Genomic DNA, 56,270 nt, shown 5'->3' with positions numbered 1-56,270 from the left:
CCTATCATTTAGTCACGGATAAACACCACGGAGAACTTACTTGTTTTTCAGTATTAGGAACCGGAACTAACTTTTTAATTGAAATTCCTTTAGGGAATTAGACTTTAGTAATTGTTAATTTGTATATCACCAACCAGGGATGAGGCTGGCAATACTTTGATATTTTACTCATCCATAGAACTATGGGAGGGAATAATTTTAACATCATTTTGTTGTCGCTTGTTGTTGCGCTTCAGCGCATCCTATCAAAATTTCCAACATCTCACAAACTCATCCAACCCCTGTTCCATCGAAATTCGAGGTTCATAGCCTAACTTAATTTTAGCCGATGTCATATCCAAGGTTTGACTAAAGGCTAATAAACCCAGAGTATAACGAGTTAAAGGCGGTTCTTGATCGGGTAATAAGTATTTATATATCCATTCCATATTTGTAATATCAACGGGTAAAAATTTCAGTCCTAATTGTTGTAAGCGATCGCCAAGGCAGTTAGGACACCAGACGGATATTGGAACCCAGACGGTGAAGTATTTTCCCCCCAGATCCCTCCCCCCCTAGCCCCCCGTGCACGGGGGGTTTGGGGGGCTGTTCCCTGCTATAAGCGATCGCCGATAATTAAGTTACGACCTAAAACAGTAACATCCTGACCTAAAGAATGTAATTTCAACGCCAATTTCTGCCCTAAAAATCCAGTTCCCCCCGTAACTAAAACCCTTTTCATATTCAGACTTGAATCAAAAAATTATAACGGTTCAATTTCAATGGAAACCCCAGTTTTTTTAGCATCGGGATCGAATTCAACAGTTAATTGGGGTAAACAACTTAAACGGTCATCAATTAATACCCCCGCACCATTTAAGGTTAAGGCATCTAAACAAGCACCTGCTAAATTATCAATATCGGAATTTGTCCGATGATTTCCTAATAATTTAATCACAATTGCTGCTTTGCGTAAAGGAAATTTATGGGTAATATTTTGTTCTGAAATTTGCCGATATATTTCTACTTCGGCATGATTTCGCCAAGCGCGATAACGGGGCGGTAAATAGGTTCCATTTTTGGTTACCCGAGGACGAGCTTTCGGAACAACAACGCCAGGAATCATTAATTTAATAATTTCTACGGGTTTTTTATCGGGTTTGGGCGGGTCAATTGGTGGAGGTTCCGGGGGATTAATAGCAGTAAATTCAACATCAATACTGGACTCTTTAGGGTTAATTTGAATCCGAGTTACAGGAGATTCTAATATTTCTAATGGTTCCTGAATTGTAGTGGTTGATTCAGTTGAAATCCCCGGTAGAGACGTGCCATGGCGCGTCTCTACATGGTACGTCTCTACATGGCACTCTGGATTTAATAACGGAAAGTCGGGTTTTGGAGGTAGAATTTGAGAGGATTTATCAGAAATATTTTTAACTTCATCCGTTGAATTAAGAGCTTGAGAATATGGTATAATTGGAATAACTAGAGTTTTTGTGGGTTGAGAAATAGAATCAATTGTTGAGGAAAAAATACCTGGATTTACCCCCGGCATTTTCCTGGCAATTTGCATATACATGGTGGCAGTTTGTTGGGAAAAGGTGAAATGTTCCTGAAACCAAACTTGCCAATGTTCCGGGGAGAATTGAGTTTGAACGTGCAGCAACCATTCTCCCGCATTCCGCCCATGAATTAAGGAGGTTTGTGGAGAATCTAAACACTGTTTGTGTTCTTGATTAATCCGTTGGGCAAAATCATCTAAAGTCGGTAAAGGGGGCTGAGAATCGCTGAGGATTTGTAAATAGGTAGATAACATTAAATAAAAGTTTTGAAGTGCAACGGGGCTGCGATAGAAAATTTCCCCCATTGATAAAAATGGGGAAGTTACAGAATCAGAATGGGGGTAAAATTTTTGATTCACCGACGGTAATCAAGATAACGATTAATGCAGACCATTCAGTTAAGTTGTAGCATCTTTTATCCAAAATTATCAGTTTTGTTTTTTGATGTCTGATTTAACTAAAACTCCGGGTTCTTTTTGGATGGGTAACACATCTAAAATATCCTCTTGGGCGCAATACTGCAAGTCTTCATAACACCCTAAACGTAATAATCGTTGACCATGACTGGCATGATTTAACAGTTCAAACAGGTTATTTTGCCATTGGGAATAAAGGGAAATAGCGGCAAAAACTTCATCATTTCCCGCAAAATCATCTAAAGGATAACCCATTTCATGAACTAAATTTTGGGCCACTGCTCCGGCACAGGCGGTATCTTCGAGGGAAAAACTACCTTCCCAACCAGAACCTAATACCCAAACGGTTTCTGGACTTTTGGCGATCAAATATTCCACAATGGCCCGTCGATTAATAAAAGCGGCGGTCAAGACGACCGGGGTGGCTTGTATCCTTTCTAAACTGCGGGTTCCGTTGGTGGTGGTCATAAACAATCGTTTGTTTTTGACAAATTCTGGGGTACAACTCAGGGGAGAATTGCCTAAATCAAATCCTTCTACCTTGGCCCCACCCCTTTCACCGACCCGGATGCGTTTATCGGCCGGCCAGTTTTCGCTGGTTTGCAGCAACGAGTCAATGTCACTGAAAACCTGCACCGCCTCGGCTCCAGCGTTTAAAGCGGTGGCAATGGTGGTGGTGGCGCGTAGTACGTCCACGACGATGGCACAGTCGGGAAGAACATTCGCAGGGGCTAGTTCAGGAGTATGATAGACAAAAAATTTCACGGTTGGGGTTATGTTTGATAAAATTGTCAGTTTTCATTTTACATAAAAATTGATCAAAAATTGATCATTAGATGAATTAAATCTTAAATTGACGAATACTTTCAGATAATTATAGCATGGTTTTATGAATAATCAACGAATTTTATTTTTAAGTAATGGTCACGGTGAGGATACTTGTAATGGGGAGATTATTAAGCCGTTATTATCTTTAGATACAAATATTAAAATCGCCGCCGTTCCTATTGTGGGAGAGGGTAATATTTATAAAGAGTTGGGAGTTACAATTTTGACCCCGACTCGAACTTTGCCATCGGGAGGATTTTTATATATGAATCCTTTGGTTTTTTTACAGGATATTGCATCGGGTTTAATTGGTTTATTGGGGAAACAATTAAAAATTATTTGGAAACAGGCTAAGGATTATGATATTTTAATGGTGACGGGAGATATTGTGGTGGCTGCGATCGCTTATTTCACAAAAAAACCCTATATAATTTTTCTATCTGCCTATTCTAGTTATTATGAAGGTAAACTAAATTTAGGGTTAATTCTGCCGTTTTTTCTTAATTCTCCTCGCTGTTTAGCTATATTTACCCGTGATAATTTTACCGCAGAGGATTTACAAAAACAAGGAATTAGAAAAGCTCAATTTGTCGGGACTCCCATGATGGATAATCTGACTCCCAGGGGAGTTAATTTAAACCTTGATTCTGCATCCCTAATGATTGCGTTGCTTCCTGGTTCTCGTATTCCTGAAGCTAGAAATAATTTAATCTTGCTGTTAAAATTAGTGGAAATGATTGATCAAATTAGTTCCCAAAAAATTCAATTTCGGGTAGCTGCGGTGGGGAGTTTAATGGCGGAATTAGATCAAATTGCCATAAGTTTAAATTGGCAACATCAAAACGGCAGATTAACTAATAAAAATGGTTTAGAGGTTATTTGTTATTCTGATAGTTTTGCCGATATTCTAAACGCGGCTAATTTAGTTCTAGGAATGGCGGGAACTGCGAACGAACAAGCGGTCGGTTTGGGCAAACCTGTGATTACAATTCCTGGGAATGGCCCCGCATTTACCTATCGGTTTGCCGAGGCACAGTTAAGATTATTAGGATTATCAATTCAACTAATCGGAACTAAACCTGCGGATGATTCTATCTTAAATCAAACTGCCCAAAAAGTCAAGCAAACCTTAGAAAATACCGAGTATTTAAAATTATGTTTAAATAATGGAGAACAGCGCATGGGAAAACCTGGAGGAAGTTTGAAAATTGCTCAGTTTATTAGAAACTCGGTTTCTGGAAAATTATCATGAAAAATTTTTTATTCAGTAGTTTAATATCCCTATTAAGTTTATCCCAACCCGTTTGGGGTCAAACAAATTCCTTGGCTAAAAACCTTTGTCCTGCGGAACTAGAACCTGCAATTAGTGCGATCGCAAATCGTCCTCAATTTCAACACTCTAGGTGGGGAATTTTAATAGAAACCCTAACTACAAATATAACCCTTTATGAGCGAGATAGTCAATATTATTTTATTCCCGCTTCCACCGTTAAACTATTAACCACCGCCGCCGCCTTACAAAAATTAGGAGCAAATTTTAGGATTAGAACTTCTATTTATGGAGATAGTCAAGGTAATATTTATATTGTCGGGAGAGGCGACCCCAGCTTAACAGAAATTCAACTGCAAGATTTAGCCCAACAGTTAAAAAATCGAGGCATAAATCAGATTAATCAATTAATAGCTGTAGATAGTTATTTTACGGGTTCGCCCATACATTCAACTTGGCAATGGGAAGACATACAAGCGGGTTATGGCGCACCAATTAATAGTTTAATCTTAAATCAAAATTCCCTAGATTTAATCCTATCTCCCCAAACCGTAGGACAACCATTAAAAGTTACCTGGGTACGTCCCGAACAAGCAACGGGATGGACAATAGATAATCAAACACAAACTGTTAGAGAAAATCAACCGGAATTTGTTAATATTGGACGAGATTTAAGCCAACCTATTATTAGGGTTTCAGGACAATTAAGAGTTAATGGAGAACCAGAACCAGTTTATGCGGCTGTTATCGAACCAACCAATAACTTTATCCAACAATTCCAGAAAATTTTAATTAATTCTGGAATCAAAGTATTAGAAACCTCAATTTCTTCTAATTTTTCCTATCCAGAATCAGAATTAGCATTTGTAGAATCTCCACCTTTATCTGAATTAATTAAAACCCTGAATTTGGAAAGTAATAATGTTTTTGCTGAATCTCTATTAAGAACATTGGGGGCGCAAAATTCTCGTTCCGATAGCGTAGAATCAGGATTAAAAGAAATCAAATTAATTTTAAGTAAATTAGGAATTAATCCTAATAATTATCAATTATTTGATGGTTCAGGACTATCTCGAAATAATTTAGTTACGCCCTTAACATTAGTACAAACCTTGAGAATTATGGCGGCTTCTTCTAATGCAGAATTATATAGAAATTCTCTCCCGATAGGGGGAGTTAGTGGAACTTTAAAAGCACGGTTTAAAGACAATTCTGCTACAGGAATTATACAAGCTAAAACTGGAACTTTAACCGGAGTTACATCCTTAGCGGGGTATATTTCATCCCCAAATTATCAACCATTAGTTTTTAGTATTACCATTAATCAAAGCAACTTATCTCCTCAAGAACTCAGACAAGCAGTTGATGAAATAGTATTACTATTAACACAATTAAAATCATGTCCCTAAGTTGTTGCGCTTTAGCGCATCTTATTATTCTATTTCAATCAAGATGCGCTTAAGCGCAACAACGTTTGGTATAATATTGATTAAATATAATCAATAAGAGTTGATAATGAACCTACCTACAGCAACCTTATTAGTTTCTTGTCCCGACCAAAAAGGTATTGATTTAGTAGTTCTCCCTAAATATATGCAGATTTTAACTCCCAAAATTGTCGAAAACTTCTCCCAAATCATCAATATTCATCATTCATTTCTTCCCGCTTTTGCCGGGGCCAATCCCTATCAAAGAGCGCACGAACGCGGGGTTAAAATTATCGGTGCAACCGCCCATTATGTAACCGCAGATTTAGACGAAGGGCCAATTATTGAACAGGATGTCGTGCGGGTTAGTCATCGGGACACCGTAGCAGATTTAATCAGAAAAGGCAAGGATTTAGAACGATTAGTTTTAGCTAGGGCGGTTCGTTTACACATCCAAAATCGCGTGTTAGTCTATGGAAATCGAACCGTTGTTTTTGCTTAAATACTCAAAGGAAATGATCAAATGAGCCAAACTTTAGAAAATTTACAAACAGAATGGGACGCGATTAAAGATCAAATTAATGCGGTCAAAGCTGAATATAATAGGTTAAGAAGTAAGCGTTCTAACTTTCATGTTACTGTTTTATTTTCCTCGGATTCTTCCCCTGAATCCTTAGCCACCTTACAACAACAAACCCAAGACGAAGCCCAGCGTTGGTCATTGAATTTACAACAACTCGATCAAGAAATTCAAGCCACTCGGATTAAATTAAGACAAGTTAGGGCTAAACTCGCCGTTAAACAGGCTCAAATTAATCGCTTTCAGGCTCAAAAAAATTGGATTGAACTTAAAAAAAATTGTGATCGTATTAATCAATTGGCTAATAGTTTAGAAGAAGAAATTTTTTTATTATGTAAAAACGCAGAAAATTTTCAACCTATTTCTGAAAACTGGCTGCCTAAACATCCTCAATTATTGGAATTAGAAACCATAAATATTCCCTATGTTAAAATAGAGGAGAAGCAATTTAAGCTAACCAGTAAACCGATTAATTTCAATTTGGAATGAAGGTAAAACCGTGGATTAAGATTTTTTTGTGGATGGGAATTGCCATCGGAATTATTGTCGGATGTTATGCTGGATTGCCCGATGATAAAATAGAGTCAATTTCCTCCCATTCTCAAACTCAAATTACACCTTCTCCTGCCTTGATATCTCCTCAACTAGATACAATTGATCCGCCTCAACTATGGAGTCATATTAAAGTGTTAGTAGGAGAAAGATTTCAAGATTCTGATCGACAAAGGGTGCGAAATTATTTGATCAAACAATTGGAATTATTCAACTTTGCTCCCAGTTTACAATCCTTTGATCAAGGTGTTAATATTGTAGCGGAACACCCAGGAACCGATCCAAAAGCCGGAGTAATCTTACTCGCTGCCCATTATGATACTGTTCCCAATTCTCCGGGTGCTAATGATAACGCCAGTGGGGTAGCGGTAATTTTAGAAATCGCCCGTTTATTGGCTCAAAAAAACACACTTCGGGGCTTAAAGATTGTCTTTTTTGATCAAGAAGAAGTCGGGCTTTTAGGAAGTTTTGCCTTTACGGAAAAAACCCAAAATTTGACAAATTTACAAGCGGCAATTATATTAGATATGGTAGGTTATGCCTGTCATTTACCCGGCTGTCAAACCTATCCTTCAGGAATTGCTATAACTCCCCTTTTAGAAGCTGCTGGAGTTGAATTTCCAGACCGAGGAGAATTTTTAACCGTAGTGGGAGAAATTCAAAATTTATCCCTATTAAAAGTGTTTCAAAGGGTCGGTCAATCCATTAAAATATCAACCTCTAATTCCGTTCAATTTCCGCCCCTTGTAGCTGTACCTATTCCCTTAAAAGGTTTGCTCACACCGGATGTTTTACGCAGTGATCATGCTCCCTTTTGGTATCAAGGTATTCCGGCGGTTTTAATCACCGATACGGCGAATTTGCGATCGCCCCATTATCATCAACCTAGTGATACAATGGCTAATTTAGATCCCAACTTTTTTGAAGGATCAGCCACAATCATTTATAATGTAGTTGCTGAACTTCTAAATAGTCAGACCCCCTTTAATATTCCCCATTCCCTTAATTAAATCAATTATTTATGATCTAATATGAAGACTCAAGAAAACCTACGACAGCTATTATTTGATCTGGATAATCGAGGTTATAAAGCTTATAAAGATATTGTAGGGACTTATGAATTTCCCAATTTCACCCTAATTATTGATTATGTTCAAGGCGATCCCTTTGCTGCACCGAGTAAATTCCGTGTTCAAATTCCCCCAACAATTGCCGGATTTCCTGCTGAATTATACCGCACTCACAGCCGTGAAATTGCCCTGCGAGACTATCTAATTCGGGAATTTGATCAAAATGCAATCGAGATTAGTAGCCATCGGGGAACGGGCAAAAGTGGCATGATTGCGGTGACAAAAATGGGTCAAGAAATATTAGAACGGACGGCCGCTTCTACTTCAGAAAAAGGGGTAGAAATGCGTTTTTTTGTCGGACTTCCTGCCCGGGGACGCAATATTTTAGGTCGTCAAGCCACGATGATGATTTGTGATGATATTCCCAGCCTGGTAGACCGATCTTTAAGATATCAAAATTTAGATAAACAGGCTATTAAACGTCATATTGAAACGGCAGAAGATGCGGATTATTTACGGGAACAATTAGCCGAAAAAGCGTTAGTTGCCTTTGTCGCCAATGGTGCAATTTTACCCCGTAAAAGTGGGGTTGATAGTCGTCCTTTGACAGAAAATGTGATTAATTTTCAATCCCCAAAATCCTTAGAAGTGGAGTTTAATTGTCCCAACCAAGGATTAATTAAAGGCATGGGAATTTCTCAAGGAATCAGTTTAATTGTCGGTGGCGGTTATCATGGGAAATCAACCTTATTAAAAGCAATTGAATTAGGGGTTTATAATCATATTCCTGGGGATGGTCGGGAATTTGTAATTACCAATCCATCGGCGGTAAAAATTAGGGCAGAGGATGGTCGCAGTGTGGCAGGAGTGGATATTTCTGCATTTATTAATCAATTACCTCAAGGTCGTTCGACAACGCAATTCTCCACGGAAAATGCTAGTGGAAGTACCTCCCAAGCTGCTAATATTATGGAGGCATTAGAGGCATTAGTTTTAGCCGAAAATTCTCCCTCAATTCCGGCTGTATTATTAGTAGATGAAGATACCGCCGCCACTAATTTTATGATTCGCGATCGCCGAATGCAAGCATTAATTTCTAAAGATCAAGAACCAATTACTCCTTTTATTGATAAAGTTCGCCAACTTTATCATGATTATTCTGTGTCTACTATTTTAGTCATGGGAGGCAGTGGGGATTATTTTGATGTCGCAGATCAGGTAATCGGAATGGAGAATTTTCAAGCCTTAGAATTAACAGCAAAAGCCAAAGAAATCGCCTATCAATATAGTACGGGTCGCACCTTAGAAGGGGGTGAAAACTTTGGTGTTATTCGTCCGCGAATTCCTCTTTCTGAAAGTTTAGATCCCAGTCGGGGACGTTGGGATGTGCGGGTGAAGGTTAGGGATGTGGATGAGGTATTATTTGGAACCGAAGATATTGATGTTTCTGCGGTGGAACAATTGGTTTCTCAAGATCAATTACGCGCGATCGCGGCGGCAATGGTTTATGCTAAACAACAGTATATTAATGGAGAGAAAACCCTACCTCAAATTTTAGATCAAATTATGAATGATATTGCCAGCAAAGGATTAGATATTATTGCCCCATTTCCCCAAGGAGATTTAGCAATATTCAGACGATTTGAATTAGCTGCGGCTATCAACAGAATTAGAACCTTAGAAGTCAAACAATCTTAAAGTGATCCTCCCTTAATAAAGGGAAAATGGATAGTTAAACCTTGATAAATTCTCTAATTCATTTAACTTTTTATTGACAATTATTAATGATTATGTTCCCTATTCCTCTCCGAGTTACTGTGGTTTTTGGGACTCGCCCAGAAGCGATTAAATTAGCCCCTGTAATTCAACAGTTAAAACAAACGTCTGGATTTGATACCCAGGTGGTTTTAACTGGTCAACATCGAGAAATGGTGGCCCAGGTGATGACGTTATTCAATTTAACCGCAGACCAAGATTTAGACATCATGCAAGCGCGGCAAACCTTAACGGATATTACCTGTAAAAGTTTACGGGGATTAGAAGATTTATTCAAACAATTAAATCCCCATTTAGTATTAGTTCAAGGAGATACAACCACGGCTTTTGCTGCAAGTTTAGCCGCTTTTTATCAAAAAATTCCCGTTGGTCATGTTGAAGCCGGATTACGCACCAATGATGTGTTTAATCCCTATCCTGAAGAAGCTAATCGGCGGTTAATTTCTCAGTTAACCCAATTACATTTTGCCCCCACGACTCAAGGAGTTCAAAACCTGAAAAATTCTGGAGTTTTAGGAGAAATTCATCACACTGGAAATACAGTTATTGATGCTTTATTATCCGTTGCTAAACAACAACCTCAACTCCATATTCCTGAATTAGAAAATAGGGACTATCGGTTAATTTTAGCCACAGTTCATCGGCGGGAAAATTGGGGAAAACCCTTAGAAGGAATCGCGGAAGGATTCCTAAAAATTCTGAATGAATTTCCTGATACGGCCCTATTATTACCTTTGCATAAAAATCCAACGGTTAGGGAACCTTTAACCGAAAAATTAGGGAATCATCCCCGGATATTTCTCGCCGAACCTTTAGATTATACCGAATTAGTGGCGGCGATTGATCGCTGTTATTTTGTATTAACGGATTCCGGGGGATTACAAGAGGAAGCACCCAGTTTAGGAAAACCGGTATTAGTATTAAGAACAACTACAGAACGTCCTGAAGCTGTGGAAGCAGGAACCGCTAAATTAGTTGGGACAAGATCACAGGATATTTTTACAGAAGCGAGTCTATTATTAAAGAATGAAATTGCCTATCAAAACATGGCAAATGCCATTAATCCCTTTGGGGATGGTCACGCTTCGGAACGGATTATTAATATTATCAAAAATTATTTTAATCCTATCAACAATTAAACCAACACCGTTGTTGCGATTCATCGCATCCTAGTTGTTGCGATTCATCGCATCCTAGTTGTTGCGATTCATCGCATCCTAGTTGTTGCGATTCATCGCATCCTAGTTGTTGCGATTCATCGCATCCTAGTTGTTGCGATTCATCGCATCCTAAACCGTTGTTGCGATTTATTGCCGAGGTACTGTTAAAGTGGGAAGAAAGCCCTGAAGGGCTTACTACGATTGCCGAGGTACTGTTAAAGTGGGATGATGCCGTCATCCAAATGCGCCAGGATTTAATAGCTGAATCCACACTGTGTTTTAACTATATTGTCCTGGTGATTACAGCCTGTTTAATTGCTACCTTTGGATTATTAAGTAATAGTACCGCCGTGATTATTGGGGCGATGTTAGTGGCTCCGATTATGTTACCCCTGCGGGGATTAGCCTTTGGTCTTTTAAAAAGTGATCAAGAATTATCTCGCCGTGGTATTATCTCGATTATTGTGGGAACGGTGGTGGCACTAATATTATCAATGATCTTAGGAAAAGTAACCGGGATTCAAGATTTTGGTTCGGAAGTTTTAGCCCGAACTGAACCGACATTAATTGACTTGGGAATTGCCGTTGTAGCGGGGGGATTAAGCGGTTTTACCAAGGTAGAAAAGGGAATTAGTGATGCAGTAGCCGGAACCGCAATTGCCGTGGCTTTAATGCCTCCCTTATGCGTGGTTGGTTTAACTTTATCCCAAGGTTTTTTTGATTTAAGTTATGGCGCAACATTACTTTATTTAACCAATTTAATTGGGATCGCCTTAGCTTGTATGATCGTTTTTATTTTAGCAGGTTATTCCCGACTGCGAAAACAATTTGTTTTAACATTAATTGTTGCTTCTGCTTTAGCAATTCCTTTAGGAATTAGTTTTTTACAGTTCGTAACTCAACTGCAACTACAAACTGATTTAAGAAATATTTTTGAACAGCAAACCTTAACGGGACAACGGGTAGATTTACAGGAAACTTATATTGATTGGAAACAAGATCCTCCTATTGCTTATTTAAAAGTTCGAGCTACCGAACCTGTTACTCCAAGACAAGTCGGTTTAGTTCAAGATTTTATTAATCAAAAAATGAGGCAGAATTTTACATTAGTTTTTTTAGTGGAAGACATTGAACGAGTAGAGGCGGAAAAGGAATAGATATTAACCCTTAATTCTTACTCCTTTGCACCCTATTATCACCTGTTATTAAAAACCACCAAAATCAAGGGGACTGGATACAGGACTGGTGAAAACAAAATAAATAATTCCTGACCCTAATAATGTAATTGCTAAACTAAATAAAATCACCCAACGGTCAGGGGGTTCATAACTATCTTCTTCAATATCTCGACGGACAACAAAATATTGAAACGTCGATAATAATACGGTTAATAAACCTACCCCGGAAAATAATAATCCTAATTTCCAGCCATAACCGGGGCCAGGGACAGCAATGGGTTGAAAAGCGCGCAGACGTAAAATCACCACCCCAAATCCCATTAAACCAACCGCAGTTCGCATCCAAGCTAGATAGGTACGTTCATTGGCTAAATGATCTCGAACCCGGGAGGGATTGAGTTTTTTTCGCTTTTGATTAGTTTCAGGTTTAGAGTCTGGTAAGTCCATCGATTTAGAGGAGTTAGTTTCGGTATAATCTTCAGTTTTCATTGTTTAGAATTAAAAAAAATAGAGAGAACTGTCTTAACCTAGATTGTGGAAATTGCCAGTAGTCAATTTATGATTGAAGGGTTTCAGAAATAGCCCCTTAATTCTAAAATTCAACTCAGGTTATTTTATCGGGACTAGAAAATAAGACCCAAGCATAACTAATGAACAGGGCTAGAAGTGCTAATAAAAGGTTCTCTTTGACGATCAAAACTCCTAAACCAATTAACACACAGGGAACAAAGGTATGACCATACCCGGTTAAAATTCTGGAAATAGCGGGAAAACGGGTTAACCGATAGGCAAGATAACACCAAACCCCTACCAGGAATAAAAATGTACATATTATGGTTAATAGACTTTCCCAACTACTACTGGCAAATAGGGTAAAATAAATCGCAATATTATCACTACCATTGGCAACCGTTATCGCTGCAACTCCATAGATTTGAGGAGATAACCAATTTTGCCAGAAAGAAGGGTTATTTGATATTTTTAGAGTTTCTACATCTTTTAAATCTTCCTCCTTGTCTGTTTTGGATTTTAATAGATAAGAAATCCCAAAAATCACCGGAACTACACCTAACCAGCGAATCCAATCATAAGGAATAAATAAACTGCCAAAAAAACCGGGCAAACTGGCAAGTAAGAGCAGAACAAATCCTAAATATTGACCGATGATAATTTGGCGAGGGCGGAACTGATCATTGACTTTGGAAAAAAATAGGGTGAGGATGAGAAGATCATCAACATTTGTGGCGGTAAAGGTGGCAATTCCAGTGAAAATATCAGCAATTAATGGGTTCATTTTTTAGGGTTTTTTGTGTTCTTAGTCTTCTGAATTCGTTCCCTCAGTATGTGTTGGAGTTTTAGGACGAGGAATTCGTTGCCGTTTATAAAAGGGTTTATAAACTCGTAGCCGATAAATTGAAGTCAGTTTGACTTTTTTGAACCCTCTTAAAATGAGTAAGGTCATTAAGGTTCCAATTAAACTCATCCGCCATAATCCACATCCAGCGGCAGTTCCTAAACCTGCGGTTAACCATAAAGCTGCTGCCGAAGTTAGTCCTTTAACTTTGGGTTTAAGATTGGGTCTTGACTGCTGCAAAATAATTCCTGCCCCAATAAATCCCACTCCCGTTGCAATGCCTTGAATACTACGACTCAAAGCATTAGTTGAGTTAAGATCAAACCCGGCTTGTAGGGTAATCATCACAAAAATTGCAGCCCCTAAGCTAACAACCATATAGGTTCTCAGTCCGGCTGGTCTACTTGGTTGCTCACGATCTAATCCAATCACACCTCCAATTAACAAAGCTATTCCTAAGCGGAAAATAATGGTTAACCAGTCATCGGACAGAAAAAACATTGGGTTAGAATTGACAGCCATTGATAATATAAACTCCAAGGAAAGATTCTAATTATTCTCGATAACCTGATCATCAAGTTTATCAAGTTAGTTATCAAAAAAACTAACTAATTAAATTTCATAATGCCAAAAAGGTTGATGTCCAGGGAGAATAATAAATTGCCGATTCAACCGTTCAATGATACCTTGCTGTTCAAATTCTTTCAAAAGTCGGGTGACAGTGACTCGTGTTGTCCCGATACTTTCAGCAATTTCCTGATGGGTTAAATGAAACTCAATCAGTTGTCCATGGGGAACATCACTACCAAATTTGTTGGCTAATAAGATGAATAGTTTATGTAAAGCTGCATCAACGGGACGAGAATGGACAATTTCTAAAAAGGTTTGCAGTTGATGAATATGTTCAATTAATAGGGGATGTAAGTCATCAAATTCAGAGATGGGAACGGAGGTTGCCTGAACGGGGGTGACACATTCCATATAGTAGGGGTCAGATTTCGATAAAACCCGGGATACCACATCCCCTACCCCCCATAAACCCAGGGTAACAACGGTTCCATTTTCCAGGTAGGTGAAGGTACGCACAACACCCGACTCAATTCTCCACAGGTGATCCCGTCTTGCCGGAAGTTGGTCACGACGCTGGAAGTAACGCTGTTGCTGACTAAATTCAGGGGCAATCCTTTGAGCTAAAGTCATGTAAGATACAGACTAAGTGAAATTCAACTAGAATTGTAAAGCATATTACCTCAATTTGCATTAGAATACAATTATGATTGTATTAAATTCTGTTTATTCCCCATTCAGACTAATCCCAATCCCCTGATTATGCGCGAGGTAAGTGACTTTATAATGGCTGGAATGACCCTAGAGCAACTGCGAATTTTTTTGGCTGTGGCGGAACATCTACATTTTACCCGGGCGGCTGAAGGCCTTTATATTACCCAACCTGCGGTGAGTGCTGCGATTCATAGTTTGGAAACGGAATATCGAGTTAAGTTATTTCATCGGATTGGTCGCCATGTTGAAATTACAGAAGCGGGAGAATTACTACAACTTGAAGCCCAAAAAATATTGGAACAAGTGGCTTTAACTGAACGGGGATTAAGAGAGTTAAATAATCTCCAACGGGGGGAGCTAAAATTAGGTTCTAGTTTAACCATTGGTAACTATTGGCTACCGGAAAAAATTAGTCAATTTCAACGGCAATATTCAGGAATTATGGTCAATTGCACCTTAGCAAATACGGAAGAAATTTGTTTAGGGACAGCCAACGGACAGTTTGATTTAGGCTTAATTGAAGGAGAAGTAAAACCTTCCCTGCAAAAATTGTTAAATCAAGAGGAAATTGGTAGCGATCGCTTATTAATTGTTGTCGGACAATCCCATCCTTGGTTTGCGCGAGAACAGGTTGATTTAGCCGAACTCAAAAATACGGATTGGGTAATGCGAGAACCGGGTTCTGGGACTCAACAACGTTTGGAAGAAGCATTGCAAAATTGGGGAATTAACCTGAATGAATTAAAGGTTATTTTAGTTTTAAATACCGGAGAAATGGTGAAAGCTATTGTCGAAGAAGCTCATGTGGCGGCGGGAATTTCTGAACTGATGGTTAAAAAAGAATTAAAATTAGGATTGTTAAAAGCAATTAGGATTATTGATGATCGTCAAAATTCTGGTCAAGAATTAGAATTAATTCGACCTTTTTTAAAAATTAAACATTACCAACGGTTTCAAACCCAAATTTCTCAAACCTTTGAAAAAATGTTATTATTAAATGACATAAATATATAATAGATCAATCAACGATTAAGTAAGGTGTCCAGATTGAATCTATGAATTGACTTATCATCCAGAACTAAGGGTAGTTTTCCATTCCATTGAGCAACAACTTGCCTTTGCAATATTTGTGGAGTTAATGTTTTTTGCAACAAAGCATTAGCTTCCGCTTCTCCTTTAGATAAATTAACTTTAGCTTCAGCTTCCTTAATGGCTTTTAAAACTAAAAAACCAGCTTTTTTAGCATCCTGTTCAGCAATTTGTTTGGCTTCCACAGCATCCATAAACCGTTGGGAAAAATGAACATGAACCAGAGAAATATTATCCACTTGAATATGATAATTAATTAATTGACCCGTTAATAAATTATCAACTTCTGATTTTACATTTTCTCGGCGAGTAATAATTTCTTCGGCGGTATATTTTGCCATTACTGCTTTAAGAATTTCTTCAATAACAGGATTAATAATCGCTTCTATAATAGCTTGTTCATCCCCAATTTGTTGAAAGGCTAAATTCGCTTCTTCAGGAATAATATGCCAATTCAAGGCTACATCGGTAAACACCTCTTGTAAATCTTTAGATGATGCTTCGGCGGATATTTCCTGTTTTTGAATACGGACAGTCATCTTTTCTACGGTTTCCGCCACAGGAATAATAAAATGCAATCCTTCACCCAAAATTTCAGTCTGAACTTTCCCGAAAACCATAAAAATCCCCCTTTCTCCAGCCTTAACAATTACCAGGGGATTAAAGAATATCAGGAATAATAATAACAAAAAAAATAGATTAATGGGTTTCAACAATTCTGAATATCTTGGCATTGATGTAATTATAATTCAAGGGTTAACTTAAGTCGATGATTGATTATTTGGAATGGGATTAAACTGATGAATATTGAACAATAAACTACTAAAAATTGACCAAGTTATCGCCAAAAACCAACCCCCTAGAATATCACTAGGAAAATGAACTCCTAAATACAGTCTTGTCCAAGCAATTGCTAGGGCAAATAATCCCCCTAAACTAATTACTAACCAGCGCCACTTTGTCTTCCAAGTTAGAATTATTAAAGTGATCACAAAAGTCATACTTAATGTAGCATGACCACTGGGGAAAGAAAAATCTCCAGGTAGAGGATAGGAAGATTCAAACAAACTAGGTCGCATCCGATGGAAGAAAATTTTAGTGGATACACTGATAATTCCACTACCTAAAATAGTTAAAACTAAATATAAGAGCGATCGCCATTTTTTGTGATATCCTAAAGTTAAAATAACTGGAATTATCAGTAACCCAATTCTAGGGAATATACCAAGAGAAGTTAAAATGATAACTAAGGGTTCAATTTCTGGTTGCCAGGTGGAATGAATTGCAGATAAAATCGACAGATCCCAGGAAAAACCACTGGCATTTTCACCGACTTTTAAAGCTAGAATTCCAAACAAAAGTAAAGGTAAAGAAATGCCTAATATTAAAAACCGCCAATGCAGGATGAACCACTTTTGCACAGAACCCCAGTCCCCAAATGACGGTTTATTTGGACTCAAATCAGACATGATCTTTTCCTCAAACTGCACGGATGTACAGTCTAATGAGGTAACAGTGAAAGGTCAATCACATTAGACTGAACTAATGCTACCATAACCAGAGTAAAAGCGGTTGATGAAAATACACCTATTGCTAAATCTTTCTTGATATTTCGTTCAGGAGTCGAAGATTCAACGACATTCATGGCTCCATATTGCATGAGTAAAATTCCCACTAAATTAGAGAGCCAATATCCTAAAATAGAACTAGGAAAAAATAAGTCTTGAGACAATTTGCTAAAAACATATCCAAACCCATAAGCAATAGGTAAGTTAAAAATTAAATCATTCCACCAGCACAACGGAGACATCATAAAACCTAGAAAAACTAAGATTCCGCCAATCATTTTTTTAGACATAAATACCTCTATTGTTTACAGTTTCAACCCAGTTGATCTCAAGTTTTATCAAAAATACTCTGCAAAAGCCAGAAACCAAATTTTCTGGCCATGATTTGGGGTTTGAAATCAATTTCTGTCAAGATTGTACATGAATCATGCCTGAATTTCAATACATTTAGAATTAAATTTACCTTCAAGACCCCCAAGTTAGCCCGATTAAAGTCCCTCGCAGTCCCCATGGGGGTTGTTGAGGAACCTTGATCTCCATTTGGCCACTATAGAGCTTTTTTGCATCTCAGGAGTTTCTAAAACAGGCCAATTTTCTAAGACTCGTTTTTTTCATTAATTAGGGTGTCCCCAACCGCCCCATTTTTCTGATAGGTGAGGGTAAGGCGATCGCCTGCTAAACTTTTATAACTTATATTTTCCTTAATTTTTACAATCTTGATTGACAATTTCCGTTTGATATAATGCCATTTTCAACCATAAAATAATCTGTTCATAATAGTTTCAACCGTTGAGAGTGGGAATCAATTTTTTCATAAATTATAAGTCATAACTCGGAACATTTAGGATAAAATAGGAAACGCAGTCAATCGGAGGATTTGTCAGATGGGATATGCGATCGATGTTAATCAATCTAACTTTGAGCAAGAGATCATCAAGGTTTCCTATGAAAAACCTGTATTGATAGACTTTTATGCCACTTGGTGTGGCCCTTGCCAAATTTTAAAACCAATCTTAGAAAAGTTGGTGAAAGAATACGATTTTATTTTAGCAAAAATTGATATTGATCAAAGTCCTGAATTAGCAAGTGAATATCAAGTCGAAGGTGTACCCGATGTCAGAATTGTTGATCAAGGAGAAGTGCGTCCAGGTTTTGTTGGTGCTTTAACGGAAATCAAAATTCGGCAAACCCTGAGTCAAATGAATTTAAAATCTGATTTTGAACGGAGTTTAGAAGCGTTAAAAAATGCAATTACTGATCGAAAATTTTCCCAAGCTAAACAATTACTTGATCAGCTATTTTCTGTCTATCCAGATCGACCGGAGGTGGTGTTAGAAGCGGGTAATTTTTTAATTGTGTTAAACCAATTTGAAAATGCTGAAAAACTGTTAAATACAATTCCAGAAGATCAGCGAGAATTTTTTCTGAAAGCTCAGGCGTTGAAACAATTAATTCAATTTAAAAAAGATGCTACCGCCTCTGGAGATAGCGAATTAGAACAGAATTATGCTAAAGCCTGTCAATTGACTTTAGATCAGGTATATTCCGAGGCTTTATCTTTGTTTTTAGAGATTGTGGCAACCCATCGTAAATTTAAAGAAGATGCCGCAAAAAAAGCGATGTTAACTATTTTCAATTTACTCGGAGACGAACATCCTTTAACCCAGGAATATAGGAAAAAATTAATGCTAGAATTATATTAGAGAGAAGGGAATAGGGAATAGGGAATAGGGAATATAACCTTTTATTATCATTTAAAATGGAATCGACAATTTAACGGCTTTTCCATTAATTATTTTCTCTAAAAACTAATACATTATGACCAATGCTTCACTGATTTTAGGGGAATTAAATGATCGAGATATAGACTGGATGGTGACAGAAGGTAAACGAGAAACCATTCAAGCTGGTGCTATTCTGATCGAAGAAAATCAACCCCTGGATGCTCTATATATTGTATTGAGTGGAACCCTAAATGTTTCTGTGGCTGCATTGGGGAATCAAATTGTCGGAAAAATCGGTGAGGGTGAGGTATTAGGAGAAATGTCTTTTGTTGATGGACGTTTACCCTCGGCTACGGTACAGGCGGCGGCAGAATGTTATGTATTATCTATTTCTCGACCTCTGTTGTCTCAAAAATTAGAAGAAGATGTTTTATTTTCTTTGAGATTTTATCGTGCTATTACTAAGTTTTTATCCTCTCGTTTACGGGCAACAGTGAACAATCTTGGCTGTGATGAAAACACTAATTCATTAGCTAATAAACTACCTCAAAATGGTATTCAAACTGAGCAAGATCATCGTTTAGATTGGATTATGCAGCGTTTAAGTGGATAAGGAACTCGATATTTTATGTAAATTCCAATATTTATTATCTTAAAATAAGGATAAAAGCTAATGATTTTAGGTCAAAAAAAAGGTTTAATTTTTTTGTCGGTAGTCTTAAATTTAGTCGGTTTTAGTGTAGCAAATTTAGTGATAAATTCTGCCATTACTCCTGTCATCTTATCGGCTCAACCTGAAAATCCGGTGGCTAAACAATTAGTAGGAAAATGGCAAGTTCCCACAAATCTTTACTCCGGTATTATTTTTACTGAGGATGGCAAGATTTATATATTTGTAACACCCATAGAAGCCATACAATTACAATACACGATTGATCCGACTTTTAAACCCGGATTTATGCTGTTTCGTGATCCTCAAGGAAAAATTGTTGGAACTGCAATTTTTGAATTACAAGAAGATGGACAACTTCAGTTAGACTTAAATATTAGTGGGGATGAACAACCCGCGATTACAACATTTAAGTCTCAACCTTTGCTGTTTAAAAAAACATCTGAAGACCCTAGAATTGGCACTTCAGTTACTATTAAAATGCCAACAGCATCGGAATTAAAAGAACAAGCTGATCGAGATACCCAATTAGAAGCACAACAATATATTGACATTATGAATCGAGGTAATCAAGCCAGTTATACTAAGTATAATGTTTTTGGGAATAATTTAGAGGAATTTATTAAAGGTCTTCCCGAAGAAACTCGAAATTATCGCTATAATATTAGAGTTATTGATGAAAAAAATATGGTTCAATCTGTCGCGGTGGCGAAACGAGACGGATTAAAAAGTTATATTGGAATGGTTTATCTTGAACCTTCACCTATTAATAGTATCAACACGAAATCAATTATTTGTGAGAGTGATCAACCGACCCAAAAAGTTTCTGCTCAACCCGTATTATTCAGCACTCAAGCGATCAATTGTCCTGCGGGATATTCGATAGTAAATTAGGAGTTATTTTTATAAGGGCAATTCATGAATTACCCTTACTTTCTATCACCGTATAGATTAATAGAACTTTAAGACGCAGTGACTTGATTCGTCAAAGGATTTCCCTGCTCAAAATCAGAAAAATTAGCAATCGTTGTCCGGGCAATATCATCTAAAGCATTTTCAGTAAAAAAGCCTTGATGGGCAGTAATCACAACGTTAGGAAAAGATTGCAGTAATTGAAAAGTATCATCTTGAATAATTGTCGTAGAAAGATCCTCAAAGAAAAGTTTGTCTTCTTCTTCATAAACATCAATACCGACATAACCAATTTTCTCTGATTTAATCCCTTCAATCACTGCTTTTGTATCCACCAATTTTCCCCGACTGGTATTAATTAACATTACCCCTGATTTCATTTTGGCAATAGTTTCCTGATTAATCAGATGGTGAGTTTCAGGAAACAAAGGACAGTGGAGAGAAATAACATCTGAACGTTTCCAGAGTTCTTCTAAAGAAACATATTCAGCATTTTCTAGTTTCTCAAAATTGGGATTAGGATAAACATCATATCCCAAAAGATGACAGCCAAATCCCGCCATGATTTGGGCAAAAATCTGCCCAATTTTTCCCGTACCCACCACCCCGACGGTGCGATTATGGAGGTCAAACCCTAACAATCCATCTAATGCAAAATTATCATCCCGAACCCGATTATAGGCCCGATATAATTTGCGATTGAGCATCAGAATTAATCCCACGGCGTGTTCAGCAACAGCATAGGGGGAATACTCCGTGACTCGTACCACTTTAATCCCTAACTCAGCCGCAGTTTTGAGATTAACATTATTAAATCCTGTACAACGAAGGGCAATTAACTTTGTCCCTTGAGATGCTAAGATTTCCAGGGTTTCTGTTCCTAAATCATCATTCACAAAAACACAGACCGCAGGAAATCCAGCCGCTAGTGATGCGGTTTGGGGTTGCAAACGAGCATCAAAGAAAACTAACTCATGATTCGCTTTAGAGATGGTATTCTCTAGCTCAAGAAATCTGCGATCGTAGGACTTGGTACTAAAAACAGCAACTTTCATGGGTAGATTGTTAAACGTTACAACACTTTGATAGGATAACAGAAGAATTTTCAGAAATATCATTGCTTCTGTATCGGGCTAAATATCTTGTAACATTATTAGGTAAGGGAATCAATCTATTGATCGAGGATAGGGTGTTTTAAAATATAATTTATAAAGTTTTATTCAAGATAAATTTTCAAGTTATACAGATTATAGTTAATGTTCAAGAATATAGGAGTCTATTTTTTGTGGAAGAACGGATATACTGGTTAGCATGGTCACAAATTAATGGGGTAGGTTCTATCTCAATTCAGCGTCTAAAACAGCATTTTCAACGATTAGAAATTGCTTGGCAAGCAACGACAAATGAGTTAAGGTCAGTTGAAGGTTTTGGCCAGCAAACGGCTGAGAAAATTGTCCAACAGCGATCGCAAATTAACCCCCAAGAATTCTTAGAACAACATACTGCTAAAAACCCCTATTTTTGGACTCCTGCCGATGCCGAATATCCCCGATTATTATTAGAAATTCCCACCTTTCCTCCGGTTTTATATTATCGGGGAAAAGTTGAAACCAATGAAAATCAAGGGATTACTCCTACGGTTGCTATTGTTGGAACCCGCACTCCCACGGAATACGGTTGTCGCTGGACTCGTCAAATTAGTATGACCTTAACCCGTCGAGGATTTACGATTGTTTCGGGGATGGCGGCGGGAATTGATACCCAAGCTCACCGCAGTTGTTTGGAGGTCGGAGGACGAACTATTGCAGCGTTAGGAACTGGGGTAGATATTGCCTATCCTAAAGAAAATCGTCAACTTTGTGAAGCGGTGATTAATCAAGGATTATTAGTTAGTGAATATCCATCGGGAACTAAACCCAATCCCCGTCATTTTCCCCAACGAAATCGGATTATTGCCGGGTTAAGTCGAGCAGTTTTTGTGATGGAAGCTCCCCAAAAATCCGGGGCATTAATTACGGCTCATGTTGCCAATGAATTTTGTCGAGATGTTTATGTTTTACCCGGTCGTTTGGATGATCAAAATTCTCAGGGGTGTTTGAAATTAATTAATGGTGGGGCGAGTCTAATTCCGGTTAATTTAGACGAATTACTCGAACAATTAGGAGCAATACCACCTTTAGATGAACCTCAACAATTATCTTTATTTGAAATTCCGGTTCAACCCCCAAAATCTATACCGGATTTAGACCCCGAATTATCTAAAGTATTACAAGCACTTTCATCGGAACCGATGGCTTTTGATCAAATTATTGTTAATCTGAATTTAGACGCTGGCAACGTATCCGCAGCATTATTACAATTAGAATTATTAGAATTAGTGGAACAATTGCCTGGAATGCGATATAGAAAATTAGCGTAATCTATATAGGGAACAGTAAGATTAGAAAATATAGCAACATTCAAGGCGGTTAGGACACAATTTATTTCTGTTTTTTTACAACTGATTTTTTACAACTTATGACTGATGACTGTTTCGGTTCTTAATTCTCGTAACATTTTGCTAGTTCCAGCATCAATCGCTTTTTGCACCAATTGTGGAATAAGTTCCGTTAGGGATAACTCAGGAAAGGTAGGACTATTAACAGTTTCAGTGTAACCTTGATCAGAAAGTAAGTAAATTTTTAACTGTTGATTTCGATAAATCCAAACTTCAGGAACCCCGATGGCTTCGTAGACATCTAAAGTCGTTTTAGAGGTAACATCCGCTTCTATGGCTAAGTCTGGGGGTGGATACTGTTTTAAATCTAAGTTGGTACAACCTTGCACCCGTTGGGCATTTTCGATATAAAAGCAAGTATCGGGTTCTATTCCGCCAATCGGTGGACGTTTGAGGGTCGTTGAACCAAAATCCTCCCAGTCGCGCCCTTGAATATCTAAAATCGTTTTAAGGATATCGGCGATAATCCGATGGGGACGTTCATGCAGTGCCAAAGGGGACATAATTTCTAGGGTTCCTCGGTAGTAGGTAACGCGGCTGTTGCGTTTTTCTCCTAAGTCGATCAGAATTTGTTCAAAATCTTGCCAGGACAGGTTAGAAATAGTAATCTGGCTGCCCGGAGTGAGTTTAATCGCTTGAATAGGAAAAGTTACACTCATGTTTTTGCCTTGTGTTAATTCGCTGTTTCCTTAATATTAATCCTCAAAACCTATCCCACTTCTCAGGTTAGGATATTATTTTTGTTTAGCATTGGCTTTTTTCTTAGCATCTTTAGCTGCTTTTTTAGCTGCTTTCTCCGCTTCTAATTTTGCTAACTGTGCTTGTTCTTTCTCCTCCGCTAGTTTATCCAGATAATAATGATAATCCCCTAAATAAACCCGAAACTCTCCGTCACGAATTTCGACAATTTTATTGGCAACTTTAGAAATAAAATACCGATCATGGGAAACAATTAAAACCGTTCCATCGTAATGTTGAATTGCTTCCTCTAACATTTCTTTGGCGGGAATATCTAAATGGTTTGTAGGTTCATCTAAAATTAAGCAATTCACAGGTTGGAGTAATAATTTTGCTAAGGCTAAACGAGCTTTTTCCCCTCCACTTAACGCATTAACCTGTTTTAAAACCGTATCTCCACTAAATAAAAACCGTCCCAATAAAGTCCGAACTTCTTCATTTTTCCATTCGGGAACTTCATCATGGATAGTATCCATAACGGTTTTTTCTAAATCTAATGCCTCGGCTTGATTTTGTTCAAAATACCCTGGAATAACGTTATGTTCTCCTAAACCAACCTTGCCCTCCGTTGCTTCTTCTAAACCCATAATTAAACGCAATAGCGTTGATTTTCCGCAACCATTCGGCCCTAAAAAGGCAATGCGATCGCCTCGTTCCACTAATAAATCCGTACCTAAAAACAAGACTTTGTTATCATAAAAGTGGGTTAAATCTTGAATATTGACAACTTCTCGACCACTTCTCACCGAAGCCGGAAATCGAAATTTCAGGGTCGCAGAAGAAGAACTGGGGGCTTCAATTCGTTCTATTTTATCCAGTTGTTTTTCCCGACTTTTGGCTTGGGTACTGCGGGTGGCACTAGCCCGAAATCGTTCCACAAAAGCCTGTTGTTTTTCTAACTCTTTTTGCTGGCGATCATAGGCACTTAATTGAGCTAATTCGGCATCTTCTTTTTGTTGTAAATAAGCGGAATAATTCCCTAAATAGGTTTTAGAAACCCCCTGTTCTGTTTCCACAATTTGGGTACAGAGACGATCTAAAAATTCTCGGTCATGGGAAACAATTACCATCGGAGTTGTTAACCCTTTGAGATAAACTTCTAACCATTCAATGGTTTCTAAATCTAAATGGTTAGTCGGTTCATCTAATAATAATAAATCCGGTTCTTGGAGTAAAATCTTTCCTAAACTCATACGCATTTGCCAACCGCCACTAAAGGCACTAACTAAGCGATCGCCATCTTCCGACTCAAACCCCATTTCCGGTAATATTTTCTCAATTTGAGACTCTAAGGTATATCCCCCAATCGCTTCAAAATCTCGATGTAAACGATCTAATTTTTTAATTAATTGATCTAACTCCTCTGGACTAGCAGTTTGCATTTCATGTTGTACCTCAGTCAAGGATTCTTGAATTTGATTAGCGGCTTTAAATACCGTCCAAAATTCCTCCCGCACCGTATGGGTTGGGTTAACTTCAAATTCTTGGGTTAAATAGGCAATTTTCAAACTAGCCGGACGAATAATTTCCCCAGAAGTTGGTTCCATTTCTCCCGCAATAATTTTTAATTGCGTTGATTTTCCCGCCCCATTTACCCCGACTAAACCAACGCGATCGCCCGGCTTAACTTCCCAATTCACATCCTTAAGAACTAAACCTGTAGAATAAATTTTACTAATATGTTCAAGTCGTAACATTGAGAATCTCCTTAACTATAATAAAAGAAAGAACACGGATTAAACGGATTAAGATGATTACACGGATTACGCTTCTTGCTTCGCTCTTAATATTTAATTGAGCGCAGCAAGGAACCTAATCTGTGAAATCCGTGAAATCCGTTTAATCCGTGTTCTGCTTTGCTGCTTTATAGGTTTCTACCGCCTTTTGAATAATAGCTTTAAAAGCTTCAGGATCCCAGGGTTTGGTAATACACTTAAAGATATTAGTTGATGCCATGTTTCCAGAATCTAAATCCAAAGCATCTTCAGAATAACCCGTGAGCAGAATTCTAATGGTATCAGGGAAAAGCTGGGTAACTTGGGTGAAAAACTCAATCCCAGTCATTTCGGGCATACTTTGGTCAGAAATGATTACCGCCATTTCCCCTTCGGTGTCGAGAATATTCATCGCCCCCGAAGGACTATCGGCTCTAAATACCTGAAATTCCCGCCGGAATGTCCGATAGAGCAGATCGAGATTATCTGGCTCATCATCAACCACCATGAGTTTCAGTTTGCTTTCAGGCATACTTTTATCTCTAAAACTTATTTATAAAAAAGGCGAGACTCCAAAGAGTTCTCGCACTTTCCGCATCCAGGGCTAACCTAATGGGCGCTCTCGGTGATCACACTCATCAAAGCCAAAACCCCTTGAATTACACTGAAACTGGACTAGATGTGGAATTTGCTAATTCAGCCAATCTTTCCTCTTGATCCTTAACAATACAGGCACTGAGTACACTTTCCAAACTTCCTTCTAAAATCGTAGCTAGAGTGAAGTTTTCACCTAAGCGGTGATCCGTAACTCGACTATCTTTATAGTTATAAGTCCGAATTTTTTCAGAACGTGACCCGGTTCCCACCTGGGAACGTCGCATAGAAGTTACGGCTTCCTGTTGTTCCCGCAGTTTTGCTTCGTACAACTTGGCCCGTAAAATCTGCATCGCCCGTTCTCGGTTTTTTAGCTGACTCCGTTCTTCGGTACAGAAAATCCGAATCCCCGAAGGTTTATGGAACAGGTCAACAGCCGTTTCCACCTTGTTAACATTTTGACCACCAGCACCCCCGGAACGAGCCGTGGTCATCTCAATATCCTTGGGGTCAATAGCGATTTCCACTTCATCGACCTCGGGCATAATTGCCACCGTTGCCGTAGAAGTATGAACCCGACCACCCGCCTCCGTTACCGGAACACGCTGAACCCGATGAACTCCCGCCTCAAATTTGAGTTTACTGTAAACGCTGTCCCCTTGGATTTCTAAAATAGCCTCCTTAAAGCCCCCCATATCGGCGACGGACTCACTGACCATACTTACCCGCCAGCCCTGACTTTCGGCATATCGGGTATACATTCGGACTAAATCCCCCGCCCAAATACTGGCTTCTTCCCCTCCGGTTCCCGCCCGAATTTCCAACATGATATTTTTATCATCATTAGGATCACGGGGCAGTAACAGGACTTTCAGAAGAATTTCAAGACGACTAATTTTAGCTTCCAACTCCGCCACTTCTAAAGCAGCCATTTCCCGCATTTCCAGGTCATCCCCGGCTTCTTTCATGACTTGACGAGAGCCAAGCAGTTCTTCTTGAGCCGTTTTCCAGTCCTGATAAGCTAAAACAATTTCTTCCATTGAGGAGCGAGCCATTGCCACCCGTTGAAATTCATCCGGGTCAGTAGCTACATCAGGGTCAGCTAAACGGAGGGTTAACTCATTAAAGGTTTGTTCAATCGATTTGAGTTTATCGACAAGATAAGCATCAGCCATAATCTCAGTTGTCCTTTGTCGGTTCGGTAAAGACGCGCTAATGGCACGTCCCTACTCAGAAATTCAAGATTTAGATTCCCTAAATCTGATTCAGGGCATAGGCACCGGGTGAATTCGAGATGAAATCAACCCTATTAGCCCTGGATTTAAAACAGTCAGTTGTCTGTTGTAAACACTACATACAACTAACCACAGACAAACGACAACCTTGCTATTTTTCCGACTGCTTATCGTCGATCATCCCGTATTTCCGCAGAAAGCGCTCAACTCGTCCTTCTGTGTCTAGGATTTTTTGATTTCCGGTGTAGAAAGGATGATTTCCTGACCACACATCAACATTAAGTCGAGGCTGTGTAGAACCAACGGTAGTGACTAATTCACCGTTACAATAGACTTCGGCTTCTGGATACCATTCAGGGTGAATACCAGGTTTAGGCATGGTTTTGACGTTCTAAATTTTACGAGTTGTCAACCGACAATTTTAACACCGGATCATTCCCCCGGGAGACACCGAAACGGTAAGTAAACCCATGGGGTTTTTAACGTTTGGAGTATTGAGGAGCCTTACGCGCTTTGCGTAAACCATATTTTTTCCGCTCCGTAGCCCGGGGGTCACGGGTTAAGTACCCTTCGGTTTTTAGGGGTTTGCGGTTATCCGGGTTAAGTTCACACAGGGCACGGGCTACCCCTAAACGGATAGACTCCGCTTGACCAGTTAAACCGCCACCACTGGCATTGACCAAAATATCATAGTCATTTTCTAAGCCCAAGGTTTCTAAGGGAGACTTAGCCGCGACTAAATAGCCCTGGTTGTATTGTAGGTACAAATCCCCATCTTTACCATTAATGGTTAATTTGCCAGTACCCGGAACGAGGCGAACTCTTGCTACGGAAGATTTACGACGGCCAGTTCCGCCGTAAACAGCGCGTGTTGCAGTATCAGTTGCTTGCATTAATTACCTCCTGTTGGAATAGTATTGATGATTAAGGTTTCAGGTTTTTGAGCTTCATGGGGATGATCAGGCCCCGCATAGACTTTGAGTTTAGTAAACAGGTTACGTCCTAAAGCATTTTTGGGTAACATCCCCTTAATCGCCTGCTCAATAATTCTTTCTGGAATACGGGCTTGCAATTTTTCAAAGGTTTCAATTTTCATCCCACCGGGTCTACCGGAGTGACGACGATACAGTTTTTGACTGCGTTTTTTACCCGTGACTTCAATTTTTTCCGCATTGACAATAATTACAAAGTCCCCCGTGTCGATATGAGGGGTGTAAATGGGTTTATTTTTGCCCCGAATAATTCGGGCAACTTCGGTGGCTAAACGACCCAAACGTTGGTCAGCAGCATCGATTACATACCATTTGGGTTCTAGGGAAGCTTCCGAAGGCAGGAAGGTTTTTGTGCTCATTCTTGATTGTCCTTAAATTTAAGAATAAATGGAGTGTTGGCTTTTGAGGGGTTAAACCTTACTCGGTTTACCATCAACCAACGACAAGTTTAGGAAAGGTGTCAAACCAAATATCAGGCTCAAAGGGAAACTCTGGATAACCGACTCGCAATAAGCAAAGTCCTTGGGCGGGCGCTGCATATTTAACAAGTTCTCGGCGTTCTTGAGTCCAGATATCTCGAAATTCCTCTAGGGATCGTTCCCCATTTCCCACCTGTACCAGTAACCCGACTAACAACCTCATCATCCCGTATAAAAATCCACTGGCTTGTACTTCGATATGGATGAAGGGATTTTGGCGTTGACAACTGACGAACTGCACGTCTACCCAAGCATGGGGGCGAGAGGTTCCACTCCGTTGAAACGCCGATAAGTGGTGATATCCCACTAACTGTTCCAGGGCGGCTTGGATTAACTGTTCATCTAAAGGATGATGATAGTAATGCCAACTGAAAGGACGGACAAATAGGTTGGGTCGAGCATCTGTATAGAGGGTGTACCGATATCGACGCCATTTTGCCGAAAACCTAGCGTGCCAGGAGCTAGGAACGGAGGCAGATGCCCGAATCAACACATCCTCCGATAAACGATTATTGAGAATCGTCGCCCAACGATAGTCAGGAATATAGCTGGGGGCATTAAAATGAGCCACCTGTGCCGCTGCGTGAACTCCAGTATCGGTGCGACCTGCCGCGTGGAGTGTAACCGGAGCTTGAGTTACCGTTGCGATCGCGGTTTCAATTTCCTGCTGCACTGTCCGTTGATTGGGTTGTCGCTGCCAACCTTGAAAGTGAGTCCCCTGATACTGAATCACTAAGGCAATACGCTGTTGATCTATCACACAAATCAGTTATCAGTTATCAGTTATCAGTCACCAGTTATTATTTATCAGTTATCAGTTATTATTTATCCAGCAAGGATTCAAAGATAGCTTATTAACTATTAACTCTCACACTGATAACCGTTTACTGTTAACTGTTAACTGATTACACCAATTCAATAATAGCCATTTCTGCATTATCTCCCCGACGGCTCACAGTTCTGATAATCCGGGTGTAACCCCCATTGCGAGAGCCATACCGTGATGGAGCCGCATCAAATAACGAATGAACCAGTTGTTTGTCATAGATATACCCCATGGCTTGACGACGGGCTGCTAAGGAGCCGTCTTTGGCTAGGGTAATCATTTTTTCTGCTTCTGATTGTACCGCTTTGGCTCTAACTTTAGTGGTTGTGATTCGGCCATGGCGAATCAGTTCTGTAGCCAGCGATCGCAGCAATGCTTTTCGCTGATCAGCAGGTTTGCCCAATTGGGGAACACGACAACGATGACGCATAATTACCTTGAGATAGAAAATGATGGAGTGGTTTAATCAGTGATCAGTTATTAGTAAACAGTGATCAGTGCAAGAGTTAATAGTAAACAGTTATCAGCTTAAGAATTAAGAGTTAATGAACTATCTTTAAATTCTTACCTGATAACTGATGACTAACTACTAACTACTGATTTAGATGCCCTTTCTTGAGGCAGTGTAATCCCTAAGCGTTTTTGTAACGCCTCGATTACTTCCTCCGCAGACTTCTGACCGAAGTTTTTAATTTCTAATAGGTCTTCTTGAGTATAATCCCGTAAGTCTGCGACCGAGTTGATTTGAGCGCGTTTGAGACAGTTATAAGCCCGAACCGATAACTGTAGTTCTTCAATCGGGATTTGACTGGTCGGATCAACATCATCATTCTGGTCACTTTTGATTGATTCCAAGGTGATGTCTTTCAACGGAGTGAACAAGTCCACCAGTTTGGTCGCGGATTGGCTGATGGCTTCTTGGGGGGTTAAACTCCCATTTGTCCAAATCTCCATGATCAGGCGGTCTTTTTCTACAGTTCCACCCACCCGTGCATCCTCGACGGTGTAATTCACTTTCCGTACAGGCATGAACACAGCATCAATTTGGAGAAAATCTACAGCCAGTGCCTCGTCCCGATTACGCTCAACGGCGTGATACCCAGTACCCTTATCAACTTGGATTTCCATTTCCAAGGTTGATCCTGGGGATAGGGTAGCGATATATTGGTTTTTGTCTACAACCTCAACTTCTGAAGGCAACTTAAAATGACCCGCCGTCACCGTCGCTGGGCCTTGAACTTCTAAGCGACCGATTTGTTTTTGGTGGGTATAGCTCTTGAGTACAACTTCTTTCAGGTTCAGCAAAATCTCTAAAACATCTTCCCGAACCCCTTGAATTGTTGCAAACTCATGATTAACATTGGCAAACCGTGCCGATGTAATCGCCGTTCCTTCTAAGTTCGATAGTAAAACCCGTCTTAGAGCATTACCAACCGTTGTCCCTTGGCCCCGTTCTAACGGTTCTAAGACAAATTTACCGTACTGACTCCGGTCTGTATCAGTGTTCGATTCAATACACTCAATCTTAAACTGCGCCACCGATGGACCTCCCTTCTCCATTGAACCCCAAAATGAATTGACAGTATAAGGCAAAGAATGAAACTAAACTTGAGTATTCATTCTTCCTAAATAAAGACGCTAACTTTCACGTTCGTAACGAAAAGTGAAAGCTGTCGTCAAACGCGACGTCGTTTGGGAGGACGGCAACCATTATGGGGAATCGGAGTAATATCTCGAATCAAGGTAATTTCTAAACCAGCCCCTTGCAAGGCTCTAATTGCGGTTTCTCTACCTGCACCCGGCCCACTAACCATCACTTCAACCTGACGCATTCCTTGATCATTGGCTCGGCGTCCAGCGTTTTCCGCGGCGGTTTGAGCAGCAAAAGGAGTCCCTTTTTTTGCCCCTTTAAACCCCGTAGACCCCGCAGAAGCCCAAGAAATGACTTCCCCATTCGGATCGGTAATCGTTACAATCGTGTTGTTGAAGGTAGATTGAATGTAGGCCAACCCATTCGGGACATTACGCTTTTGCTTTTTCGGCCCTGTTTTTTTCGTTTGTCGCGCCATAGTAATCTCGTTTACGATTTTCTTTGCGGTGAGTTGAGGAAACCTGCTTGGGTTTAACCAGCAGTTCTTGTAAGTTGAAACGCCTGGCTTAATTATTTCTTAGCTGCCGCTTTTTTCTTACCAGCAACGGTACGGCGAACACCCCGACGGGTTCTAGCGTTCGTCCGGGTGCGTTGACCCCGCACAGGTAGACCTAAACGATGGCGACGACCCCGATAGGTGCCGATATCCATGAGGCGCTTAATGTTCATCGCCTCCATCCGTCGCAGATCTCCTTCTACCTGATACAGTTGGATGGCCGCCCGTAGGGCTGCCACATCAGCATCATTTAGATCTTTAATCCGGGTATCAGGATTAACACCCGAGTCTTTGAGAATTTGTTGAGACCGCGAAAGTCCAATTCCATAAATGTAAGTCAGACCAATTTCAACACGTTTATCTCGTGGAAGGTCTACTCCGGCTATCCGTGCCACAATGAACGTCTCCCTTTAAAATGTAACTAACGACAATGCCTAAATCATGCAGTAAAATGATAGGCAATTAATGGATTCCCAATTTGCTGAATCGCCCGAGGCTACACAAGCAGGTTGAAGCTACTGTACTGATTTCAACTGCACATTCTTTCCCTTGATCTGGGAAGGAATGGGATTTTGGCTACTCTTGAAACTTAACAAGGGTTGAGACCTGTGCAAGTAAGGGCTTGAATCACAGAATTTTAATTGGTAAGCGTCTGTTTTGACCGTTTCAGCAAGACTCATAATCCGTCCTTAATGGACGACCTAGGGTGTTAACCTTGGCGCTGCTTATGCTTGGGATTAGAACAAATCACCATTACCCGTCCGCGACGGCGGATAACACGACACTTTTCACAAATTTTGCGGACTGATGCTCGAACTTTCATGCCAATTAGAGCGACGCTACAACAAATTTATTATTATATCACTGAAAGCTGATTTTTATCTAGTCTAACCCTTAACCTTTGGGATAAGGGGTAAGATTTCCATCTATTTTTTGCGTAAACGATAGGTGATCCTGCCTTTGGTCAAGTCATAGGGGGTTAATTCCACTTTGACTCGATCTCCGGGTAAAATCTTAATGTAATTCCTACGGATTTTTCCCGAGATGTGGGCCAAGACATTAAATCCATTATCTAGGTCTACGCGAAACATAGCATTTGGAAGGGATTCAGTGACTGTCCCTTCCATTTCAATCAGATCCTGTTTAGCCAAGTTGTTTTTCCCTCAATTCAACAATCCATCCCGCCGATCAACAAATGACCGAGATTTGCTCATCCGATGACATTCAGAAATCCGAGTTTAAACGTATTTCTTAACATATTTTATCAAAAATTGGAGCTCAATCTCTGTTTTTTGTCAATCTCTTAGCCTTAATTTCCATTAAAACCCCGGGTAAAGCCGTAAAGGGGTTCCAACTTGACCGACCCAGAATTTTTACTAAGCAGAAACAACCTGTTTCAACTCTTGAGTAATCTCATCCATGGAACGGTTCCCATTGATAGATTCGAGTTGATTTCGCTGACCGTAATAATCAATTAAGGGAGCCGTTTGTTCCCGATACACTTGTAAACGGTGACGAATAATTCCCTCGTTATCATCCTGACGCCCTCTGGCCAACAATCGCTGTACCAGAATCTCATCAGGAACATCAAGGTTAATCACCTTGAGTTCTCCCTCGCTATTTTTAGCTTCGCTGTCTCCCTTGAGTACAAGGGCGGCGATAAAATCAGCTTGAGAAATATTCCGAGGAAACCCATCCAAAATCCAACCGTTCTGAGCATCGGACTCCTCAAGACGATGTTCCACCATATCTAAAATCAGTTGATCTGGGACTAATTCGCCTTGAGCCATATAGTCCTTAGCTTTTTGACCCAGACCAGTTTTTTCACCGACATGGGTGCGTAAAATCTCACCCGTCGAGATATGAGGAACCCCAAAACTCGCAGCTATAATGGCTGCTTGAGTCCCTTTGCCTGCCCCTGGAGGGCCGAGAAAAATCAAACGCACTATCGTTTCACCATCCCTTCATATCGTTGAGAAATCACATAGGTTTGCACCTGTTTCGCCGTATCAATAGCTACACCCACCAAAATCAGGAGAGATGTCGCACCAAAGCCCCGAAAAGTCGGAACCCTTGTGGCGCTCTCAACAATGGTAGGGATAATGGCAACTAAACCTAAAAAGATAGCTCCCAAAAACGTCAATCGATTTAAAACTCGCTCAATATACTCACTGGTTGTGCGACCTGGACGAATCCCCGGAACACTAGCCCCCATTTTCTTCAGGTTCTGTGCCATATCCACAGGATTCATAATTAATGAAGCGTAGAAATAGCTAAAGAACACAATCAGTACCAAATAGAAAGCCGCATACAGCCAGGGAGTTGACCCGCTAGGAGTTAGAGCCGTTGCTATTTGAACCAGAATCGGATTGTTAGTAAATTGAGAGATGGAAGCAGGCAAAACCAAAACTGCCGAGGCAAAAATAATCGGCATCACACCCCCTTGATTTAATCGCAGAGGCAAATAGCTCGTTTTTTCTCGGTATAATTTCCGACCCACTTGCCGACGGGCGGAAACAATCGGAATTCGACGAGTTCCCTCCTGAACAAAAACAATCCCAACGATCATCGCCAGGAAAATAATTAACAGAAGAATCACCCGACCGACAATCGCTTGATCCCCACTTTGGGCTAATTCTAGGGTCTGACCCAAAGAAGTTGGTAAAACTGCTACGATACCCAAAAAAATCAGTAAAGAAGCACCGTTACCAATCCCGCGTTCAGTAATGAGTTCCGAGAGCCACATCACAAACATTGATCCGGCTACAAGGGCTAGAACCACTTGAACTTGGAATAGGGAGCCAGGGTTATTGGCAAAGGGATTAATCCAAATGGAGATCCCCACACTTTGTAACACAGCCCACCCTAAAGCCACATAGCGAGTAATTTGGGAAATCTTCCGGCGTCCGGCTTCTCCCTCATTTTTCTGTAAGTCTTCCAGACTGGGCAAAGCCGTCGTCATCAATTGCATGATGATGGAGGCATTAATATAGGGCAAAATCCCCAGGGCAAAAATTCCCAGAGCCGAAAGTCCACCCCCAGAAAATAAATCGAGGAATCCAATCACCGGGTTATTTTGAATAGCTGCTCTGAAACTAGCCGTATCAATACCGGGAATCGGTAGGAATACACCCACACGCACCAGGAGCAGTAAGCCAATGGTGACTAGGATTCGACCTCTTAGACCAGCAGCTTGGGCCATCTGCAAGAAAGTTTCCTGTGCAGTTGGCGCTTTGTCTCGACTAACGACCATGAAGGACTACCTCAATCAGTTATCAGTAATCAGTTATCAGTCATCAGTTAAGAGTTAAGAGTTAAGAGTTAATAATTAATAGTTGTTGGCTATTAACTATTAGACCGATAACTGTTTACTGTTGACTGATAACTGACAAGTCCCACCGGCGGCTTCAATTTTGGTACGGGCACCTTGAGTAAATGCAGCCGCATCTATCCGAAGGGCAACATTCAGTTCTCCGTTCCCTAAAATTTTCAGAGGGCCACGACTCGCGGTTAGGAGTCCCGCTTCTAGCAGGGAAGCTAGGGTGACTTCTGTATTCGCCGATAGGGATGACAATTCACCTACATTAATCGTAGTGTACTGTTTTCGATTAACTTGAGGAAATCCCTTGAGTTTGGGGAGGCGTCGATACAGAGGGTTTTGACCGCCTTCAAAACCAGGGCGGGTGCTGTGACCAGAACGGGAATTTTGTCCCCGCATCCCTTTACCACAGCTTGCACCTTGACCAGCAGAGATCCCACGACCTAGGCGACGTCCGCGTTTGCGAGAGCCTGGTTTGGGTATAGCATCGTTGAGTCTCATGATTGCTTATACTTGAACAGTTTCAGATGGACAACGGAATTAGGCGTAAAGATGCTCAATGGGAACTCCCCGCTCTTTAGCTACATCCGCGAGGGTGCGTAATGATTGCAAAGCGTCAATGGTGGCTCTGGCATTATTCAGAGGATTACTAGAACCCAGTTGTTTAGCCAAGATATTCCGAACCCCAGCTAGTTCTAAAACGGTACGGACGGCTCCGCCAGCAATTACCCCCGTCCCAGGAGAGGCAGGACGCATCATCACCTGAGCGCCTCCCCCTGCCCCGTTGATGGGATGGGGAATAGAATTGGATTTGGTTAAAGGAACCTCGACCACGTTTTTGCGACCGTCGGCAACGCCTTTTTTAACGGCCCCAATTACATCGGCAGCTTTACCGACACCGACACCGACTTGACCTTTTTCATTCCCGACGATGACTACAGCCCGAAAGCTGAGTTTTTTACCGCCCTTTACCACCTTAGTGACACGACGGATTTGTACAACCCGTTCTTGCCACTCGACTTCTTTTTCTTTGGTGCGGCTACCTTTTTTGTTGTTGCGCCGCTGTTGCTGCTGCTCTGCCATAGTTTTAATATCCTGAACAACGTTAATTTCAGTGATCAGTCATCAGTAATCAGTAATCAGTTAGGTCGTTGCCGTTATTCATGGTTGATTAACAATAACTTCTATTTTATTTGATTGACTGTTTACTGTTTACTGCTTACTATTAGAAGTCTAATCCAGCTTCTCGGGCTGCGTCAGCTAGGGCTTTAACGCGACCGTGATAGATATATCCACCCCGATCAAATACCACTTTTTTGATGCCTTTAGCCACAGCCCGTTCAGCAATTAATTGACCGATTTTGACAGAGGCATCACAGGTTGCCCCGGATGAATCTGCGGATTTGAAATCAGGTTCCACGGTAGAGGCTGCAACTAATGTTTGATGTTTTGTATCATCAATCACCTGCACATAAATGTGATGATTGGAGCGAAACACTGCTAATCTGGGCCGTTCAGAGGTTCCAAAGACCTTGACTCGAACTCTCCGATGACGACGATCCCGGGATTCTTGACGAGTTAGTTTCATAGTTTATTTTTTCCCACCCTTACCAGTTTTACCAGCTTTACGTCTGACCACTTCGCCTAGATAACGAATGCCTTTGCCTTTATAGGGTTCCGGGGGACGCACGGCACGAACCTTGGCGGCCATATTACCGACAATTTCTTTGTCAATCCCGCTAATAATCACGTTAGTGTTATTTTCAACAGCAACGCGAATACCTTCTGGGGGAATCATTTCCACGGGTTTGCTATAACCGACGTTTAACACCAGGTTTGTACCTTGGACTGCGGCTCGATAACCGACCCCTTGGATTTCCAAACGACGTTCAAAGCCATTAGAAACCCCTTCAACCATATTAAAAACAAGGGTTCGACAGAGACCATGACGTTGACGAGCGGTACGAGATTCGGAAGCCCGTTTGACGTTAACGGTTTCTCCGTCCTGTTCCACCACAACTTCAGGGGGAAGCACACGGGAGAGTTCACCCTTGGGGCCTTTAACTATAACCTGTTGACCATTAATGGTTAGGGTGACCTGCTTAGGTACAGAAATTGGACGTTTACCAATTCTAGACATAGTTATTTATTTCAATTCTCGAATAGAAAAGGGTTGGATTAGTTCTAATCGCGCTTGCTTGAATGTTCACCGAGACACAGAGACAAAACATAAGGCTTTGAAACCCCTAAACCCGAAGTCTGACAAGCGATAAACGAACTTTTTACCAAATGTAGCAAAGCACTTCACCGCCGACACCTTGACGTCGGGCTTCTCGGTCAGTCATGACACCAGAAGACGTAGAAATAATTGCTACGCCAATGCCACCTAAGACGCGAGGGAGTTCTTTACGGTTGCGATAGACTCGCAAACCCGGTCGGCTAACTCGCTGTAATTTCTGAATGGTTGGAGCTTTGGTTTTAGAGTTGTACTTGAGAGAGACCACCAAGTATTTTTTAATGCCTTCGCCTGTTTCCTCAAAGTCTGCAATAAAGCCCTCTTGTTTGAGAACTTGGGCTATACTACGAGTCATTCTTGTAGAAGGAATTTGTGTAGTTTGATGCCGCGCCATGCAAGAATTGCGAATGCGCGTCAACATATCCGCAATAGTATCGTTTGCCGCCATAGTTTCCTCGTTACTTTACTACACACCGCTTTCCCGAAAAGGCATTCCCATTTCTTTGAGCAGGGCTCGCCCTTCTTCATCGGTTTTTGCCGTGGTGACAATTGAAATATCTAAGCCTCGAATTTGATCAATACTGTCATAGCTGATTTCAGGAAAGATCAGTTGTTCTCGGACACCCAAACTGTAGTTACCTCGACCATCAAAACTTTTTCCACTCACACCCCGAAAGTCACGAATCCGAGGTAGGGATAAGTTGATCAGTCGATCTAAGAAAGCATACATCCGTTCTGAACGCAGGGTCACCATCACACCAACGGGCATTCCTTTGCGAACTTTGAATCCAGCAATGGCTTTTGTGGCTCTTGTGACCACGGGTTTTTGTCCGGTAATCACAGCCAATTCATTCAGGGAGGACTCTAACGCTTTAGCATTTTGAGACGCTTCACCTAAACCTCGGTTGATTGTGACTTTAATAATCTTAGGAACCTGATGGATGTTCTCATATTGGAACTGCTCCATCATTTTGGGGACGATTTTGTCCAAGTAGACAGTCTTGAGTTTAGCTACCATAGTGAGTTGCTCTTTATAAATCCTGGGCTTTGTCAGGATGGTTGACAATTGGAATTACGAATGGGTAATGGGTTTTGGGTAATTCCCTGTTCCGGTGTTCCGGTGTTCCCTCTTTAATCAATAATTTCACCCGTTTTTTTCAGCATTCTCACCTTACGTCCGTCTTCGGTAAAGGTGTAACACACCCGACTGGCAACGTTTTCTTTAGTGGAATACAGCATCACATTAGAACTGTGAACTGGGGCTTCAAAAGTCGTAATCTGACCGGATTCTCCCTCTTGACGAGGTTTAACGTGCTTGGTTCTCACGTTGACATCCTTAACAACGACTTTACTGGCTTTGGGAAGAACCCGAAGAATCTCTCCGACTTTCCCTTTATCGCTACCCGTAATCACCTGCACGGTATCGCCTTTTTTAACGTGCATTTTATAGCGTTCGGGTTTATTAGATGTGGTTTTTTTGGACATTACAGAACCTCCGGTGCAAGAGAAACAATTTTCGTGAAATTCTTATCCCGTAGTTCCCGAGCCACAGGGCCAAATACACGAGTGCCTCTGGGATTACCGTCTGCGTTGATAATCACAGCCGCATTGTCATCAAACCGAATGCTCATGCCACTATCTCGACGTAAACTATGACGAGTACGGACGATTACAGCCCGAACTACATCGGATCTTTTCACCGCCATATTGGGAATAGCATCTTTGACAACGGCAATGATCACATCACCGATTCCGCCATAGCGACAGTTACCGCCCTTTAAAACGCGAATACACATTAATTTTCGCGCACCGCTATTGTCAGCAACATTGAGAATTGTTTGGACTTGAATCATGATCTTATTTTTTCGTTCTCAAGTAATAACCAAATCCCTACAGATTGGTTTTGTCATTACCGCCTAGAATTTCGACCACATTCCAGCGTTTTGTTTTGCTTAAAGGGCGAGTTTCGGAAATGCGAACCCGATCTCCTTCTTGACATTGGTTGTTTTCGTCGTGGGCTTTATATCGTTTAGTTTTAACGACAATTTTGCCGTATTTAGGATGGGGAGAACGGTTTTCTACCGTTACAACCACTGTTTTATCCATTTTGTTACTAACGACCAAGCCAACTCTTTCTTTTACTGCCATAGTGCAAATCTCTCCAAAATCAGTTATTAGTTATCAGTCATCAGTCATCAGTCATCATCAGTTAACAGTGATTAGTTGGCAGTTATTAGTTAACTGTTATTAGGAATCAGTTATTAGTCAATAAGCCAACAGTTGATTAACTCTTAAACTGATAACTCTTAAACTGACAACTGATCACTGGTAACTGATGACTGATTACTGATTTGGCGTTCCCGTTCCACCGTCTTTAATTGGGCTAAACGATGGCGCGTGTGCTTAAACTCGTGGGGTTTTTCTAAACGCCCGGTGGCTTTAAGTAACCGGAGGTTAGCCAATTGTTTTTTGATCTCCAAGATTTGCTGAGACAGTTCTTCATCATTTAACTGTCGGGCTTCTTCGATTTTTGGAAAAGACATAACAAAGTCCTGTGGGATTGACAGTTAACCGTTAACGGTTAACAGCACTTTTATTGAGCTTCTTCGTCAACGGGACGGGCAATAAATTTGGTTTTAATCGGCAATTTAAACGCCGCTAACCGCATCGCTTCCCGGGCAATTTCTTCGGTAACTCCGGCAATTTCAAATAATACTCGACCGGGTTTAACCACAGCCACCCAATACTCAGGAGCACCTTTACCAGAACCCATCCGGGTTTCAGCGGCTCTCATGGTTACGGGCTTATCGGGGAAAATCCGAATCCAAATCTTTCCACCCCGACGAATATAGCGAGTCATGGCTCGACGGGCTGCTTCGATTTGGCGAGAGGTAATCCAACAGGGTTCTAAAGCTTGCAGTGCGAAATCACCGAAATTTAGATCATTACCCCGGGTCGCTTGACCTCTCATGCGACCACGCTGTTGTTTGCGGAATTTTGTTCTTCTGGGACTTAACATGATCGAATCCGATAATCAGTATTCACCTATCCGCATTATCAGTTATCAGTAAATAGATAACAGACAACAATCTTTTTATCCTTCGTTAGAACGGTCGTCATATTTTTGACGACGAGGTTGACGATTCCGACGGGGTTGACTGGTCGGAGAATTCGCTAATTCCTCTTGTCCTGGGATAATTTCGCCCTTAAAGACCCAAACTTTAACACCGAGAATGCCGTAGATTGTCAGCGCCGTGCAGTAGGCGTAGTCAATATCAGCGCGGAGGGTATGCAAAGGTACTCTCCCTTCCCGAGTCCATTCAGTCCGAGCGATTTCTGCCCCATTTAACCGACCACTGACTTGAATTTTGATGCCTTCAATTCCGGCTTTTTGCGCCCGGGTAATCGCTTGACGAACTACACGACGGAAGGAAACTCGTTTTTCTAGTTGTTGGGCGATATACTCAGCAATCAAGGTGGCGTCCGCATCAACTTTGGCAACTTCCACCACGTTGATCCGAATTTGGCGATTATTGCCGAGTTTTTTCTGGAGACCCAGACGCAGGGTTTCAATTCCTGCACCCCCACGACCTACGACAACACCCGGTCTAGCGGTATGAATTTCTAAGTCAACTTGATCGGCTTTGCGTTCAATTCGGACTTTAGAAATTCCGGCATTATTCAACTCCTTGCGAACATACCCCCGAATCGTATGGTCTTCTTGTAACAGTTCAGGATACTGTTTAGAATCCGCAAACCAACGAGATCTATGTTCTTGGGTAATTCCTAACCGGAACCCAATAGGATTAATTTTTTGTCCCATGTTTCAATTCTTTTTTAGAAAAGAGTTAGAATGTCCTACTCGCGCCAATCGCTGATTGGGGGTACCTACTCCGTGGCTGGAGCTACGGCAACCACAATATGACAAGTCGGCTTTCTAATTTGGTAGGCACGACCCTGGGCGCGAGGTCTAAACCGTTTAATGGTTGGCCCTTGATCCGCGTAGGCCTGGGAAATCACTAAACTGGCTGGATCTAAACCAGAATTGTGTTCTGCGTTAGCAACCGCAGAGCGTAAAACTTTGAGAATTGGCTCACAAGACCGATAGGGCATGAATTCCAAAATAATCAAAGCTTCTCGGTAGGATCTTCCCCGGATTTGATCCAAGACTCGTCTTACTTTATGAGGTGACATCCGAATGTAACGAGCGATCGCCTTCACCTCGGCGCTAGTATCTATAGCCATAGTTCATTTGTCAGTCATTATGTATCCGCATCATCAGTTACCAGTGAAAAATATCGACTGTTAACCTTTAACGGCGGGCTTTTTTGTCACTTTTAGCGTGACCTCGGAAGGTACGAGTTGGAGCAAATTCTCCTAATTTATGACCTACCATTTGCTCCGTCAGAAACACGGGAACGTGTTGTCTGCCGTTGTGGACGGCGATCGTATGACCCACCATTTGAGGAATAATCGTTGATGCTCTTGACCAGGTTTTAATTACCTGTTTTTCTCCTTTGGCATTGAGTTTTTCAACTTTGCTCAGGAGATGATCAGCCACAAAAGGGCCTTTTTTAAGTGAACGAGACATAGTTAATTTATTAACCGTTAAGGTTTCAATGGCGTGAAGTGTTGACTGTTGACCTAATAAGTTGTCAACGGCCAACCGACAAGCCGATTAAGTTTGCCGTCCACCTTTACCCCGTTTCGAGGACTTCCGACGACGACGAACAATCAAAGCGGTACTGCGTTTTTTCTTGTTCCGAGTCTTCGCGCCTAGGGTGGGTTTACCCCAAGGAGTAACAGGGCCAGAACGACCGATAGGAGCGCGTCCTTCACCACCACCATGGGGGTGATCCACAGGGTTCATCACACTACCGCGAACTTCAGGACGACGACCTTTCCAACGCTTACGACCGGCTTTCCCGATACTGATGTTGCGAGCATCAATATTACCCACCTGTCCAATGGTGGCGTAGGATTTAGCTGGGATTTTGCGTTGTTCGCCTGAAGGTAACTTCAGGGTTACATAGTCCCCTTCTTTCGCTAGAACTTGAGCCGTAGTACCAGCCGCCCGCACGATTTGTCCCCCTTTACCGGGAATCAATTCGACGTTATGCACATCTGTCCCTAACGGAATTTTATACAGGGGCAGAGCATTCCCGACTTCGATCGGAGCTTCTGGGCCAGAAACAATCATGGTTCCGACTTTGAGTCCTAACGGATGCAGGATATAACGCTTTTCCCCATCGGTGTAATACACCAGGGCAATCCGAGCATTACGGTTGGGATCGTACTCAATCTCAGCGACTTTGGCGAGGATCTCGTGCTTATCGCGACGAAAATCAACAATTCGATACAGCTTTTTGTGTCCGCCACCCCGATGACGGCAGGTAATCACGCCTCGGTTGTTTCTTCCTTTATCCCGGTGTTTGGAAGTTGTTAAAGAACGTTCCGGTTCAGAACGGGTAATTTCTGCAAAGTCAGAAACAGTATGTTGGCGAGTACCGGGAGTATAGGGTCGGTATGAACGAATTCCCATTATGTAATCCTTACTAATCAGTAATCAGTTATCAGTTATCAGTTATCAGTCAAGAAAAAATGCAAGATTTAATGTTTAATTCTTACAATATTTACTGTTTACTGATTACCAACAACTGACTCTACACCCCTGGGAACAAGACTTTCCGCAAAGGCTCCCCATCCTCTAGGGTAATAATTGCCCGTTTGTAGCCTGTTTTAAATCCCACAAATTTACCGACCCGACGACGTTTACGAGGCGGAATATGGGTATTAACAGCTTTGACTTTAACGGGGAATAACAGTTCAATTGCTTGTTTGATCATCGGCTTAGTTGCGTGCCGATCAACATCAAAGGTGAACTGATTAATTTCCATTAACCTTGTGGCTTTTTCCGTTACAATCGGACGCTTCACCAAATCAATCAGATCGCCGGGATCATGTTGCATCTCCGTAAACCTCCTGAATTTTGGCTAGGGCAGCAGCAGTTGTTACAATTCTGTCAGCAGCTAGGACGTCATAAACGTTTAAGCTATCGGACAAGCACATTCTCAATCTAGGAATGTTGCGACCGGACAGATAAATATTCGGTTGTTTCTCTGACAGTACCAAGAGGACTTTTGAATCGGGTTCAATTCCCCAACGGGTCATCGCCGATACTAGATCTTTGGTTTTCGGCTGAGAAAACTGATCTGCAAAGTCTTCTACCACAATTAAATCCTCAGCCCGGCTTTGAAAGGCGGTGCGTAGGGCTAACTGTCTTTCTTTGCGATTCATTTTCTGGGAATAGTCTCTGGGTTTTGGCCCAAAGATCACCCCGCCCCCTCGCCATAGGGGAGAACGAATAGAACCGGCTCTAGCGCGACCTGTGCCTTTTTGACGCCAAGGTTTGCGACCGCCCCCCCGAACTTCCGCCCGGGTTTTGGTGCAAGCTGTGCCTTGACGAGCATTGGCTAGTTGCCGGACTACGGCTCTATGAACAATATGACTGGCATTTTCGGGGGATGCGACTTTCAGATCAAGGGTTGCTTGTCCAACGCTTTCACCCTGCCAATTTCGGACTACACAATCAACCATAGTTATCTCCTTGACTACTTACCACCGACGATATTAGCTGGGGCGATGCTTAACAAACCACCGGGCTTGCCAGGAACCGCTCCTTTGACTAACAGGAGGTTACGTTCAGGATCGATACGCACAACGATTAATTTGCGTGTGGTCACTTGGCTGGCTCCATAATGTCCGGCCATGCGTTTTCCAGGGTAAACACGGCCAGGAGTGGTTCCAGGGCCGATCGAACCGGGTTGACGATGGTTTTTGGAACCGTGGGCCATGGGGCCTCGTTTGAAGTTATGCCGTTTTTGATAACCTGAGAAGCCACGACCCATACTGGTTCCACTGACATCCACCAGTTGTCCCGGTGTGAAAATGTCAGCTTTGAGTTGTTGGCCTAATTCAAAAGATTCGGGTTCGCTGACCCGATATTCTTTCAGGTGACGTACACAGGTGCCGCCGGATTTGGCTAAATGTCCTTGTTCCGCATTGCTGAGATACTTATTGACCTCTTTGTCGGGAGTTTTTTTTGTATTAAGCTTGCGTTTGTTATCAGGAACTTCACCGTATCCTAGTTGGATAGCTGTGTAGCCGTCGGTTTGTTTGGTTTTAATCTGGGTCACGATGCAAGGCCCAGCTTGAATGACGGTGACAGGAATAGCTTTCCCGCTTTCCGCTTCAAAGATTTGGGTCATACCGACCTTTGTGCCGAGGATACCTACAGACACTTAAACTAGCCTCTCTTTTCTAAGCATTACAAATAAGATTCGGATCGACTTTAAGGAAGAATCCGCTTGCAACAGATGAACAAGACATTTGCTAAAATGGCTTGTAGATGTTTAAACACGCCAAAATCATCTCCTACCGTTTAAGCAGGATAAACCCTGGGGAATTTAGAACAGTTTCAGGCTATTAACAAGTTCTAAGCTGTTTGCAAATCGAGGATTGCCCTCAATAATGCACTTATGTCGCCCGGACTTGAGCAGCAAGCTACTCAGTATCCTTTGCTGATGTATCTCAAACCCTTTGCAGATCTCTTGGCTCGCGCCGAATTTGTTTAGAGTTTAAGGTCAGTCGGTTGCTGTTTCCTTGCGGATTCGGCTTAACTGCTCTACTCCTAACTCCTGACTTCTTTGGGGTGAACACCGTTAACGCGATGTCCTCACAGCCTCTGAAATTTGGTATTTTAGAAGCTAACAGTATTTGACCGATTAGCGACAATTTTTAATTGTAGGGTAATTTTAACAATCTGTCAATAACCCATTGGGATTCTGATCAAAATTGTGTCAAAATATCTCAAGCAGAGATTCAGCAAGATGCAGTTAAGAGGTTAATCACCAAGTTATGGCACTGATTACAACAGGAAGCAAGCTGATTAGAGATTTGGAAACATACAAGGCATTAGGAATGTATGTTCCCCTGGAAGGGGGGTTTGAAGGACGGTATCGTCGTCGGTTGCGGGCGAATGGATATACAACCTATAACCTATCTGCACGGGGTTTAGGAGATTTATCGGCTTATTTAACCGGGGTGCATGGGGTTCGTCCTGCTCATTTAGGTAAAAAAAGCAGTGGGAATGAAGCGGCTGTTGGGGATGTTTATTATGTTCCTCCGATTTTAAATACCCAGTTAGAGCAACTTCCACCCAAATCGAAAGGTTTAGTGCTGTGGATTATTGAAGGTCATATTTTGTCGAGTCAAGAGATAACGTTTCTGACTCAGCTACCCCAACAAGAACCTCGGGTCAAATTGGTGGTGGAAATGGGTGGAGCGCGAGTCGTCCAATGGACACCGCTCAAGGATGTAAATGTTGCGGCTTGAACACTGTTATTAATTTTGAGGTTGATTTTAAGCCGAATGAGTTGGGTATTTACCCAACTTAATTTTTTTAACAAAAACCATGTGATTAATCAATTAAAAAATGATTCTAAAACGCTGATTCTTGTGTCACCATAGAAAGTGTGAACAATTATGATTCTCCTTTAACAGCTTTACAACAAGGTAACTGGTTCAAACTCATTTGCGGAGCCAGTTATCAACATTTGCCTGCGATCCGAAATTTAACCTTAGCCTACACCTTAGCCGGGGCGGACTGTATTGATGTGGCGGCTGACCCGGCGGTGATTACAGTGGCTCAGGAAGCCTTAAACCGGGCTGAATTTCTCGGTGAACAGGCCCAAACCCTGGGATTTGGCTATCGCTATCGTCCGTGGTTAATGGTGAGCTTGAATGATGGTGAAGATCCGCATTTTCGGAAGGCGCAGTTTGAGGCGACCGTTTGTCCTGAAAGTTGTTGGCGACCCTGTGAAACGGTTTGTCCTACGGGAGCGATCGCATTTTCCCCCCTAAAATCTGGTGTCATAGATGAACTATGCTATGGCTGCGGACGCTGTATTCCAATCTGTCCAGTGGATTTGATTGATGCTCGGTCTTATGTTTTTCGCCCGGATGAGATTGCTCCTCTGGTATTACAAACTGGGATAGATGCCTTAGAAATTCATACTCAAGTGGGACGAGAGAAAGACTTTCAACGACTCTGGAATAGTATCCAACCCTATTTGGAAAAACTCAAACTGGTGGCAATTAGCTGCCCGGATGGGGAGGGGGTAGTCAACTATCTGAAAACCTTATCTGAAATGATCCTACCCCTGAATTGTCCCTTAATTTGGCAAACCGATGGCCGACCGATGAGTGGGGATATTGGGGCGGGGACAACCTTGGCAAGTGTGAAACTGTGCCAAAAAATTTTGGCGGCAAATTTACCTGGATATGTACAGCTTGCGGGTGGCACAAACGATTATACTGTAGCCAAGCTCAAATCCCTTGGGCTTTTACGGTCAACAGTTATAGATGATCCTGTGCTTAACTCCGTTTTTCCAAATCCTGATCAACAAACTCAGACCATCGGTGAAAAACAGTTAAGGTCAGTTAATTATGGTCATCGGGTGGCGGGTGTTGGATATGGTAGCTATGCCCGTGTTCTGTTGTCACCCCTGTTGGAACAGTTGGAATCCCGATCCACGACCGAACCTCAAAGGGATAGTTTTCAACGGCAGGAAACCTTCATTGAAGGATCTCAACCTTTGAGTCAGAAGAAGACGCTTTCTTCCGTCGAGACGCGCCCTAGCCTATCTGTACTGGAAGCTAACCCGGAGTTGCTCTGGCAAGTGGTCGGTAAAGCCTCAACCCTTGTCTCCCAGATTAAATCAGTTATCGGCGATCATTAATCAGTTATCGGTGAATACAATAAAAAGTTTTGCTGATAAAAAATTCATAAATGACTGCTGAAATCATGACTGATTCATCATTGATAACTGATAGCTATTTACTGATAAATGATAAGAGTATGCAAATTACAGACGACCTGAACAAATTACTCTCCATTGTTCCTGATGAGATTCGGCAGAATTTGCAACAGCATCCCCAACGAGATAGTCTGATTGAGATTGTGATGGATTTGGGGCGTCTTCCAGAGGCTCGTTTTCCCTCCAAAGCCGAATATCTCTCGACTATCCCTGTCTCCTTGGACGATCTGGAACATTGTATTGTGCAGATTGGGGAATTTAGCGGGGATAACCGGGCTGGGATTGAGCAAACTTTACATCGAATTAGCGCAATTCGCAACCGGACGGGAAAGGTGATTGGTTTAACCTGTCGGGTGGGTCGAGCCATCTTTGGTAAGATTGGCATGATTCGAGATTTGGTGGAAACGGGTCAATCGCTCCTTTTGCTGGGTCGTCCAGGAGTGGGAAAAACCACGGCATTGCGAGAAATTACCCGTGTGTTAGCGGATGAACTGGAAAAACGAGTAGTCATTATTGATACCTCTAACGAAATTGCTGGGGATGGAGATATCCCCCATCCTGCCATTGGCCGGGCGCGTCGGATGCAGGTGGCTCGTCCTGAACTGCAACATCAAGTCATGATTGAGGCGGTGGAGAACCATATGCCAGAGGTGATTGTGATTGATGAAATTGGCACAGAACTGGAGGCTTTAGCGGCGCGAACCATTGCCGAACGGGGGGTACAGTTGATTGGTACAGCCCACGGTAATCGGATTGAAAACTTGATGAAAAACCCCACCCTTGCCGATTTGATTGGGGGAATTCAAGCGGTGACTTTAGGGGATGAGGAAGCTCGACGTCGGGGTTCTCAAAAGACGGTATTGGAGCGTAAAGCCCCTCCGACCTTTGATGTGGCGGTGGAAATGTTGGAACAGCAACGGTGGGTTGTACATGAATCTGTAGCGACTACGATTGATCATCTGTTACGCGGAATGCAGCCGATTTTGCAAATCAGAACTATGAATGATGCGGGTGAAGTTGAAGTTTTTGAAGAACGATATACTCCCGTTAACCCCATTACCAGTCCTGGACGCTCAACGATGAAATCCCGGGAACCTGCGGCTACAATGCCTGTTGTTCGGGGGTTGCGAGGTTCAGGGAAAATGATGCCTTTACCTGTGGAAAATACGGCGTCAGAATCTCAATATTTTGAACAACTACTAGAACAGTCTTTTTCTGGGGTTATCCCTGGTGTTCCCGATGAGGAATTTACCTTAATTCATAAACTAGGGGAAGGTTCACCGTTAAGTATTTATCCCTATGGGGTTCCTCGTCATCAAATTGAACAGGTGATCCAAATGTTGTCTTTACCTGTGATTTTGACTAAGGATATTGATAGTGCGGATGTGGTGTTGGCGTTGCGATCGCATATTAGAAATCAATCCAAAATCCGCCATGTTGCTAAAACTCGTCAAGTTCCGATTCATACGATAAAATCACCGAACAACCCTCAAATTGCCCGTGCCCTGCGACGTCTGTTACAAATGGAAGATCCCAGTACCCCAGAAATTGCGGATTTGAATTTGTTTGTGGCCAGTGGTTCTTCTGATGAAATCGAAGCCTTGGAAGAGGCTCGTTTAGCGGTGGAACAAATTGTGATTCCTAAAGGACAACCTGTGGAATTACTGCCTCGGTCTTCCCAAGTCAGAAAAATGCAGCATGAATTAGTAGAACATTATCGTCTGAAATCCAATAGTTTTGGGGAAGAACCAAACCGTCGTTTAAGAATTTATCCCGCCTAAACTCAGTCATCAGTCATCAGTCATCAGTCATCAGTTAACAGTTATTAGTTGGCAGTTATTAGTTGGCAGTTATTAGTTAATAACTGATAACTCTTGAACGGATAACTGATGACTGTTAACCGATGACTGATTTTGATTAACTCTTAAACTGATAACTGATGACTGTTAACTGATAACTGATTATTATATGGAACCAGCACTAATCGAACTTTTTATTAAGCTGATTACAAGTCAAACCGGGTTATTTATTCGTTTGCAGGACTACGGTGTACTGGCTGAAAAAATAAAGATCAGAGTTAAATCTTTAAAACTGCCTCATCCTCAATTTTATTTAGATTTATTAAGTACCGATAGTTCCCAAAGTCGAGAGGAATGGAAACAATTAATTCCTTTAATTACAACCATTGAAAGTTATTTTTTTAGAGATCAAGGTCAAATTAATCTCTTACGAACTGTAGTTTTACCAGATTTAATTGCATCGCGGCAAGACACCAAAAGTTTAACTCTTTGGAGTGCGGGTTGTTCGACGGGGGAAGAACCCTATACCCTGTCTATTTTACTTCAACAGTTAATCCCAGACTGGGGAAGTTGGAATCTTCAGATTCTAGGAACTGATGTGAATGAGGAAGCCTTAAAAAAAGCCAATCAAGGCTTATACACCGCTTGGTCTTTCCGTATGGTTGACTTAGAACTGAGAAATAGATACTTTATGCGACAAGGAGAAGATTGGAAAATCAATTCGTTGACTCAGAATTCTGTTAAATTTTTTAATTTGAATTTAGTTAAAGATTCCTATTGTCATCCTAATTATAACCCGATTCAAGATGTGGATTTAATTATTTGTCGGAATGTTTTTGTTTATTTTGAAAAAGACTATATTAATCAAGTAATTTATAAGTTTTTTAATGTTTTAAAACCAAGAGGTTATTTAATTACAGGTCATGCTGAATTACAAGGTATAGAAAATATTGGAAAATTTCAAGCAAAAATTTATCCTGAATCCATGATTTATCAACGACCTATTGATTTATGGAAAGAACCCTTGACTATTAACACTAAATCAATTATTGATATAGATAATCGTTGGAATAATCTATTATATTCTTCTCGGAAATATCAGGAGCCATACCCTAAAACCAACCAGGTTGAGAATCATCAAGCTGAAAATTTAAAGTTATCTCAAAAAAGCCTAGAAGAAGCAAAAAGATATTTTAAAAATAAACAGTATTCAGCCGCCATTCAAAAAACTGAACAATTTCTTCAAACTTATAACTATTATGTAAAAAATCTGGATTTGACCATCACAGAAAAAAAAGAAAGAAATGAAAATCGCCACCTAAAATCCGAAACTAAATTTGATGCTTATTATTTATTGGCACAAGCATGGGCAAATCTAGGACAATATGAACAAGCTATATCTTACTGTAAAAAAGCGATTGAAATAGATTCTTTATCTATATTACCTTATTATTTACTGTTGCATATCGCTCAAGAACAGGAGGATTTAGTTGGAGCAAAGTTATTATCCAAAAGAATTATTTATCTGCTTCCCTCCTCCATTCCAGCCTATCTGGAACTCGCATCGATTTATGAACGGGAAGGAGATCATACCCGATCAGCTAAAATGTATGGTAACGCTTTAGCTCTCCTCAAATCCTTACCTCCGACCATGGGGATTGAACATTTGGAAGGAGTTACGGCTCAAGATTTAATTGTTTTTTTAGAAAATAAACATTTAGCTATTGACTGTTGACTATTGGCCGTTTACTGTTTACTGATAACTGTTTACTGATAACTGAATTATGGCTTATTTAATTTTTACACTGAAGTCGATGTGTTATGCAATTATGGCTTCTGTAGTTGAAGAAATTTTTTTCCTGCCCGAATTAACACCAATTCCCGCCGCCCCTGCTGATTTAGTGGGTTTAATTAATCTGCGGGGAGAGTTACTTCCCATTATTGATTTAACTATTCGATTAGGGTATCCTGAGCCGAATTATACTGTATCAGATAGCGTAATTATTTTAAGATTTAATAACATTAGATTAGGAATTATTGTCACTCAAGTTTCTGAAGTGAAAATGATTACTAGCGATGCCATTAAAACTGAATTAGCTTATAAATTTCAACAGGAATTTAATCAGGTTCACCCTTCCTATTATCTTCAAGGTGTGGCTCAAGTTGATGAACATTTGGTCATGATTTTAAATCCAGAAACCCTGATTCAATATATTAGTCACTCTCTCCCAGATTTTAATTTAGAGAGAATAAATCTCGAAAATCATCAACCCCATCTCCAAGGAGAGTCCTCCAAACAACACACCTACCAGAAAGTACAAAATTATATTTTCTCTCCCGATGCAACCCCAGAAGAACGCATAATTTTTCAAGAACGAGCTAAAAATTTAAGATGTTCCATTGATAACCAAGATTTTACTGGGTTAGTTGCTTTAGCTGTGATCAGTTTAAATGGAGAATATTTTGGGGTTAACCTAGAAATTATCCGAGAATTTACAGACATTCATAATATTACACCGATTCCTTGTACTCCTCCCCATATTGTTGGAAATATGAATTTACGCGGGGAAATATTAACTTTAGTGAATATTCGGAGCCTCGTGAATTTACCTTTACAAGCCTCTCAAGTATTATCTAAGGCTATGATTGTTAAAATTAATGATATTGTTGCCGGAATCATTGTAGAAGCAATTTTTGATGTAATATACTTAAAAGAATCCGAGATTAAAACTATTCCTACCGCGGTTCATCTCAAACAGGATGAATACTTACAGGGGACAGCTTTTTATCAAGACAAAATGATGAGCATTCTGAATGTGGCAAAAATTATGACTCAAGGAGAATTATTTGTTGATCAAGAGGTTTAATCCCAGGTAAGATAGATTTCATGAATTTTGTAATCAACCATCAAAAATTATATGTTTAACAATTTCAAATTAAGAGAGAGGTTACTCTTAGGATATAGCATACCCGTGTTTTTATTTATGGGATTAACCGCATTGGTTTATAGCAATATTAATCAAGTATCTAATACTTTCAAAGAGGCAGAAAGGGTTCAAGAGGTAATTTTAAAAGTCAATGTTATGGAACGTGGTGCTCAAGGGATGGTTCGGAGTTTAAGGGGATATTTAGCTCTAAAAAATCAAGATTTTTTAACGGAATATAATTCCGGTTTAGTTCTTTATCGGGAAGCGGCTAAAACATTGGAATCCTTGGTTTATCGTCCAGAGCAAAAACAACGGTTACAAAAACTTGATAACTTAGTGAATGAATATGATCAAATGGCACAACAAGTTTTTATCCTAGCAAATCGAGGAAAATTATCTGAAGCCATTGAAAAAGCTCGCACTGCAACTCAATATGTGATCGATTTTGATCGAATTAGCGATGAATTTTCGACAACAGAAGCTAGTCTTTTAACTCAGGAAACAACTAAAGCAAAAGAATCATTGAACGGATTATTAACAACGCTCGTGTTTGGAGCCTTGCTAATTTTGGTGACGGTGATTATTATTGCCCTATTAATTGCGGTTAATATTGGTGGAACCATTCATCAAGCCACACAAGTTATCGCCACTTCTTCCACCGAAATTGCTGCTACCCTTGCAGAACAAGAACGAACAGCAAATCAACAAGCGAGTTCTGTTCATGAAACTACAATAACTATGGATGAATTGAGTGCTTCCTCTGGGTCAACGGCGGAACAAGCCGAGTCAGCTACATATCAAGCTAGACAGGTTTTAGGATTAACAGAAGGGGGAAAACAAGCGGTCAATAGTACCTTAGAAGGGATGGAAAATCTTCAACAAAAAGTTGAAGTGATTGCCCAACAAATTATTCGTTTAAGTGAACAAACAAACCAAATTGGGAATATTTCTGAATTGGTCAGTGATTTAGCAAATCAAACCAATATGTTAGCTCTGAATGCTGCTGTGGAAGCAGTTAGAGCCGGAGAACATGGCAAAGGATTTGCAGTTGTCGCCACGGAAATCAGAAAATTAGCGGATGAAAGTAAAAAATCTGCCTTCAGAATTAATACCCTGGTTGCTGATATTTTAACTTCAATTAATTCAACGGTAATGGCAACGGAAGAAGGGACAAAAACTGTTATATCTAATGCAGAACTCACCCGGGAAACCGCAGATACTTTTGCTGTGGTTGCGGAAGCGGTGAATAATGTGGTCTTGAATAATCAGCAAATTTCCCTTAATGTTAAGCAACAAGCGATCGCCATTGGACAGGTTTTAGAGGCGATGAATGTTTTAAGTCAGGGGGTTGGAGAAACCGCTAATGGATTAAATCAAGCTAAAATAGGAATGGAAAAATTGAATGAAGTCGCGTTAAATCTAAACTCAATTGTTTAATATAGTAATATCACCGGAATATGTTAAAAATCAATGGTTTAAGGTACTGGATTATTGCGGGTTATTTAATTCCAATTTTGCTTTCTTTATTAGTAGCTGGAATTGTATCCTCCAATGTCGAAAAAGTTCGGAGAACAACCCTAGAAGTCCAAACATCCGGTGATGCTATGCAAGCTATTAATAACTTGGCTTTAGCCACGAAAGACTTAACGATTGCTGCCCAGGGATATATTTTAGTTAAAAATCCTCAGTCCCGTGAGTTGTATAAAACTTCTGAATCTCTTTATCGAGAAGCATTGGTAGATGTGAAAACACTGATTACCAATCGTGAAGTGATTCAAGATTTAGATAGTTTAACTGGATCGGTAGACCAATTAGAACAATACTATTCGGCATTATTCAAATTAATTAATGATAATAAAGTTGACCAAGCCCTAGAGATTTGGAAGCAAGGAAAAGGTACGGAATTATCAACAACGGTTTTAGAGAAAACTCAAAAATTTATCGCCTTGGAAACTCAACAAGTAGAGGCGTACCATCAACGGCAAAATGATGCTTTAGATCACCTGATTAATACGGTTTGGATCGGAACAGGAGCAACTATATTTTGTTCAATTTTATTGGGAATTAGCCTCATTACTCTCATCTTCAAGCGAATTAATCAAGAAGCATCCCAAATTTTGCAAGCCTCCCAAGAATTAGTTAATATTATGGAATCTCAAGAACGAGTCACTGTTCAGCAAGCAAGTTCAGTGAATGAAACTACAGCTAGTATGGATGAATTGGGTGCATCAAGTCGCCAATCTGCCGAACAAGCATCAACAGCCGCCACCGGAGCTAATCAAGTTTTACTCTTAGCGGGTGGTTATCAAAAATCATCTGTTGAAACGGGTAATAGTTTCAGTTTGAAAATAAAAATGGAACAATTACAACAGCAAATTATGCGTTTAAGTGAACATTTAGGAAAAATTTATAGTATTACAAATGTGGTCACGGATTTGGCAAGTCAAACAAATATGTTAGCCTTAAATGCTTCTGTAGAAGCTGCTAGAGCCGGAGACAGTGGGAAGGGATTTGGGGTGGTGGCATCTGAAATTCGTAAACTAGCAGATCAAAGTCGTAAATCAGCCGAAAAAATTAGTTCAATTGTTACGGATATTCAAACGGCGACTAATTTAACTATTAGGGTGACAGAGGAGGGCTCGAAATCCGTTGAAGATATTGTTCATGCAATTAATGATGTCGCTATTAATTTGCAGCAAATTTCCCTAAATACCCAACAACAATCTATTGCGGTTGAACAAGTTGTTGATGCCATGAATAACTTAAATTTTGTTTCCACAGAAATGGCGACCAGCATTAACCAAACCAAACAGGGAGTTCAAAAGTTAAATGAAACCGCCAAAAATCTGCAAACTCTGGTTTAATCGTTCAAAATTGAATTACATTGACAGGATCAAAGACTTATGATGATTGAAGATGATGAACTACGGGAAGTTTTTAAAACTGCTAGTGAAGAACATTTGCAGAATTTAGATGAAGGATTATTATATCTGGAAAAAAATCCCAATGATGCGGCAAAAATAGAAGAATTATTGCGAGAAGCCCATAGCCTGAAAGGAGATGCGGGAATGTTAGGGGTCAAAGATGTTGCCACCTTATCCCATCAAATTGAACATTTATTAGGGGGGTTGAAACGTCAGGAAACCACCCTCACGGCTGATTTAGTGGATCGAATTTCCTATGGGATTGATGCGATTCGTCAGTTAGTTTATGCTGCGGTTACCGGAGAACCCTGTGAGATTAATGCTTTTCATAGTTTAGCCTATCTGATGGGGGCTAAACCCGAAACACCGACGGATGCAATTTCAGCTATACCGACGGTGAATTCTGAACCGCCTCCCCCTGATGTAGTAGAGTTTGAAAGTCAAGAGGAACCGAGCGAAATCGAGGAGCCGATTATTGACTCAGTTCCTTTGCCCGATGTCGCACCGGATGAAACCCCTATTCCAGTAATGACCGTGGCTGAACCGATGAATGCTACGATGCCTCCAGTAACGGCCAGTCGCGACTCTACTTATAAAATTGAAACCATTCGAGTCCCGACTCGTAATTTAGATGGGTTAATGATTCAAACGGGAGAATTAACGGTAACAAAAATTCGGATTGCCCATCGGTTAAATGAAATTGAAGACCTGGTGAGTTTATGGGAAGAATGGAGTCGAGATGCCTTTGTGAATCGGTTTGTGGTTCATGACTTAGAAAATAACCTCAATCGTTATAGTTCTGAAAAGGGAACAATCGGGCAACTGCAAAATTATTATCATCGTAGTACGGAACGTTTAGAACAGTTGGGATCTTTAATTAATCAACTTAGAAATACTTTTTCTGAAGATATTGCCCGTTTAGATATTATTAGTGATGAACTTGAAGATGGGATCAGAACCTTACGTTTATTACCCCTATCAACTATTTTTAATTTGTTTCCTCGCATGGTACGGGATTTAGCGCGGCAGCAGAGAAAAGAAATTGAATTAGTGATTTCTGGTGGAGAAACCCGTGCGGATAAACGGATTTTAGAAGAAATGAAAGATCCTTTGATGCACATTTTAAGAAATGCGATTGATCATGGGATTGAAACTCCAGAAGAACGGCAAAAATTAGGTAAGCCAGCGATCGCAAAAATTGAGTTACGCGGTTATCAAACGGCGACCCATATTGTGTTAGAAGTTTGTGATGATGGTTGGGGATTAGATATCGAAAAAATCAAACAAACTGCTTTAAAACGGGGAATTTGTCAACCGGAAGAATTATTGGGAATGACTCCACAACAAATTCATAGTTTAATTTTTGCTCCTGGTTTTACCACCCGAACAGTCGTCACCGAAGTATCGGGACGGGGTGTGGGAATGGATGTGGTACGAACCAATGTAGAACGTTTAAAAGGCATTATTCAAGTCGAATCTTCCCCAAGAAAGGGTAGTGTATTTCGGATTCAATTGGGAACTACCTTAGCAACAGCCCATGTTTTAATTGTATCGGTTCAGGAGATTTC

General features: G+C 40.9%; 68 protein-coding genes and 1 pseudogene (2 of these 69 cut by a window edge). 22 read left to right on the top strand and 47 right to left on the bottom strand.

Annotation, left to right across the window (positions count from 1 at the left end; translation table 11 throughout):
* A protein-coding gene (locus AC559H_RS04810; RefSeq protein WP_233422984.1) for a PAS domain S-box protein crosses the window boundary here: on the top strand, positions 1–101 show its final stretch. The gene continues 2,020 nt to the left of window position 1, outside the view; only the last 101 of its 2,121 coding nucleotides appear in the window; its start codon lies beyond the left edge, outside the window; its stop codon occupies positions 99–101.
* A gap of 144 nt (positions 102–245) precedes the next feature.
* Here the strand turns inward: AC559H_RS04810 and AC559H_RS04805 are convergent, their stop codons facing one another.
* The 4 genes from AC559H_RS04805 to AC559H_RS04790 all read right to left on the bottom strand — a co-directional run bounded on the left by AC559H_RS04805 (position 246) and on the right by AC559H_RS04790 (position 2,722).
* Positions 246–428, bottom strand: coding sequence for a hypothetical protein (locus AC559H_RS04805; RefSeq protein ID WP_026793888.1), 183 nt, complete (start codon positions 426–428; stop codon positions 246–248).
* A 167-nt stretch (positions 429–595) separates the two neighbouring features.
* Positions 596–721, bottom strand: a complete 126-nt coding sequence (locus AC559H_RS04800; RefSeq protein WP_173400989.1) for an NAD-dependent epimerase/dehydratase family protein — start codon at positions 719–721, stop codon at positions 596–598.
* Between the two features lie 21 nt (positions 722–742).
* Entirely contained in the window at positions 743–1,900 is a 1,158-nt protein-coding gene (locus AC559H_RS04795) for a RusA family crossover junction endodeoxyribonuclease (protein ID WP_071782547.1), read from the bottom strand.
* 69 nt (positions 1,901–1,969) lie between these two features.
* Positions 1,970–2,722: a 2-phosphosulfolactate phosphatase family protein gene (locus AC559H_RS04790; protein ID WP_026793886.1), complete on the bottom strand. Its 753-nt coding sequence runs from the start codon at positions 2,720–2,722 to the stop codon at positions 1,970–1,972.
* A gap of 124 nt (positions 2,723–2,846) precedes the next feature.
* Here AC559H_RS04790 and AC559H_RS04785 point away from each other — a divergent pair, with 124 nt between their 5' ends.
* From AC559H_RS04785 to AC559H_RS04750, 8 genes and pseudogenes are all read left to right on the top strand, one after another.
* Positions 2,847–4,037, top strand: coding sequence for a lipid-A-disaccharide synthase-related protein (locus tag AC559H_RS04785; RefSeq protein WP_026793885.1), 1,191 nt, complete (start codon positions 2,847–2,849; stop codon positions 4,035–4,037).
* Positions 4,034–5,464, top strand: a complete 1,431-nt coding sequence (gene dacB, locus AC559H_RS04780; RefSeq protein ID WP_026793884.1) for a D-alanyl-D-alanine carboxypeptidase/D-alanyl-D-alanine endopeptidase — start codon at positions 4,034–4,036, stop codon at positions 5,462–5,464. The genes AC559H_RS04785 and dacB overlap by 4 nt, the downstream gene beginning before the upstream one ends.
* A 148-nt stretch (positions 5,465–5,612) precedes the next feature.
* A pseudogene (locus AC559H_RS04775) lies at positions 5,613–5,984 on the top strand (formyltetrahydrofolate deformylase); the annotation flags it as partial.
* A gap of 21 nt (positions 5,985–6,005) precedes the next feature.
* Positions 6,006–6,551, top strand: coding sequence for a hypothetical protein (locus tag AC559H_RS04770; RefSeq protein ID WP_026793883.1), 546 nt, complete (start codon positions 6,006–6,008; stop codon positions 6,549–6,551).
* Positions 6,548–7,624, top strand: a complete 1,077-nt coding sequence (locus AC559H_RS04765; protein WP_051319516.1) for a M28 family peptidase — start codon at positions 6,548–6,550, stop codon at positions 7,622–7,624. Before AC559H_RS04770 ends, AC559H_RS04765 begins: the two co-directional genes overlap by 4 nt.
* Before the next feature lie 21 nt (positions 7,625–7,645).
* On the top strand, positions 7,646–9,382 hold the full coding sequence (locus AC559H_RS04760; protein WP_026793882.1) for an ABC-ATPase domain-containing protein: 1,737 nt from the start codon (positions 7,646–7,648) through the stop codon (positions 9,380–9,382).
* Between the two features lie 92 nt (positions 9,383–9,474).
* The gene (wecB, locus tag AC559H_RS04755; RefSeq protein WP_026793881.1) at positions 9,475–10,599 is read left to right on the top strand and encodes a non-hydrolyzing UDP-N-acetylglucosamine 2-epimerase; all 1,125 of its coding nucleotides are present in this window, start codon (positions 9,475–9,477) and stop codon (positions 10,597–10,599) included.
* A gap of 158 nt (positions 10,600–10,757) precedes the next feature.
* On the top strand, positions 10,758–11,777 hold the full coding sequence (locus AC559H_RS04750) for a DUF389 domain-containing protein (RefSeq protein ID WP_237745550.1): 1,020 nt from the start codon (positions 10,758–10,760) through the stop codon (positions 11,775–11,777).
* 48 nt (positions 11,778–11,825) lie between these two features.
* On the opposite strand, the gene AC559H_RS04745 is transcribed toward AC559H_RS04750, so the two are convergent.
* The 4 genes from AC559H_RS04745 to AC559H_RS04730 all read right to left on the bottom strand — a co-directional run bounded on the left by AC559H_RS04745 (position 11,826) and on the right by AC559H_RS04730 (position 14,352).
* Complete coding sequence (locus AC559H_RS04745; protein WP_227350046.1) at positions 11,826–12,287, bottom strand: YidH family protein; 462 nt, start codon at positions 12,285–12,287, stop codon at positions 11,826–11,828.
* A 115-nt stretch (positions 12,288–12,402) separates the two neighbouring features.
* Complete coding sequence (locus AC559H_RS04740) at positions 12,403–13,092, bottom strand: cadmium resistance transporter (RefSeq protein ID WP_026793878.1); 690 nt, start codon at positions 13,090–13,092, stop codon at positions 12,403–12,405.
* A 21-nt stretch (positions 13,093–13,113) separates the two neighbouring features.
* On the bottom strand, positions 13,114–13,674 hold the full coding sequence (locus AC559H_RS04735) for an MgtC/SapB family protein (protein WP_051319517.1): 561 nt from the start codon (positions 13,672–13,674) through the stop codon (positions 13,114–13,116).
* 90 nt (positions 13,675–13,764) lie between these two features.
* Positions 13,765–14,352 (bottom strand): Crp/Fnr family transcriptional regulator, encoded by a 588-nt coding sequence (locus AC559H_RS04730; protein ID WP_026793876.1) that lies wholly within the window; start codon positions 14,350–14,352, stop codon positions 13,765–13,767.
* A gap of 129 nt (positions 14,353–14,481) precedes the next feature.
* Between AC559H_RS04730 and AC559H_RS04725 the strand changes: the two genes are divergently transcribed.
* Entirely contained in the window at positions 14,482–15,447 is a 966-nt protein-coding gene (locus AC559H_RS04725; protein ID WP_227397489.1) for a LysR family transcriptional regulator, read from the top strand.
* 8 nt (positions 15,448–15,455) lie between these two features.
* Here the strand turns inward: AC559H_RS04725 and AC559H_RS04720 are convergent, their stop codons facing one another.
* From AC559H_RS04720 to AC559H_RS04705, 4 genes are all read right to left on the bottom strand, one after another.
* Positions 15,456–16,256 carry a prohibitin family protein gene (locus AC559H_RS04720; protein ID WP_026793874.1) on the bottom strand — a complete coding sequence of 267 codons (801 nt, stop codon included), beginning with the start codon at positions 16,254–16,256 and terminating at the stop codon, positions 15,456–15,458.
* 27 nt (positions 16,257–16,283) lie between these two features.
* Positions 16,284–16,991 (bottom strand): phosphatase PAP2 family protein, encoded by a 708-nt coding sequence (locus AC559H_RS04715; RefSeq protein ID WP_036831728.1) that lies wholly within the window; start codon positions 16,989–16,991, stop codon positions 16,284–16,286.
* A gap of 32 nt (positions 16,992–17,023) precedes the next feature.
* Positions 17,024–17,380 carry a DUF7980 family protein gene (locus tag AC559H_RS04710; protein WP_026786868.1) on the bottom strand — a complete coding sequence of 119 codons (357 nt, stop codon included), beginning with the start codon at positions 17,378–17,380 and terminating at the stop codon, positions 17,024–17,026.
* A 305-nt stretch (positions 17,381–17,685) separates the two neighbouring features.
* Positions 17,686–17,817 carry a hypothetical protein gene (locus AC559H_RS04705; RefSeq protein ID WP_267879829.1) on the bottom strand — a complete coding sequence of 44 codons (132 nt, stop codon included), beginning with the start codon at positions 17,815–17,817 and terminating at the stop codon, positions 17,686–17,688.
* Positions 17,818–17,974: 157 nt separating this feature from the next.
* Between AC559H_RS04705 and AC559H_RS04700 the strand changes: the two genes are divergently transcribed.
* The 3 genes from AC559H_RS04700 (at position 17,975) to AC559H_RS04690 (ending at position 20,378) form a co-directional block, all read left to right on the top strand.
* Positions 17,975–18,793 (top strand): tetratricopeptide repeat protein, encoded by an 819-nt coding sequence (locus AC559H_RS04700; protein ID WP_026793871.1) that lies wholly within the window; start codon positions 17,975–17,977, stop codon positions 18,791–18,793.
* Positions 18,794–18,908: 115 nt separating this feature from the next.
* Complete coding sequence (locus tag AC559H_RS04695) at positions 18,909–19,427, top strand: cyclic nucleotide-binding domain-containing protein (RefSeq protein ID WP_026793870.1); 519 nt, start codon at positions 18,909–18,911, stop codon at positions 19,425–19,427.
* Between the two features lie 60 nt (positions 19,428–19,487).
* Positions 19,488–20,378 (top strand): type IV pilin-like G/H family protein, encoded by an 891-nt coding sequence (locus AC559H_RS04690; RefSeq protein ID WP_026786871.1) that lies wholly within the window; start codon positions 19,488–19,490, stop codon positions 20,376–20,378.
* A 68-nt stretch (positions 20,379–20,446) separates the two neighbouring features.
* Here AC559H_RS04690 and AC559H_RS04685 read toward each other — a convergent pair whose 3' ends face one another.
* Entirely contained in the window at positions 20,447–21,451 is a 1,005-nt protein-coding gene (locus AC559H_RS04685; protein ID WP_026793869.1) for a 2-hydroxyacid dehydrogenase, read from the bottom strand.
* A 230-nt stretch (positions 21,452–21,681) separates the two neighbouring features.
* On the opposite strand from AC559H_RS04685, the gene dprA reads away from it, so the two are divergent.
* Positions 21,682–22,815 carry a DNA-processing protein DprA gene (gene dprA / locus AC559H_RS04680; protein ID WP_026786873.1) on the top strand — a complete coding sequence of 378 codons (1,134 nt, stop codon included), beginning with the start codon at positions 21,682–21,684 and terminating at the stop codon, positions 22,813–22,815.
* An 89-nt stretch (positions 22,816–22,904) separates the two neighbouring features.
* Here dprA and AC559H_RS04675 read toward each other — a convergent pair whose 3' ends face one another.
* From AC559H_RS04675 to rplC, 34 genes are all read right to left on the bottom strand, one after another.
* The gene (locus AC559H_RS04675) at positions 22,905–23,552 is read right to left on the bottom strand and encodes a Uma2 family endonuclease (RefSeq protein ID WP_026786874.1); all 648 of its coding nucleotides are present in this window, start codon (positions 23,550–23,552) and stop codon (positions 22,905–22,907) included.
* Positions 23,553–23,627: 75 nt separating this feature from the next.
* Entirely contained in the window at positions 23,628–25,328 is a 1,701-nt protein-coding gene (locus tag AC559H_RS04670; protein WP_026793868.1) for an ABC-F family ATP-binding cassette domain-containing protein, read from the bottom strand.
* A gap of 142 nt (positions 25,329–25,470) precedes the next feature.
* Complete coding sequence (locus AC559H_RS04665; protein ID WP_026793867.1) at positions 25,471–25,878, bottom strand: response regulator; 408 nt, start codon at positions 25,876–25,878, stop codon at positions 25,471–25,473.
* A 127-nt stretch (positions 25,879–26,005) separates the two neighbouring features.
* On the bottom strand, positions 26,006–27,115 hold the full coding sequence (gene prfA, locus AC559H_RS04660) for a peptide chain release factor 1 (protein WP_026793866.1): 1,110 nt from the start codon (positions 27,113–27,115) through the stop codon (positions 26,006–26,008).
* 211 nt (positions 27,116–27,326) lie between these two features.
* Positions 27,327–27,554 carry a 50S ribosomal protein L31 gene (gene rpmE / locus AC559H_RS04655; protein ID WP_026786878.1) on the bottom strand — a complete coding sequence of 76 codons (228 nt, stop codon included), beginning with the start codon at positions 27,552–27,554 and terminating at the stop codon, positions 27,327–27,329.
* Between the two features lie 100 nt (positions 27,555–27,654).
* A complete protein-coding gene (gene rpsI, locus AC559H_RS04650) occupies positions 27,655–28,068 on the bottom strand; it encodes a 30S ribosomal protein S9 (protein WP_026786879.1) in 414 nt (137 codons plus the stop codon).
* A complete protein-coding gene (gene rplM, locus AC559H_RS04645) occupies positions 28,068–28,526 on the bottom strand; it encodes a 50S ribosomal protein L13 (protein WP_026786880.1) in 459 nt (152 codons plus the stop codon). The genes rpsI and rplM overlap by 1 nt, the downstream gene beginning before the upstream one ends.
* Positions 28,527–28,599: 73 nt before the next feature.
* A complete protein-coding gene (gene truA / locus AC559H_RS04640; protein WP_026793865.1) occupies positions 28,600–29,406 on the bottom strand; it encodes a tRNA pseudouridine(38-40) synthase TruA in 807 nt (268 codons plus the stop codon).
* A 145-nt stretch (positions 29,407–29,551) separates the two neighbouring features.
* Positions 29,552–29,902, bottom strand: a complete 351-nt coding sequence (rplQ, locus tag AC559H_RS04635) for a 50S ribosomal protein L17 (RefSeq protein WP_026786882.1) — start codon at positions 29,900–29,902, stop codon at positions 29,552–29,554.
* 152 nt (positions 29,903–30,054) lie between these two features.
* Complete coding sequence (locus AC559H_RS04630) at positions 30,055–31,011, bottom strand: DNA-directed RNA polymerase subunit alpha (protein ID WP_026786883.1); 957 nt, start codon at positions 31,009–31,011, stop codon at positions 30,055–30,057.
* A gap of 137 nt (positions 31,012–31,148) precedes the next feature.
* A complete protein-coding gene (gene rpsK / locus AC559H_RS04625; protein ID WP_026786884.1) occupies positions 31,149–31,541 on the bottom strand; it encodes a 30S ribosomal protein S11 in 393 nt (130 codons plus the stop codon).
* Positions 31,542–31,633: 92 nt separating this feature from the next.
* Positions 31,634–32,014: a 30S ribosomal protein S13 gene (gene rpsM / locus AC559H_RS04620; RefSeq protein WP_026786885.1), complete on the bottom strand. Its 381-nt coding sequence runs from the start codon at positions 32,012–32,014 to the stop codon at positions 31,634–31,636.
* A gap of 314 nt (positions 32,015–32,328) precedes the next feature.
* Complete coding sequence (gene rpmJ / locus AC559H_RS04615; protein WP_071782548.1) at positions 32,329–32,442, bottom strand: 50S ribosomal protein L36; 114 nt, start codon at positions 32,440–32,442, stop codon at positions 32,329–32,331.
* Positions 32,443–32,545: 103 nt separating this feature from the next.
* Positions 32,546–32,770: a translation initiation factor IF-1 gene (gene infA, locus AC559H_RS04610; RefSeq protein ID WP_008191178.1), complete on the bottom strand. Its 225-nt coding sequence runs from the start codon at positions 32,768–32,770 to the stop codon at positions 32,546–32,548.
* Between the two features lie 225 nt (positions 32,771–32,995).
* The gene (locus tag AC559H_RS04605) at positions 32,996–33,568 is read right to left on the bottom strand and encodes an adenylate kinase (protein ID WP_026786886.1); all 573 of its coding nucleotides are present in this window, start codon (positions 33,566–33,568) and stop codon (positions 32,996–32,998) included.
* Positions 33,565–34,872, bottom strand: a complete 1,308-nt coding sequence (gene secY, locus AC559H_RS04600; RefSeq protein WP_026786887.1) for a preprotein translocase subunit SecY — start codon at positions 34,870–34,872, stop codon at positions 33,565–33,567. Before secY ends, AC559H_RS04605 begins: the two co-directional genes overlap by 4 nt.
* A gap of 99 nt (positions 34,873–34,971) precedes the next feature.
* Complete coding sequence (gene rplO / locus AC559H_RS04595; protein WP_026793863.1) at positions 34,972–35,439, bottom strand: 50S ribosomal protein L15; 468 nt, start codon at positions 35,437–35,439, stop codon at positions 34,972–34,974.
* 39 nt (positions 35,440–35,478) lie between these two features.
* The gene (gene rpsE / locus AC559H_RS04590; RefSeq protein WP_026793862.1) at positions 35,479–36,021 is read right to left on the bottom strand and encodes a 30S ribosomal protein S5; all 543 of its coding nucleotides are present in this window, start codon (positions 36,019–36,021) and stop codon (positions 35,479–35,481) included.
* 142 nt (positions 36,022–36,163) lie between these two features.
* A complete protein-coding gene (gene rplR, locus AC559H_RS04585) occupies positions 36,164–36,526 on the bottom strand; it encodes a 50S ribosomal protein L18 (protein ID WP_026786890.1) in 363 nt (120 codons plus the stop codon).
* 3 nt (positions 36,527–36,529) lie between these two features.
* Positions 36,530–37,078 carry a 50S ribosomal protein L6 gene (gene rplF, locus AC559H_RS04580; protein ID WP_026786891.1) on the bottom strand — a complete coding sequence of 183 codons (549 nt, stop codon included), beginning with the start codon at positions 37,076–37,078 and terminating at the stop codon, positions 36,530–36,532.
* A 142-nt stretch (positions 37,079–37,220) separates the two neighbouring features.
* Entirely contained in the window at positions 37,221–37,622 is a 402-nt protein-coding gene (gene rpsH / locus AC559H_RS04575) for a 30S ribosomal protein S8 (protein WP_026793861.1), read from the bottom strand.
* Positions 37,623–37,640: 18 nt separating this feature from the next.
* Positions 37,641–38,192 carry a 50S ribosomal protein L5 gene (gene rplE / locus AC559H_RS04570; protein ID WP_026786893.1) on the bottom strand — a complete coding sequence of 184 codons (552 nt, stop codon included), beginning with the start codon at positions 38,190–38,192 and terminating at the stop codon, positions 37,641–37,643.
* Positions 38,193–38,305: 113 nt separating this feature from the next.
* The gene (gene rplX, locus AC559H_RS04565; protein WP_026793860.1) at positions 38,306–38,659 is read right to left on the bottom strand and encodes a 50S ribosomal protein L24; all 354 of its coding nucleotides are present in this window, start codon (positions 38,657–38,659) and stop codon (positions 38,306–38,308) included.
* Positions 38,659–39,027 (bottom strand): 50S ribosomal protein L14, encoded by a 369-nt coding sequence (gene rplN, locus AC559H_RS04560; RefSeq protein WP_026786895.1) that lies wholly within the window; start codon positions 39,025–39,027, stop codon positions 38,659–38,661. Before rplN ends, rplX begins: the two co-directional genes overlap by 1 nt.
* Before the next feature lie 37 nt (positions 39,028–39,064).
* Positions 39,065–39,322, bottom strand: a complete 258-nt coding sequence (gene rpsQ / locus AC559H_RS04555; RefSeq protein ID WP_026786896.1) for a 30S ribosomal protein S17 — start codon at positions 39,320–39,322, stop codon at positions 39,065–39,067.
* A 158-nt stretch (positions 39,323–39,480) separates the two neighbouring features.
* Complete coding sequence (gene rpmC / locus AC559H_RS04550) at positions 39,481–39,717, bottom strand: 50S ribosomal protein L29 (RefSeq protein ID WP_026793859.1); 237 nt, start codon at positions 39,715–39,717, stop codon at positions 39,481–39,483.
* Between the two features lie 50 nt (positions 39,718–39,767).
* Positions 39,768–40,193: a 50S ribosomal protein L16 gene (gene rplP, locus AC559H_RS04545; RefSeq protein WP_026786898.1), complete on the bottom strand. Its 426-nt coding sequence runs from the start codon at positions 40,191–40,193 to the stop codon at positions 39,768–39,770.
* Positions 40,194–40,268: 75 nt separating this feature from the next.
* The gene (gene rpsC / locus AC559H_RS04540; protein WP_026793858.1) at positions 40,269–40,997 is read right to left on the bottom strand and encodes a 30S ribosomal protein S3; all 729 of its coding nucleotides are present in this window, start codon (positions 40,995–40,997) and stop codon (positions 40,269–40,271) included.
* Positions 40,998–41,062: 65 nt separating this feature from the next.
* Complete coding sequence (gene rplV, locus AC559H_RS04535; RefSeq protein WP_026786900.1) at positions 41,063–41,419, bottom strand: 50S ribosomal protein L22; 357 nt, start codon at positions 41,417–41,419, stop codon at positions 41,063–41,065.
* Between the two features lie 67 nt (positions 41,420–41,486).
* Positions 41,487–41,765 carry a 30S ribosomal protein S19 gene (gene rpsS, locus AC559H_RS04530; protein WP_026786901.1) on the bottom strand — a complete coding sequence of 93 codons (279 nt, stop codon included), beginning with the start codon at positions 41,763–41,765 and terminating at the stop codon, positions 41,487–41,489.
* Between the two features lie 87 nt (positions 41,766–41,852).
* The gene (gene rplB, locus AC559H_RS04525) at positions 41,853–42,716 is read right to left on the bottom strand and encodes a 50S ribosomal protein L2 (RefSeq protein WP_026786902.1); all 864 of its coding nucleotides are present in this window, start codon (positions 42,714–42,716) and stop codon (positions 41,853–41,855) included.
* 121 nt (positions 42,717–42,837) lie between these two features.
* Entirely contained in the window at positions 42,838–43,143 is a 306-nt protein-coding gene (locus AC559H_RS04520; protein ID WP_026786903.1) for a 50S ribosomal protein L23, read from the bottom strand.
* Positions 43,133–43,771, bottom strand: a complete 639-nt coding sequence (gene rplD / locus AC559H_RS04515; RefSeq protein ID WP_026786904.1) for a 50S ribosomal protein L4 — start codon at positions 43,769–43,771, stop codon at positions 43,133–43,135. Before rplD ends, AC559H_RS04520 begins: the two co-directional genes overlap by 11 nt.
* A gap of 14 nt (positions 43,772–43,785) precedes the next feature.
* Entirely contained in the window at positions 43,786–44,475 is a 690-nt protein-coding gene (rplC, locus tag AC559H_RS04510) for a 50S ribosomal protein L3 (protein ID WP_026786905.1), read from the bottom strand.
* 616 nt (positions 44,476–45,091) lie between these two features.
* On the opposite strand from rplC, the gene AC559H_RS04505 reads away from it, so the two are divergent.
* The 8 genes from AC559H_RS04505 to AC559H_RS04470 all read left to right on the top strand — a co-directional run.
* Positions 45,092–45,568, top strand: a complete 477-nt coding sequence (locus AC559H_RS04505) for an NAD(P)H-quinone oxidoreductase subunit N (protein WP_026786906.1) — start codon at positions 45,092–45,094, stop codon at positions 45,566–45,568.
* Between the two features lie 140 nt (positions 45,569–45,708).
* A complete protein-coding gene (ldpA, locus tag AC559H_RS04500; RefSeq protein WP_026793857.1) occupies positions 45,709–46,974 on the top strand; it encodes a circadian clock protein LdpA in 1,266 nt (421 codons plus the stop codon).
* 119 nt (positions 46,975–47,093) lie between these two features.
* On the top strand, positions 47,094–48,833 hold the full coding sequence (locus AC559H_RS04495) for a R3H domain-containing nucleic acid-binding protein (protein WP_026786908.1): 1,740 nt from the start codon (positions 47,094–47,096) through the stop codon (positions 48,831–48,833).
* A gap of 187 nt (positions 48,834–49,020) precedes the next feature.
* A complete protein-coding gene (locus AC559H_RS04490; RefSeq protein WP_026793856.1) occupies positions 49,021–50,586 on the top strand; it encodes a CheR family methyltransferase in 1,566 nt (521 codons plus the stop codon).
* A gap of 49 nt (positions 50,587–50,635) precedes the next feature.
* Positions 50,636–51,718, top strand: a complete 1,083-nt coding sequence (locus AC559H_RS04485; RefSeq protein ID WP_026793855.1) for a chemotaxis protein CheW — start codon at positions 50,636–50,638, stop codon at positions 51,716–51,718.
* Positions 51,719–51,769: 51 nt separating this feature from the next.
* Entirely contained in the window at positions 51,770–53,215 is a 1,446-nt protein-coding gene (locus AC559H_RS04480) for a methyl-accepting chemotaxis protein (protein WP_026793854.1), read from the top strand.
* 20 nt (positions 53,216–53,235) lie between these two features.
* Positions 53,236–54,642: a methyl-accepting chemotaxis protein gene (locus AC559H_RS04475; protein WP_026793853.1), complete on the top strand. Its 1,407-nt coding sequence runs from the start codon at positions 53,236–53,238 to the stop codon at positions 54,640–54,642.
* 42 nt (positions 54,643–54,684) lie between these two features.
* Positions 54,685–56,270, top strand: the 5' portion of a protein-coding gene (locus tag AC559H_RS04470) for a hybrid sensor histidine kinase/response regulator (protein WP_026793852.1). It continues 889 nt past the right edge of the window; 1,586 of the gene's 2,475 nt are visible here — the first part of the coding sequence; its start codon is at positions 54,685–54,687; its stop codon lies off the right edge, out of view.

This window comes from Planktothrix prolifica NIVA-CYA 540 (assembly GCF_963864145.1).
In the GTDB taxonomy this organism is placed as follows: domain Bacteria; phylum Cyanobacteriota; class Cyanobacteriia; order Cyanobacteriales; family Microcoleaceae; genus Planktothrix; species Planktothrix agardhii.
Note: the sequence above shows the minus strand (reverse complement) of the source record. Positions and strands in the feature narration are given on the sequence as shown.

Excerpts from the sequence above, each read along its gene's own strand:
- AC559H_RS04805 (WP_026793888.1), bottom strand. The coding sequence starts at position 428 with ATGGAATGGATATATAAATACTTATTACCCGATCAAGAACCGCCTTTA.
- AC559H_RS04800 (WP_173400989.1), bottom strand. The coding sequence starts at position 721 with ATGAAAAGGGTTTTAGTTACGGGGGGAACTGGATTTTTAGGGCAGAAA.
- AC559H_RS04785 (WP_026793885.1), top strand. The coding sequence starts at position 2,847 with ATGAATAATCAACGAATTTTATTTTTAAGTAATGGTCACGGTGAGGAT.
- dacB (WP_026793884.1), top strand. The coding sequence starts at position 4,034 with ATGAAAAATTTTTTATTCAGTAGTTTAATATCCCTATTAAGTTTATCC.
- AC559H_RS04770 (WP_026793883.1), top strand. The coding sequence starts at position 6,006 with ATGAGCCAAACTTTAGAAAATTTACAAACAGAATGGGACGCGATTAAA.
- AC559H_RS04765 (WP_051319516.1), top strand. The coding sequence starts at position 6,548 with ATGAAGGTAAAACCGTGGATTAAGATTTTTTTGTGGATGGGAATTGCC.
- AC559H_RS04760 (WP_026793882.1), top strand. The coding sequence starts at position 7,646 with ATGAAGACTCAAGAAAACCTACGACAGCTATTATTTGATCTGGATAAT.
- wecB (WP_026793881.1), top strand. The coding sequence starts at position 9,475 with ATGTTCCCTATTCCTCTCCGAGTTACTGTGGTTTTTGGGACTCGCCCA.
- AC559H_RS04745 (WP_227350046.1), bottom strand. The coding sequence starts at position 12,287 with ATGAAAACTGAAGATTATACCGAAACTAACTCCTCTAAATCGATGGAC.
- AC559H_RS04740 (WP_026793878.1), bottom strand. The coding sequence starts at position 13,092 with ATGAACCCATTAATTGCTGATATTTTCACTGGAATTGCCACCTTTACC.
- AC559H_RS04735 (WP_051319517.1), bottom strand. The coding sequence starts at position 13,674 with ATGGCTGTCAATTCTAACCCAATGTTTTTTCTGTCCGATGACTGGTTA.
- AC559H_RS04730 (WP_026793876.1), bottom strand. The coding sequence starts at position 14,352 with ATGACTTTAGCTCAAAGGATTGCCCCTGAATTTAGTCAGCAACAGCGT.
- AC559H_RS04725 (WP_227397489.1), top strand. The coding sequence starts at position 14,482 with ATGCGCGAGGTAAGTGACTTTATAATGGCTGGAATGACCCTAGAGCAA.
- AC559H_RS04720 (WP_026793874.1), bottom strand. The coding sequence starts at position 16,256 with ATGCCAAGATATTCAGAATTGTTGAAACCCATTAATCTATTTTTTTTG.
- AC559H_RS04715 (WP_036831728.1), bottom strand. The coding sequence starts at position 16,991 with ATGTCTGATTTGAGTCCAAATAAACCGTCATTTGGGGACTGGGGTTCT.
- AC559H_RS04710 (WP_026786868.1), bottom strand. The coding sequence starts at position 17,380 with ATGTCTAAAAAAATGATTGGCGGAATCTTAGTTTTTCTAGGTTTTATG.
- AC559H_RS04700 (WP_026793871.1), top strand. The coding sequence starts at position 17,975 with ATGGGATATGCGATCGATGTTAATCAATCTAACTTTGAGCAAGAGATC.
- AC559H_RS04695 (WP_026793870.1), top strand. The coding sequence starts at position 18,909 with ATGACCAATGCTTCACTGATTTTAGGGGAATTAAATGATCGAGATATA.
- AC559H_RS04690 (WP_026786871.1), top strand. The coding sequence starts at position 19,488 with ATGATTTTAGGTCAAAAAAAAGGTTTAATTTTTTTGTCGGTAGTCTTA.
- AC559H_RS04685 (WP_026793869.1), bottom strand. The coding sequence starts at position 21,451 with ATGAAAGTTGCTGTTTTTAGTACCAAGTCCTACGATCGCAGATTTCTT.
- AC559H_RS04675 (WP_026786874.1), bottom strand. The coding sequence starts at position 23,552 with ATGAGTGTAACTTTTCCTATTCAAGCGATTAAACTCACTCCGGGCAGC.
- AC559H_RS04670 (WP_026793868.1), bottom strand. The coding sequence starts at position 25,328 with ATGTTACGACTTGAACATATTAGTAAAATTTATTCTACAGGTTTAGTT.
- AC559H_RS04665 (WP_026793867.1), bottom strand. The coding sequence starts at position 25,878 with ATGCCTGAAAGCAAACTGAAACTCATGGTGGTTGATGATGAGCCAGAT.
- prfA (WP_026793866.1), bottom strand. The coding sequence starts at position 27,115 with ATGGCTGATGCTTATCTTGTCGATAAACTCAAATCGATTGAACAAACC.
- rpmE (WP_026786878.1), bottom strand. The coding sequence starts at position 27,554 with ATGCCTAAACCTGGTATTCACCCTGAATGGTATCCAGAAGCCGAAGTC.
- rpsI (WP_026786879.1), bottom strand. The coding sequence starts at position 28,068 with ATGCAAGCAACTGATACTGCAACACGCGCTGTTTACGGCGGAACTGGC.
- rplM (WP_026786880.1), bottom strand. The coding sequence starts at position 28,526 with ATGAGCACAAAAACCTTCCTGCCTTCGGAAGCTTCCCTAGAACCCAAA.
- rplQ (WP_026786882.1), bottom strand. The coding sequence starts at position 29,902 with ATGCGTCATCGTTGTCGTGTTCCCCAATTGGGCAAACCTGCTGATCAG.
- rpsK (WP_026786884.1), bottom strand. The coding sequence starts at position 31,541 with ATGGCGCGACAAACGAAAAAAACAGGGCCGAAAAAGCAAAAGCGTAAT.
- rpmJ (WP_071782548.1), bottom strand. The coding sequence starts at position 32,442 with ATGAAAGTTCGAGCATCAGTCCGCAAAATTTGTGAAAAGTGTCGTGTT.
- secY (WP_026786887.1), bottom strand. The coding sequence starts at position 34,872 with ATGGTCGTTAGTCGAGACAAAGCGCCAACTGCACAGGAAACTTTCTTG.
- rplO (WP_026793863.1), bottom strand. The coding sequence starts at position 35,439 with ATGAGACTCAACGATGCTATACCCAAACCAGGCTCTCGCAAACGCGGA.
- rpsE (WP_026793862.1), bottom strand. The coding sequence starts at position 36,021 with ATGGCAGAGCAGCAGCAACAGCGGCGCAACAACAAAAAAGGTAGCCGC.
- rplR (WP_026786890.1), bottom strand. The coding sequence starts at position 36,526 with ATGAAACTAACTCGTCAAGAATCCCGGGATCGTCGTCATCGGAGAGTT.
- rplF (WP_026786891.1), bottom strand. The coding sequence starts at position 37,078 with ATGTCTAGAATTGGTAAACGTCCAATTTCTGTACCTAAGCAGGTCACC.
- rpsH (WP_026793861.1), bottom strand. The coding sequence starts at position 37,622 with ATGGCGGCAAACGATACTATTGCGGATATGTTGACGCGCATTCGCAAT.
- rplE (WP_026786893.1), bottom strand. The coding sequence starts at position 38,192 with ATGGTAGCTAAACTCAAGACTGTCTACTTGGACAAAATCGTCCCCAAA.
- rplX (WP_026793860.1), bottom strand. The coding sequence starts at position 38,659 with ATGTCCAAAAAAACCACATCTAATAAACCCGAACGCTATAAAATGCAC.
- rplN (WP_026786895.1), bottom strand. The coding sequence starts at position 39,027 with ATGATTCAAGTCCAAACAATTCTCAATGTTGCTGACAATAGCGGTGCG.
- rpsQ (WP_026786896.1), bottom strand. The coding sequence starts at position 39,322 with ATGGCAGTAAAAGAAAGAGTTGGCTTGGTCGTTAGTAACAAAATGGAT.
- rpmC (WP_026793859.1), bottom strand. The coding sequence starts at position 39,717 with ATGTCTTTTCCAAAAATCGAAGAAGCCCGACAGTTAAATGATGAAGAA.
- rplP (WP_026786898.1), bottom strand. The coding sequence starts at position 40,193 with ATGTTAAGTCCCAGAAGAACAAAATTCCGCAAACAACAGCGTGGTCGC.
- rpsC (WP_026793858.1), bottom strand. The coding sequence starts at position 40,997 with ATGGGACAAAAAATTAATCCTATTGGGTTCCGGTTAGGAATTACCCAA.
- rplV (WP_026786900.1), bottom strand. The coding sequence starts at position 41,419 with ATGGCTATAGATACTAGCGCCGAGGTGAAGGCGATCGCTCGTTACATT.
- rpsS (WP_026786901.1), bottom strand. The coding sequence starts at position 41,765 with ATGTCTCGTTCACTTAAAAAAGGCCCTTTTGTGGCTGATCATCTCCTG.
- rplB (WP_026786902.1), bottom strand. The coding sequence starts at position 42,716 with ATGGGAATTCGTTCATACCGACCCTATACTCCCGGTACTCGCCAACAT.
- AC559H_RS04520 (WP_026786903.1), bottom strand. The coding sequence starts at position 43,143 with ATGCAACATGATCCCGGCGATCTGATTGATTTGGTGAAGCGTCCGATT.
- rplD (WP_026786904.1), bottom strand. The coding sequence starts at position 43,771 with ATGGTTGATTGTGTAGTCCGAAATTGGCAGGGTGAAAGCGTTGGACAA.
- AC559H_RS04505 (WP_026786906.1), top strand. The coding sequence starts at position 45,092 with ATGGCACTGATTACAACAGGAAGCAAGCTGATTAGAGATTTGGAAACA.
- AC559H_RS04495 (WP_026786908.1), top strand. The coding sequence starts at position 47,094 with ATGCAAATTACAGACGACCTGAACAAATTACTCTCCATTGTTCCTGAT.
- AC559H_RS04490 (WP_026793856.1), top strand. The coding sequence starts at position 49,021 with ATGGAACCAGCACTAATCGAACTTTTTATTAAGCTGATTACAAGTCAA.
- AC559H_RS04485 (WP_026793855.1), top strand. The coding sequence starts at position 50,636 with ATGGCTTATTTAATTTTTACACTGAAGTCGATGTGTTATGCAATTATG.
- AC559H_RS04480 (WP_026793854.1), top strand. The coding sequence starts at position 51,770 with ATGTTTAACAATTTCAAATTAAGAGAGAGGTTACTCTTAGGATATAGC.
- AC559H_RS04475 (WP_026793853.1), top strand. The coding sequence starts at position 53,236 with ATGTTAAAAATCAATGGTTTAAGGTACTGGATTATTGCGGGTTATTTA.